Origin of the sequence: Thermocrispum agreste DSM 44070 (assembly GCF_000427905.1) — a bacterium.
Taxonomy (GTDB): domain Bacteria; phylum Actinomycetota; class Actinomycetes; order Mycobacteriales; family Pseudonocardiaceae; genus Thermocrispum; species Thermocrispum agreste.
The window spans coordinates 859,751-917,421 of record NZ_KE386603.1; the positions used below are offsets into that span (position 1 = coordinate 859,751).

Consider the following 57,671-nt stretch of genomic DNA (forward strand, 5'->3'; position numbering starts at 1 on the left):
CGGGGCGGCGTTCGACCTGAAGGAGTTCCACACCAGGGCGTTGCGCCTGGGTGGGATGGGGCTGGACACGTTGCGCGAGCAGCTGGCCGCGTTGTACTGACTCCGGCCGTGCGGCACTGGTGGTCGTGCCTCGCCGTGGGCCCTGGCGAGCCTCCGGTCCGGAGCATTGGCCGGCCGCCTGGTACCGATGCGCGTCCATGGTCCGCCGCGGCTCGGCCCCGTGGCGTGCTGGCCGGTCCTGCCCTGGTCCGTGCCTGGTTTGTCGTGCGGGCTTCAGCTCGGCGGTCGCTCTGGTGCTGTCACGTCGTGCCCTGTTGTGCCCGGCTCCGTCGGTGGTGCTGGCGGTCCGCTCCGGCGCCGACGCCCGAGCCAAAGTCGGAGGACCACCTTTCCGGCGGCTGCCGGGTCGTGCCCTGACCGCCGGGTCGTGACTCCGGCCGTTCGGCGCGCGGTGTCCGACCGAGTCGTTCAGCGCACAGTGTCCGGCAGGGGCGTTCCGGGGGCGATCACGGTCCGCGCTCTTGGTCCGGCCTTGCCGGAGCCGGCATGCGCTCGCCCTGGCGGCGTTCTGCGGTGTTCGCCGGGTCGCGTCAGTCGAGGGGGAGGCTGCGGCCGAGGACGGCGAACGGCCGCGGGTCGCCTGCGAACCGGTAGTGCCGGAGCACGTCGGTGAAGCCGAGGCGGCGATACAGGCGCCAGGCTCTGCTGGGGCCCTCCGGGGTGGACAGCAGCACCCTCGGCTGCCGCTGATCCGCCAGCAGGGTGCGCACCAGCTCCTCGCCGATTCCGCTGCCCTGGCTGTCCGGCCGCACGTGCAGCTCGGTGAGCTCGAAGTAGTCGTCGAGGGGGTCGGTCGGCTCGCCACGGGCCATCAGCCCGGCGCGGACCTGCTCGTGCCACCACTGCCCAGGTCGGCCGCGATAGCCGTAGGCCAGGCCGATCATGGTTCCTTCGGCGTCGAGGGCGGTCACGTTGCGCCAGCCCTCGCGCAGCATGTGCGCCAGCCACATCGGGGCACGCTGCTCGGCCGTGCCCGGCGGGTAGCGCATGGCCTGCACGTAGAGATCGAGTGATTCGGGCAGCCGCTGCCGGAACTCGGCGGGCGTGAGTTCGACGTAGCGGACGGTGCGCGAGGGCATCGTTGTCACGACCGCCTCCCTCCCTCGCTCTCGGTGAGAAGTCTAATCGCGAACGCGCTGACGAGGACACTTTTGCCGGACCGGGCTGTTGCCCGCCTTCGAACATATGTGCTAATGTTCCCAGTGTTCGAACATGTGTTCGGAAGCGGTCTCGGGTGTGGCCCGGCGGCGATCGGGGAAGCGCCGCCGGGCATTCGCTTCGCGGTCCGCCGACGAAGGAGTGGAGGGGAGCAGCATGGCTGGCACCATGGCCCGGCAGCCCTCGCCCGGCGCCCCGGTCGCCCCGATGGCGCGTTCGTTGCTGGCGCAGGCCAGGCGGACGCTGGGCGATGCGGAGTGGGCCGACAAGCCCGCCGAGCGGTTCACCGCGGCCTATGCCGCGGCGCTGCGAGCGGCCGCCGCCGTGCTGGTGGCGCGTGGCAGGCCGCACCGGGGGCGGGCGAAGCCGGCCAGCAGCTGGGTGCTGTTGGAGGTCTCCGCGCCCGAGCTGGCCGAGTGGGCGAGGTTCTTCGCCGCGCACTCCGGTCTGCACGATGCCGCGCAGGCGGGCATCAGCGGCCGGATCAGCCGGCGCACGGCCGACGATCTGGTGCGGCAGGCGGGCCAGTTCACCGAGCTGGCCACGCGCGCGGTGTATGCGGGCCCGCCGCAGGGTGTGCGTGCGCGCGGTGTCCGGCGTGCTGGTCAGCGCAGGGTGGTGCCGGGCGAAAGCGCCGCGGTGCGTGTCCCGGCGCAGCGAGACCTGCGGTCCGCCTGATGTCGAAGAAGGTTCTCGTCGAGCACGGGCGGCTGCTCGATGTGCTGGGGGTCGAAGTCGAATTGCTGGTGGATGCCTCCTCGGGCGCCCGCCCGGATGCGCGTGTACCTGCGGTGCCTGGGCTGACGCTCGCCGAGACGGTCCGGCATGTCGGCTCGGTGTATCGGATGGTCGTGGCGTGGTTGCGAACCGGTGAACGGCCGACCGAGTGGCAGCGGGAGCCCGCGCGTGGTGAGCCGGTGCAGCAGTATCTGCGGGAAAGTTATGCGGAACTGGCCGAGGAGCTGGCGAGGCGGGATCCGCATGAGCCTGCGGGCACCTGGTGGCCGGAGGACACCACGGCCGGATTCTGGCGCAGGCGCATGGCGCACGAGACGACGGTGCATCGCACGGACGTGGAGAGCGCGGCGGAAAAGGACGTCACCGAGGTCGCCGAGGACGTGGCGGTCGACGGTATCGACGAGGTGCTGACCTTGTGGTACGGCCATCGTCTCGGGGGCCTCGGGGTGTCCGGGACGCGGGCTGGCACGGTGGGCATCAGCGTGGGCGATCGGCACTGGATGACCAGGGCCGGCCCGTCGGCCACGGCCGCGTGGCGCGCGGACGCGGACGAGGTGGCAGGGGCCGACGCGCGCGTGACGGGTACCGCGATGCGGCTGTACCTGTGGCTGTGGGGGCGAGTGCCGACCGGTGCGGTGACCACGGAGGGGGACGAGGACGCCGTCGCCCAGCTGTGGGCGCTGCTTCGGCTGGCCACTCGGTGAGGGTTCGGTCGGCCACGTGCCGAGCGGGTGCATGAGGCTCACCGAGTGGCAGAGTGCTGGCCGAGCCGCACGTGCGCCGAGTGGGCAGGACGTGGCCGAGGTGCCGGGGCGTGGTGGCCGAGCTGCCGGGGCGGCCGGGCCATGGTCCTGCCGGCCAGCCGATCCCATCGGCCGCAGGGCCGGCCAACGTCCGGTCTGCCGGGCGTCCTGGTTTGCCGGGCGTCCTGGTTTGTTTTCGTCGGCCGAGTCGCCCGAAGTTGCGGACTCGCCAGGGGCGTCATTGCCGACCCAGCCCCCGATGCGGCGCGGCTGCCACTCCGACGCCCGTGAGGAATGGTCGTCGACTGGGCTCCGCGGGCGGTTCTTGCCGGGCGAGGCCCGCTGCCGTCGACCCTGCGTGACGCCCAGCCGGCCGCCGGCTCGGCGCGGCTTGCGCCTGTCTGGCTGTCGGCTTGCTGTGGCTGGTGCCCGCTTGGTTGGCGGTTTGGACGGTTGACGCCCGCCTGGCTGTCGGCTTGGCGTGGCTGGTGCCTGTCTGGCTGTCGGCTCGGCGTGGCTGACGCCCCCGGCAGTCGGTTCGTCGCGGCTGACGCCTGTTGGCCGTCCGCTTGGTGCGGTTGACCCATGTGGCTCTCGGCCTGGTGCGGCTGACCCGCCTGGCTGTCGGCCCGCGTGGCTGGCGCGCGTCGGCTGCAGGCCGGCCAGCGGCGGACCTGCCTCCCGCGTACCTCACCTCACCGGTATCCCGCGTATCTCACCAGCGCGTTCGCTCTGTACGCCGATCTTGTCCCGCTCGTCTGAGCCGTGCCGGTGCTCCGGCCCGATGCCGCAGAGCCACCACATCCTGCTCACAGCCCGGTTCCCCCGAAACCGGGCCGCCCGGCTCACCGTCGCCGACAATAAACCGGGCCGCCCGGCTCACCGTCGCCAGAACCACGTCGATTCGCGGCACATCCGGAAGGCCTTTTTCCGCTGTTCCGGGGCCAGCCGGTCCAGGTAGAGCTTGCCGTCCAGATGATCGGTCTCGTGCTGCAAGCACTGCGCCAGCAAGCCCTCCCCGGCGATGGTGACTGGTTCGTTGCGCACGTCCACGCCCCGGACCACGGCGCGCTTGGCCCGTACCACCGGAAACCACAGCTCCGGCACCGACAGGCAGCCTTCGTCGACCTCGTGCACGTCGTCGGAGACTTCCACCAGCTCCGGGTTGAGCACGTAGCCCAGCTGCTTGCCGACCCGGTAGCTGAACGCGCGCAGGCCGACGCCGATCTGCGGTGCGGCCAAGCCCGCCCGGCCCGGCTGGTCGACGGTGTCGAGCAGGTCGCGCACCAAGACCTCGGTGCTCCTGTCGAACCGCGTGATGGGCTCACACGGGGTCTTCAGCACCGGATCTCCGAAGTACCGCAGTTCCTTGATCGCCACCGCTCCTCCGTTCCCTGCGACGCACGCTCGACACCGGCGCACCTGCCGGCGTCGACAACAGCTCCCACACCGGACCAGCACCCGGGATCGACCCGGAACCTCGCCAGGATTCCGCTACGGGACCAGCACCGCGATTCCATCACGGAACCAACCGGTTCCTGACGGGGCCAACCGGTTCCTGACGGGACCAGCACGCGCACTACGTCACGGGACCGGTTTCGGGACCTGTCACGGGGCCGGCTCCCGCAATCGGTCACGAGGTGCCCCGCATCGGTCACGGGGCCAGCTCCCGGATTCCACCCCGGGCCAGCACCGGGGCGGTGCCGCGTCGGAACGAGGTCCTGTCGGCGGCCCACCAGGGCGCTTCCGCAGACGACCGCAGGCCGGCTGGTCGCCTGCCCACAACAGCCAATCCGGTCCGTGTTCGATCCACCAGCCGTCCACTGGCTCCGCATCGCCCCTGCCCGCGAGCACCAGAGCCTGCTCCTGCCCCGTCCGGAACGACCGGGAGCGCGGTCCGTGGCGTTGCTGCCGGGCACGACGACGGGTGCGGTCCGTGGCGTTGCCGCTGGGCACGACGACGGGTGCGGTCCGTGGCGTTGCCGCTGGGCACGACGACGGGTGCGGTCCGTGGCGTTGCCGCTGGGCACGACGACGAGCGCGACACTGTGCAGATCCGGTCAGCGCAACCGTAGACCTTGCGGGGTGGCGCGGAATCCGGCGGCCCGCAGCACCCCGGCCAGCTCGGAGGTGAGCGCCTGCTCGCCGTCGGCACGCCGGACCGTCAGCGGCTCCAAGCGGCCGGATCGCACCAGATCGGCCACCGCATGCGCGGCGGCGGCCAGCACGTCCTCGTCGGTGGTGAACGACAGCAGCGACTTCCCGCCACGCTCCAGGTACAGCGCCGGCCGTCCGCCGACCAGCACCACCACCGCCCCTGCCTTGCGGCCGGGCCGGTGCGGCGACTCACCGGCCGGCGCAGGCCAGGGGAGCGCCGCACCGTACGGTTGCGCAGGGTCGGCCGCCGACAGCACGACCACGTCCTTGCCGAGCGGATCGACGGCCCGCAGCCGGTCGATCGCGCCGGGCACCGCGAACTGGGCGCCACCGAGCCCGTTGATCACATAGCCCCGGATGACCTGCCCGGTCTCGGCCATCTGCCGCAGGACCTGATAGATGCCGGCGAAGCCACCGCTGACCCGCTCGGTGTCCAGCGACCCGCGGGTGAGCACCCCGTGGCGCTCCAGAAACGATTCGGTGCGGGCGTGCGCGCGCCGTGTGGGGTTCTGCTCCCGCTGCGGCACCAAGGCCCACCTCCCGGAGACCGTCGGCGGCCCGGCGATGGTGGGCAACCGGGGACGTGCTGGCAGCTGCGCGCCCATGGTCCGCGCCCGCATCCGTGCGTAGCGGCCTCGCGGTGCCGTGCGTCGTGGACGCTGGGCCGCACCACCACCGGACAGCACGGCGCGCAGGCCATTGAGGCTGTCCCCGGTGACCACGCCTGCCCACACCAGATCCCACAGTGCGGTGACCACTTCGGAATCCGTGGGGGAGGGGTCGATGCGCCCGTGCAGCCGCTCGACCAGCTCGCGGAAGAACAGCGCACCGCCGTCCAGCGCGGCCACGATCGCCGTGTGGAGCTCGCCGGTGGGAACGTCGACGGGGTCGGGAAGGAGCAAATCGGCGACGTCCGACGGTGCCAGTGCCACCCACCCGTCTCCGCCGGGCAGCGTTCCGCACCCGCACCACGTGACCTCGCCGCTGGTGGTGAGCTCGTCCAGCAGGGCAGGGGTGTAGCCGGGCAGCCGCGCGGGCAGCACCAGCGACTCCAGCGCGGAGGCCGGAACGGGCGCGCCCGCCAGCTGCTCGACACAGCCGAGCAGATCGTCGGCCGTCGCCGACCGTGCCAACGATCCGCCGATGCCGTGCCACGCCGGAAGGAAAGCACCTAGTACGTGGGGGTCGACCGGCTCGACCTCGGCGCGCATGCGGGCCAGACATGCGCGGCGAATCCGCCGCAGCACGTCGGCGTCGCAATAGTCGACGGCGTAGTCCGCCGGCGCGGGATGCAACTGACCGCGCACCAGAACGCCGGCGCCGGCCAGCTTGTCCAGGACGCGCTCCACCACCGCCACGCCGAGCCCGAACCGTTCGGCGGCTTGCCGCGCGGTGAACGGGCCCCGTCTCCGGGCGAAGCGGACGAGCAGATCGCGGACCGGGTCCTCCACCGGTTCGAGAAACGCCGCAGGAACACCGGCGGGAATCGTTACACCGAGGCCGTCCCGCAATCGCGCAGCGTCTTCCACGGCGGCGACGCGCTCCTGGCCTGCGACGGTGACTCGCATCGCGCGCCCGTACCTCTCCAGTTCGGTGATCCACTCCTCGGCGACGCCACGAGCGGCCAGTTCCTCCGGCGTGAGGTCACCGAGGGTGCGCAGCAGATCGGCGACCGCTTCCACGCTGTGCGCATGCCGCTCGGCGGACACATGCTGCAGGTCCGCCTCCACGTCCGCGATCACGTCGGCATCCAGCAGTTCGCGGAGCGATTCCGACCCCAGCAGTTCCGCCAACAGCGCCGAATCCAACGCCAGGGCGGCGGCGCGCCGCTCGGCAAGCGGTGCGTCCGAGTTGTACAGGAATTCGCCGACGTAGCCGAAAAGCAAGCTGCGCGCGAACGGCGACGGAGACTGGGTCTGGACTTCGACCACCCGGATGGCGCGGGCGGCGATGTCACGCATCACCGACCGCAAGCCCGCGACGTCGTACACGTCCTGCAGGCACTCGCGCATGGCCTCCAGGACCACGGGGAAGCGGTCGTAGTCCGCGGCGACACTGAGCAGCTGGCCTGCGCGCTGCCGCTGCTGCCACAACGGTTGCCTGCGCCGCGGATCCCGCCGGGGGAGCAGCAATGCGCGGGCCGCGCATTCCCGGAACCGCGCCGCGAACAACGCACTCGAGCTGACCTCGGTGCGCAACACGTCGTCGATCAGATCCGGATCGAGCACGATGTCCTGTGCACGCAGCACGGCGGACTCCGCCACGTCCGGCAGGCGGAGCACGATGCCGTCGTCGGAGTGCATGACCTGGGCATCCAGCCGCTTGCGGCGGTGCAGTGCCGCGGAGATCGCCAGCGCCCACGGGGCATTCACCTGAGCCCCGAACGGCGAATGGACCACCACCCGCCAGTCGCCGAGCTCGTCGCGGTAGCGCTCGATGACGATGGTGCGGTCGTCCGGGATGTGGCCGGTGGCGGCGCGCTGCTCGGCCAGGTAGGCCAGCAGGTTGTCCACCGCCCAGTCGGTGAGCCCGGCAGCGGCCGCCCGCTCGCGCGCGTCCGCTTCGTCCATGGCCGCCAGCTCACGGACGAACGCCCCGATGGCCTTGCCCAGCTCCAGTGGCCTGCCGACCGTCTCACCCTTCCAGAACGGCATGCGAGCCGGCTGCCCCGGTGCGGGCACGACCACCACCTGATCCGGCGTGATGTCGGTGATCCGCCAGGCCGAGGTGCCCAGCAGGATGGTGTCGCCCACCCGGGACTCGTGCACCATTTCTTCGTCCAGCTCGCCGACGCGGGTCCGGCGCTCGCCCTCCCCGGCGGCAGTGACCACGGTGTACAGCCCGCGATCGGGGATCGTGCCGCCCGATGTCACGGCGAGCCGCCGCGCGCCGGGCCGGGCGCGCAGCTCGCCGGTGGCGCGATCCCACGTGATCCGCGGCCGCAGCTCGGCGAAATCCGTGCTCGGATAGCGGCCGGAGAGCATGTCCAGCACCGCATGCAGTGCGTCGTCGGGAAGCTCGCGATAAGGCGCTGCCCGGCGCACCACCTCGGCCACGTGCGACACCGTCAGCGGACGGTCCTGCTCGGCGGCCACCATCGCCACGATCTGCTGGGCCAGCACGTCGAGCGGGTTGCGGGGACAGCGCAGCGACTCGATACGGCCCGCGGCCATCCGCTCGGCGACCACCGCGCAGCCCGGCAGCTCGCCGCGCTGCTTGGGGAACATCACCCCGGTGGACACCGCCCCGACGTGGTGCCCAGCCCGGCCGATCCGCTGCAGCCCGGACGCCACCGTCGGCGGCGGCTCGACCTGGATCACCAGGTCCACCGCGCCCATGTCGATGCCCAGTTCCAGCGACGACGTGGCCACCACGCACGGCAGCGTGCCCGCCTTCAGCTCCTCCTCGGCGATCAGCCGCTGTTCGCGCGACATCGAGCCGTGGTGGGCCTTGGCGATCACCGGGGGCGGGACGGCCGAGACACCGGACTGGCCGGGCGATTGCGCGGGGAACGTGCTCAGCGTCGGCTCGCCGGCGTGCAGTTCGTTCAGCCGCGTGGTGAGCCGTTCCGCCAGCCGCCGCGAATTGGTGAACACGATGGTCGACCGGTGCGCGGTCACCAGCTCGTAGATGCGGCGCTCGACCGAAGGCCAAATGGACGGGCGGCGGACCGGCGCGCCCACGGTCTCCTCCTGACAGCCCAGCTCGGACCCCATCGGCTGGGACGCGCGGTCCTCCTCCGGCACCGGCAGCTGGGTCATGTGCTCCACCGGCACCTCGACGGTGACCTGCACGGTCTTCGGGGTGGGCGGCTGGACCACCTCGACCGGGCGCCCGCCGGACAGGAACGTCGCCACCTCGTCCACCGGGCGCACCGTGGCAGACAGCCCGATGCGCTGCGCAGGCTTCGGCAGCAGATCGTCCAGCCGCTCCAGGGACAGGGCCAGGTGCGCGCCCCGCTTGTTGCCCGCCACCGCGTGGACCTCGTCGACGATCACCGTCCGGATGCCGCGCAGCGACTCCCTGGCGTTGGAGGTCAGCAGCAGATACAGCGACTCCGGGGTGGTCACCAGGATGTCCGACGGGGACCGGGTGAAGCGCGCCCGCTCGGACGACGGGGTGTCGCCGGTGCGCATCCCGACGGTGATCTCGGGCGCCGGTGCACCGAGCTTGCGCGCGGCGGCCGCGATGCCCTCCAGCGGCTCGCGCAGGTTGCGCTGCACGTCCACGGCCAGCGCTTTCAGCGGGGACACGTACAGCACCCGGCAGCGATGCCGTCGATCCTGCGGCGGCTCGGAGCTGGCCAGCCGGTCGACGGCGAGCAGAAACGCCGCGAGCGTCTTGCCCGAGCCGGTCGGCGCGATGACCAGTACGTCACCGCCGCCGGCGGCAGCGCGCCAGGCGCCTTCCTGCGCGGCGGTCGGACCGGGAAACGCCGCGCTGAACCACGCCCGCGTCGGGGCGGAGAACAACTCGAGCACGCCGGTCACCGGTCCCATCTTGGCCGATGGCGCCGACGAAATGGTCCCTGATCGCCTGCGCGCGCGGTGTTCGCCGGGTGGTTTGCCGGGTATTGCCACGCGGCGGGCACCTGACATGGCAGCATTCATGCTGCCCCACGAGGCGTCACCGGAAGAAGGGAGTGCCGTGCGGGTCCTGTCCATCGATCTGGGCACGTCGAACACCGTCGCGGTGCTGGCCGAGGACGGCCGCTCGCCGCGGGTGGTGGACGTCGACGGCTCGGCCACCATGCCATCGGCGGTCTACGCCGCGGAGGACGGCACGTTGCTGGTCGGCCGGGACGCCGAACGCCGGGCCCGGCTGGATCCGTCGCGGTTCGAACCCAATCCGAAGCGGCGCATCGACGAGCAGACGCTGCTGCTGGGCTCCGACGTCGTCCCGGTCAGCGAGGCGCTGGCCGCCGTGCTGCGCCGGGTGCTCAACGAAGTGATCCGGCAGCTGGGCGGCACCCAGCCGGACGAAGTCCGCCTCACCCACCCCGCGCAGTGGGGCCAGACCAGGCGATCGGTGCTGATGTCCGCGGCCAGGCAGGCCGGGATCACCGGGGCCATCACCCTGGTGCCCGAGCCGGTGGCGGCGGCAGCGCACTTCGCCTCGTTCCCCGGGCACGCACTGGCGCCCGGGCAAGCGCTCGCGGTGTACGACCTGGGCGCGGGCACGTTCGACGCCGCGGTGGTCGGCGCCACCCAGGACGGCGGCTTCACCGTGCTCGCCGAGGACGGGCTGTCCGACCTCGGCGGCCTGGACGTCGACCAGGCCCTGCTGGTGCACGTGGGCCGATCGGTCTCGCATTCCGACCCGCAGCGGTGGCAGCGCCTGCTGCGGCCGGAGACCACCGCGGAGCGCCGGGCACGGCGGGCGCTGCAGGAGGACGTCAAGGCGGCCAAGGAGGCGTTGTCCCGGCACCCGCAGACCGAGGTCCCGATGCCGGAGCCGTTCCAGGACGTGCTGGTGACGCGCGAGGAGCTGGAGGCGCTGGTGCGGCCTGCGATGCTGCGCAGCATCGAGCTGATGGCCAGGGTGCTGCGCTCCGCCCAGCTCACCCCGCAGCAGCTGGCAGGCATCTACCTGGTCGGCGGGTCGAGCAGGCTGCCGCTGGTCGGCAGCATGATCTCGGAGAAGCTGGGCGTGGTGCCCTCCAGCTTGGATCAGCCGGAGACGGCCGTCGCGCTCGGCGCGCACCACGTGACCGTGGACGGCATCACCGTCCGCACCCAGGCGGCCGCCGCCGCGGGGAACTCCGGCCCGCACCGGGTCGCCGACGTCGCCCAGGAGGCGCAGGCCACCGGGCCGATCGCGGGCAGTCAGGTCAGCCCGCTGACCGGCACGCCGAGCGGGCCGTATCGGCCCGCGGGCCACAGCTATCCGTCTTTGTCGAGCCAGCAGACGACGCCGAGCAACTTCCCGCAGTTCCCGGTCGTCGGCAAGCGGAAGAAGCGCAGCCGCGGCAAGATCGTGGCCGCCGTCGCCGCCGCGGTGGTGGTCCTCGCGGGGGCCGGTGCCGGCGGCTGGATGCTGTGGGGGCAGCAGGAGGGGCCGCAGACGTTCACCGCCGAGCAGTGCCGCGACCCGGGCAAGCCGGACAGCAAGGGGTTCACCGGCTGCATGCGGCAGCTGGCCGGCGCGGTGGCCGATTCCGAGGCGTTCAACTGCGACAACGAGGTGTCCGGCTCGTTCATGCCGCCGGAGGCACTCGGGGTGCGGGTGGAGTGCGTGCCGCCGAAACTGCCCGGCGGGCACCTGTACTACGTGCACGGGCGCTCCGGCGAGGAGTTGGAGGCCTACGCCACGAGCATGCTCAACACCGCGGCGGGCGGCAGCCAGGTGCAGGCCGACTGGGCGGGCAACGGCCTGAAGGGCCGCTACGCGGCGGTGACCGGGCCGGCGATGTCGGTGCTGACGTTCCGGGTGAACGACCGGCCGCTGCTCGGCGTGCTGCTCCAGGAGCCGTCGATCGGCCCGTCGCAGCTGAAGTCCCCGGACGATCTGGCCGACTACTTCGAGCAGCGCATCCAGCCGGGCACGGTGGACGACTGACCCGCCGGTGACGATCGCGCCGCCGTGCCGTGTCGCCCCGGCCCGCGCATCCCGGGCGCCGGTGACCCGGGTGGCCGCGCGGGGTGTGCCGCAGCAGCGTGCTCGCCCCATCCGCACGACCCAGGACCTGGTGTGACGGACGGCCATCCGGGGACGCTTGGTGGGCGTGGGCGACCCGCCGTTACGGTACTGGCATGCGCATCACCGTGTTCCGGCAGCTGATGGCCGACGAGTTCGGCTCGGTGCGAGCCGCGACGCTGGCCGCCGACTACGTGTTGAGCGCATTGGGTGGCCGGACCGCGGATCAGGCACTGGCCGACGGGGTGGACGCCAAGCAGGTCTGGACGGCGATCTGCGACGAGTTCGACGTCCCCCCGGAGCGCCGCTGAATCGTCGGCGTGTCCGCCGTCGCCTCGAACGGATGTTCGCCTAGGATTGTCCACAACGGGCCGGTTGTCCACAGCTTCGAGCGCGCGTCCGGCGGAATGTCGGCGGTGAACCGTAGTCTCGGCCCGGGACAGGCACACACGTGAGATCAGCGAGGTGGAACCCCATGGCGGCTCTGGATCGGGAGAAGGCGCTCGAACTGGCCCTTGCCCAGGTGGAGAAGCAGTACGGCAAGGGCTCGGTGATGCGCCTCGGTGACGAGGAGCGCGCCCCGATTCAAGCGATCCCGACCGGCTCCATCGCGTTGGACGTGGCGCTGGGCATCGGCGGGCTGCCGCGCGGCCGCATCGTGGAGATCTACGGCCCGGAGTCGTCGGGCAAGACGACGGTGGCGTTGCACGCGGTGGCCAACGCCCAGGCCGACGGCGGCATCGCGGCGTTCATCGACGCCGAGCACGCGCTGGACCCCGAGTACGCCAAGAAGCTGGGGGTGGACACCGACTCGCTGCTGGTCTCCCAGCCGGACACCGGTGAGCAGGCGCTGGAGATCGCCGACATGCTGATCCGCTCCGGCGCGCTGGACATCGTGGTGATCGACTCGGTCGCCGCGCTGGTGCCGCGCGCCGAGATCGAGGGCGAGATGGGCGACAACCACGTCGGCCTGCAGGCCAGGCTGATGAGCCAGGCGCTGCGCAAGCTCACCGCGGCGCTGCACAACTCGAACACCACCGCGATCTTCATCAACCAGCTGCGCGAGAAGGTCGGCGTCATGTTCGGCTCGCCGGAGACCACCACGGGTGGCAAGGCGTTGAAGTTCTACGCCTCGGTACGCCTGGACGTGCGGCGGATCGAGACGCTCAAGGACGGCGGCGAGCCGGTCGGCAACCGCACCAGGGTGAAGGTGGTCAAGAACAAGGTCGCCCCACCGTTCAAGCAGGCCGAGTTCGACATCCTGTACGGGCACGGCATCTCCCGCGAAGGCTCGCTCATCGACATGGGCGTGGCGCAGGGCATCGTGCGCAAGTCCGGCGCCTGGTACACCTACGAGGGCGACCAGCTGGGCCAGGGCAAGGAGAACGCCCGCAAGTTCCTGGCCGAGAACCCGGACGTCGCCAACGAGATCGAGAAGAAGATCAAGGAGAAGCTCGGCATCGGCCCGGTGGTCGACGCCGAGGCCGTCGCCCCCGCCCCGGTCGACTTCTAGCCGATGTCCGCGGCCAAGCGGAAGCCGGTGAGCTCCGCGGGAAGGCCCGCGGGCCGCGCAGGCGAGCCGCAGGCTGCCGAGCCACCAGCGGCGGGAGCCGAGCGCATGCCGTCGGCGGCCGGGCAAGTGCCCACTGCCGGGCGCCAGCCGAGGGCAGCCGGGCACAGGGTGCCCGATACGGCGGGCGAGGCGAAGAAGGCGGCGTTGCGGCTGCTCGCGGTCAAGCCGCGCACCAGGGCCGAGCTGGCGCGAGCGCTCACCCGCAAGGGCTTCGAGGCCGCGGTGGTCGAGACGGTCCTGGATCGCCTCGAGCGTGCCCGGTTGATCGACGACGCCGAGTACGCCGAGATGATGGTGCGGTCACGGTACGTTCACCAGGGGCTCGGCCGTGCGGCGTTGCGGTCGCGGCTGGAGCGCGAGGGGGTCGACAAGGCGATCGCGCAGGAAGCTGTCGAGGCCATCGACGCCGATGCGGAGGAAGCCAGGGCCCGCGAGCTGGTCCGCAAGCGGTTGCCCGCGATGACGAGGCTGCCCGAGGACGCGGTCGTCCGCCGGTTGCTGGGCATGCTGGCGCGCAAGGGTTACCCGGAGGATCTGGCGCTGCGCGTGGTGCGCGAGGAGCTGGCCGAGGCGGGGCGCGAGACAGCCCTGCTGGACGGCCTGACCAGCTGACAGCCCGGGCCACCCCGGCCCGCTTGCCGGTTTCGGCACCTCCGGACTCTTCAGCAGCTGACGATCCCCACCGCCGTACCCTCTGCGGTCGCGGGCGGCAGAGGGCACGGCCTTCTCGGCCCGAAACGCAGAACGACACCGACCCCGTGCTGCGACGTGGACATGTCACCGGAAGTGCCCGGCCTGCTGCCGCTGAGTGGCGCAGTTGGCCTCGGTAGTGACGCGACCTGCTCCCTGCCGGCCATCCCAAGCGGAACCGACACCCATCGCGTGCCGGCAGCGGCCGGGCCGGCATGCCCAGGTCCTGGCGCCCCGGCGCGGTGCGCGGCCGGTCGTGCGGCAGCTGTCGATTGGCGAGGGCGGAGCTGTCCGAGGATGCGATGCTCCATCGGCCGCGGCATGCCGGGCAAGGACCGTCAGGAGACCCGCGCTGGGAATCCGCCGCTGTGTGGAGTCCTGGTCCGCCGATGCTCACGATTGCATCACGGCGCTCGCTTTCCCGCCGGCCGCCGAGCTTGCCGTTTCCCCGCCGACAGCGTGCATGTTCCGGGGACTTCCCGGCTCGGAACAGGGCGACGATCAACCCCAGTGATCGGTTCGGTTTCCGACCCGCTACAGTGCCCGGCACACACACCGGCGTGTGGCCCTTGTCACTTCGACTCGATCACGGCAGAGTCGTCGGTGTTGTCACCCGGGGACGTCCGACGTCCCGAACTGGCCTGGAGGAGCCGATGACGACCACCGAGATCGCCGCTCTGAAACGAAGCATCGGCCAGCTGAGACAGTGCCTGGGTGCGTTGCGCACACAGTACGGTGACGCTCCCGCGCTGCGGCGGTTGGTCAACGACGTCGACCGGCTGGACATCGACGCCGACGAACTGGCGAGCACCCCACCTGCGCCGGTTCGCGCGGGTCAGGCCGGGCCATCCGGAGTCATCCCGATACCGGACACCCCGTACGACGAATCACTGTGGTCGGAAGCGGACGACGAGGGCGTTGGCGGATACCGAGGCGAGCGTCGATGACAACACATGAAACAGGAGTGAATGCCCCGCCGCGAGCGCGGCTGCCGGTTCCCACGTTGCGGGCCGACCGGTGGTGGCTCGGTCCGGCACTCACCGTCACGGGCCTGACGATCTTCGTCGTCTACGCCACGTTCCGGGCGTTCCAGCAGGCCCACTACTTCGTCGCCGAGTACCACTACCTGACGCCGTTCTACTCGCCGTGCGTGTCGTTGGGCTGCACGGAGGAGGCGTCGTTGTTCGGGCGTTTCCTGCCCGACCACCCACTGATCCCGTACGCGGCGGTCAGCTTGCCGTTCCTGCTGCTGTTCCGGATGACCTGCTACTACTACCGCAAGGCCTACTACCGCTCGTTCTGGCTGTCGCCGCCGGCCTGCGCGGTCCCGGAGCCGCATCGCAAGTACACCGGCGAGACCAGGTTCCCGTTGATCCTGCAGAACATCCACCGGTACTTCTTCTACGCCGCCGGGATCGTCGCGGTGATCAACACCTACGACGCGATCGTGGCGTTCCAGTCGCCGAGCGGCTTCGGCCTCGGGCTCGGCAACGTGATCCTGCTGGTGAACGTGGCGCTGCTGTGGGCGTACACGCTGTCCTGCCACTCCTGCAGGCACGTGATCGGCGGCCGGCTGAAGCACTTCTCCAAGCATCCGGTCCGGTACTGGCTGTGGACGAAGGTGTCGCTGCTCAACGGCCGTCACATGGAGCTGGCGTGGATCACGCTGGGCACGTTGATGCTGACCGACTTCTACATCGCGATGGTGGCCGGCGGGGTCATCTCCGATGTGCGGTTCATCGGCTGATGCGGCGGTGGCGGCACGCCGCGGGCACAGCGACCGGCACACCCGAGACCCCATCGAACGTGAAGAGGTGAAGTCGTGACCGAGGTAGAGCGGCACAGCTACGACGTCGTGGTGATCGGTGCCGGCGGCGCGGGCCTGCGGGCGGCGATCGAGGCGCGCGAGCACGGCATGCGCACCGCGGTGGTGTGCAAGTCGTTGTTCGGCAAGGCGCACACGGTGATGGCCGAAGGCGGCTGCGCGGCCGCGATGGGCAACGTCAACCCCAACGACAACTGGCAGGTCCACTTCCGCGACACCATGCGCGGCGGCAAGTTCCTGAACAACTGGCGCATGGTCGAGCTGCACGCCAAGGAAGCGCCGGAACGGGTGTGGGAGCTGGAGACCTACGGCGCGCTGTTCGACCGCACCCCGGACGGCCGGATCAGTCAGCGCAACTTCGGCGGCCACACCTACCCGCGGCTGGCTCACGTTGGCGACCGCACCGGGCTCGAGCTCATCCGCACCATGCAGCAGAAGATCGTCTCGCTGCAGCAGCAGGACTACGCCGAGACCGGCGACTACGAGGCCAAGCTCAAGGTGTTCGCCGAGTGCACCATCACCGAGCTGCTCACCGATCCGGCCACCGGCGCGATCGCGGGCGCGTTCGGCTACTGGCGCGAGTCCGGCCGGTTCATCCTGTTCGAGGCGCCCGCGGTGGTGATGGCCACCGGCGGCATCGGCAAGTCGTTCAAGGTCACCTCGAATTCCTGGGAGTACACCGGCGACGGGCACGCGTTGGCCATGCGGGCGGGCGCGACGTTGATCAACATGGAGTTCGTCCAGTTCCACCCGACCGGCATGGTCTGGCCGCCGTCGGTGAAGGGCATCCTGGTCACCGAGGGCGTGCGCGGTGACGGCGGCGTGCTGAAGAACTCCGAGGGCAAGCGGTTCATGTTCGACTACGTGCCCGACGTGTTCAAGGGCCAGTACGCCGAGACCGAGGAAGAGGCCGACCGCTGGTACACCGACCAGGAGAACAATCGCCGCACCCCGGACCTGCTGCCCCGCGACGAGGTGGCCAGGGCGATCAACGCCGAGGTCAAGGCGGGCCGCGGCTCCCCGCACGGCGGCGTGTTCCTGGACATCGCCAGCCGGCTGCCCGCGGAGGAGATCAAGCGCAGGTTGCCGTCGATGTACCACCAGTTCAAGGAGCTGGCCGACGTCGACATCACCAAGGAGCCGATGGAGGTCGGGCCGACCTGTCACTACGTGATGGGCGGCATCGAGGTGGATCCGGACACCGCGCAGTCGGTGGTGCCCGGGTTGTTCGCGGCGGGTGAGTGCTCCGGCGGCATGCACGGCTCCAACCGGCTGGGCGGGAACTCCCTGTCCGACCTGCTGGTGTTCGGCCGCCGGGCGGGCCTGGGCGCGGCGAACTACGTCTCCACGCTGTCCAGCAGGCCCGCGGTGCGGCAGGCCGACGTGGACGCGGCCGCCCGGCTGGCGCTGCTGCCGTTCGACCCACCGGAGGGGAGTGGGCAGCCGGAGAACCCGTACGCCCTGCACCAGGACCTGCAGCAGACGATGAACGACCTGGTCGGGATCATCCGCAAGGCCGAGGAGATCGAGCAGGCGCTCGAGCGGCTGGTCGAGCTCAAAGCCCGGATGCGCCGGGTGGTGGTGGAAGGCCACCGGCAGTACAACCCGGGATGGCACCTGGCGATCGACCTGCGGAACATGTTCATGGTCTCCGAAGCGGTGGCCAAGGCCGCCTTGATGCGCACCGAGTCGCGCGGCGGGCACACCCGCGACGACTTCCCGCAGCTGGACCCGCAGTGGCGGAAGACGCTGCTGGTCTGCAGCTCGGCCGCCGACGACGAGCTGGTCCCCGGCGTCACGGTGGAGCCCAAGGAGCAGGAGCCGATGCGGCAGGACCTGTTCGAGCTGTTCGACATCGAGGAGCTGAGCAAGTACTACACCGAGGCCGAGCTGGCCGCCCACCCGGACTACCGGGGTGCAGCCGCCGGCAGCGGCGACGAGGCCGGCAAGGAGGAGGCGTGAGCTACATCGGCAAGTTCCGCGTCTGGCGCGGCGACGCCAACGGCGGCTCCCTGGAGGACTACCAGGTCGAGGTCAACGAGGGCGAGGTCGTGCTCGATGTCATCCACCGGCTGCAGGCCACCCAGGCGCCGGACCTGGCGGTGCGGTGGAACTGCAAGGCGGGCAAGTGCGGATCGTGCTCGGCGGAGATCAACGGCAAGCCGCGGCTGATGTGCATGACCCGGATGTCCACCTTCTCCGAGGACGAGACCATCACCGTCACGCCGATGCGCGCCTTCTCGGTGATCCGCGACCTGGTCACCGACGTCTCCTACAACTACGAGAAGGCGCGGATGGTGCCGTCGTTCCAGCCGCCGAAGGACCTGGCGCCGGGCGAGTACCGGATGCAGCAGGTCGACGTGGAGCGCTCGCAGGAGTTCCGCAAGTGCATCGAGTGCTTCCTGTGCCAGAACACCTGCCACGTGATCCGCGACCACGAGGAGAACAAGCCGGCGTTCTCGGGGCCACGGTTCCTTATGCGGATCGCCGAGCTGGAGATGCACCCGCTGGACACCGCCGACCGGCGAGACCTGGCACAGGACGAGCACGGGCTGGGCTACTGCAACATCACCAAGTGCTGCACGGAGGTGTGCCCGGAGGGCATCCACATCACCGACAACGCGTTGATCCCGATGAAGGAGCGGGTGGCGGGCCGCCGCTACGACCCGGTGGTGTGGCTGGGCAACAAGCTGTTCCGGCGCAACCGCGCCTGACCGGCGGCGTCCTACCATGGACGGACAGCGGCGAGGTGCGGCATGTTCGTCAACATCGTGCTCTATGCAGCGGTCGTGTTCGGCACGCCTGCGCTGTTCGGGGCGGTCATCTGGCTGATCCGGGCCGTGCAGCGGCACCAGGCGCGCAAGCGGGCGCCGCAGCCGACGCACCCGCCGATCGAGCAGCTGTCGAAGAACCTGCGCCGGGTGCACCGCTATCTGGTCGAATTGCCCGACGACGCCCCGGCGATCCGCCGTAAGGCGGCGGAGGAGGCCTACGACGCGTTGCTGATCTCGGCGTGCGAGGCGCTGGAGGTCGAACAGCAGCTCGAGAAGACGTCCCGGCTGGACCGTGACCTGGAACGTTTGCGGATCGAGGAAGCCCTGCAGCAGGCGGGGCTGCGCATCCGGTAGTCCCACGCCCCGGCCCGGAACCGCCGACCAGGGGCTTTCGGGGTGCGCTGAACCAGCGCCCTTCGTCACGCGCTGAGCTGCCGTCGGGCCGGGCGCCGATGGCTGAACACCCGCCGGTGCCTTCCAGACACGACAGCAGGCCAGGGCACCGATCCGCCGAAACAGGTCTCGATACGACGGCGGCCCGCAGGACCACGACTGCAAGGCAGTCGATGGCTCCTGCGGGCCGCCATGCTGTCGGTGCTCGACCAGGCGCTAACCCTTGTCCTTTCCGGCAGCACCCGCCTCGGTGTCCTCCAGCCGGACGCCCGGGGCCTGCTCTTCCATCAGGTCCGCGGTGACGACCGTGCCGGTGCCCTTCTTGCGCTGGCGCAGCCACTTCTCCAGCCAGTTGGCGAACGTGGTGAGGATGGAGTTGAGCACGAGGAAGATGACCGCGATGGCGGTCAGCGTGGCGAGCACGCTCGGCCGGTAGTCCGAGGTGGGCAGCGGCCGGAACTGGGCCATGACGTCCTCGAACCGGATCACCACACCACCGAGCGCGGTGTCCTTGACGATCACCACCAGCTGGCTGACGATCGCCGGGAGCATCGCAGTGATCGCCTGGGGAAGCAGCACGGACGTCATCACCTGGCTCCTGCGCAAGCCCAGCGCCTCGGCCGCCTCCGACTGGCCCCGCGGCAGCGAGACGATCCCCGCGCGGACCACCTCGGCCAGCACCGAAGCGTTGTACAGCACCAGGCCGGTGACCACCGCGTACAGCGGCAGGATGTCCGTGTCCACGCCGGTCAGCCGGTACAGCTCACGGGCGAAGAGCATCAGGATCAGCACCGGGGTGGCGCGGAAGAACTCCACCCACACCGCGGCGGGCCAGCGGATCCAGGCGTGCTGCGACAGCCGGCCGATGCCCAGCAGCACGCCGACGGGGAGCGCGATGAGGATGGACAGGAACGCCGCCTGCAGCGTGTTCAGCAGGCCGGGCAGGAAGAAGTCGGTCCAGACGCCGGCTTCCAGCAGCGGGGTCCAGTTCTGCGCATCGAGCTGGTTGCGCTCGGCGAGCTGGTCGAGCAGCCACCAGGCGGCGGCCACGACCGCGGCGACGAACAGCACGGTGTAGACGACGTTGCGCTGTCTGGCCCGGGGGCCGGGGGCGTCGTAGAGGACCGAAGCCTGCTGCGTCATCGCTTCACACTCACCTTCTTGGCCACCCAGCCCAGGAACATGCCCATCGGCAGGGTCAGGATCACGAAGCCGACCGCGAACATGGCGAACACCAGCATCACCTTGTCGCTTTCCCGCTCGATCATCGCGGCCATCAGCCCGGCGGCCTCGATACCCGCGATGGAGGCGGTCACCGTGGTGTTCTTGGTCAGGGCGATGAGCACCGAGGCCAGCGGCGCGATCACCGAGCGGAAGGCCTGAGGCAGCACCACGATGCGCAGCACCTGGAAGAACGTCAGGCCGAGCGCCCGCGCCGCCTCGGCCTGGCCGATCGGCACGGTGTTGATGCCCGAACGCAGCGTCTCGCAGACGAAGCAGCTGGTGTAGGCGACGAAGCCGAGGACGGCGACCCGGAAGCTGATCTCACGGCTGTCGCTGCCGCCGAGCGTCCACAGCAGCTGGTCGGCCAGCACCATGGAACTGGCGACGATGATGACCGTCAGCGGGATGTTGCGGACGACGTTGACGTAAGCGGCGCCGAAGGCGCGCATGACCGGAACGGGGCTGACCCGCATCGCGGCCAGGATCGTGCCCCAGATCAGCGATCCGATCGCCGAGAAGAAGGTGAGTTCGATCGTCACCCAGAACGCGCCGAGTATGCCGCCGTACTCCGCGTAGAGCGGCTTGTCGAGAAAGTCGAACACGGTGTCTCCCAGACCGCGAGTGGGCATGCCAGGGCACAGCCGGCGTGCCACCGACCCGGTCGGCGGCACGCCGGACTGTGGTCACGGACAGGTGCTCAGTCCTCCAGCTGGGGCGGCTCGGGGATGTCGTAGTCGGCAGGGCCGAGGTACTTCTCGGCGGCCTTCTGCCAGTGCCCCTCGTCGATCCACTTCTGGACGGCGGCCTTGACCTTGTCCTTGATGTCGCTGTTCTTGGGCAGGCCGACGCCGTAGTGCTCGTCGGTCAGCTTCAGGCCGAGCAGCTTGAACTGGCCTTCGTTCTGTGCCGCGTAGCCGGCCAGGATGGTGTCGTCGGTGGTCAGTGCGTCGATCGCCTTGCTCTTCAACGCGTCGACGCACTGCGAGTAGCCGTTGTACTCCTTCAGGTCGGCATTCTTGGCCAGCGTCTCCTTGACGTTGGCGGCGGACGTCGACCCGGTCACCGAGCACAGCTTGATCTTGGCGGTGGCCAGCTCTTCCTTGGTCAGGTCCTTGAAGTCCTTGCGGACCAGCAGGTCCTGGTGGGCGATGAAGTACGGCCCGACGAAGTCGACCACCTCTTTGCGCTCGTCGGTGATCGAGTAGGTGCCGACGATGTAGGCGACGTCGCCGTTCTTCAGCATGTTCTCGCGGTCCTTGGAAACCGCCTCTTTGAACTCGATCTGGTCTTCCTCGTAGCCGAGTTCCTTGGCGATGAACTTGGCCAGCTCGACGTCGAAGCCGGTGTAGGTGTCGGCGCCCTGCTTCTGGCCCATGCCCGGCTGGTCGAACTTGATGCCGACCTTGATGGTCTCCTTGTCGTCGCCACCGCCGCCGGGGTCGGCGCACGCGACGAGCGCAAGGGACGCGGCGGCGATCGCCGCACCTGCTCGCAGTACTCGACTGATCCGCATATTCGCTGTCTTCCTTCCGGTTGGCCACCGGCCCCGCCGGTGTTCCGGCGGCGCCGAGGTGGGTCTAGTGGGTGAGGATCTTGCCGAGGAAGTCCTTGGCACGGGCGGAGCGGGGGTTGGTGAAGAAGTCGTCGGGGGTGGTGTCCTCGACGATCTCCCCGTCGGCCATGAACATGACACGGTCGGCGGCCTTGCGCGCGAACCCCATCTCGTGGGTGACCACGAACATGGTCATGCCCTCACGGGCCAGCCCGGTCATCACGTCCAGCACCTCTTGCACCATCTCCGGGTCGAGTGCCGACGTGGGCTCGTCGAACATCATCACCTTGGGCTTCATCGCCAGCGCCCGGGCGATCGCCGCGCGCTGCTGCTGTCCGCCCGACAGCTGGGCCGGGTACTTGTGCGCCTGGTTGGCGATGCCCACCCGCTCGAGCAGCTCCATCGCCGTCTTGCGGGCCGTCGCCTTGTCCTGCTTGCGCACCTTCACCGGGGCCAGCATGACGTTGTCGAGGATCGTCTTGTGCGCGAACAGGTTGAACGACTGGAACACCATGCCCACGTCGGCGCGCAGCTGCGCCAGCGCCCGGCCCTCGGCGGGCAACGGCTGGCCGTCCACCTCGATGGTGCCGGAGTCGATCGGCTCCAGCCGGTTGATCGACCGGCACAGCGTGGATTTGCCGGAACCCGATGGGCCGAGCACCACTACGACCTGACCACGCGGAACTTCGAAGGTGATGTCCTTCAGCACGTGCAAGTCACCGAAGTACTTGTTCACCGCCGTGGCTTTGATCATCGGCGTGGCTGACGATGTCTGCTCGGTCATCTACCCTCCAGCGGGTTCGCGGGCAACCCGCACCTGTTCCCACATCTGTTGCGACTCCACGTGATCTAACACCCCGCCGCGGGGTGAGTCGCCGTATTGGCGACAAACCGAAACCGACGTGTCACTTTCGACCTCGTGCGATGTCATCCGTTCGGAGTACCAGCGGCCACTCTAATGACTAACGGTTCGCACCGTGCGTCCGGTTCGTTCCCACGGCGCGTCGCCGCCATCGCATCATCACCGACGTGCCCGGTTGCCGCCAGCTCAAGCCGCGGACGAGGCAGCATCCGGCGCGGTGAACCGAGGGCCTACCCTGGATGCGTGGCGCTCACGTACCAGATCCGCACCTTCGGCTGCCAGATGAACGTGCACGACTCCGAGCGTCTGGCAGGCCAGCTCGAGGAAGCGGGCTATCGGCCCGCAGCCGAGGGCGAACAGCCCGACGTCGTCGTGCTGAACACGTGCGCGGTGCGGGAGAACGCCGACAACCGGCTGTACGGCAACCTGGGGCATCTCGCCGCCGCCAAGAAGGAGCGCCCGAACATGCAGATCGCCGTGGGCGGCTGCCTGGCGCAGAAGGACCGCGGCGAGATCGTCAAACGCGCGCCGTGGGTCGACGTGGTGTTCGGCACCCACAACCTCGGGTCCTTGCCGGTGCTGCTGGAGCGTGCCCGGCACAACAAGGAAGCCCAGGTGGAGATCCTGGAAGCGTTGGAGACGTTCCCGTCCACGCTGCCCGCCCGCCGCGAGTCCGCCTACTCCGGGTGGGTGTCGATCTCGGTCGGCTGCAACAACACGTGCACGTTCTGCATCGTGCCCTCGCTGCGCGGCAAGGAACGCGATCGCCGGCCGGGGGAGGTGCTGGCCGAGGTCGAGGCGCTGGTCGCGGAAGGCGTGCTCGAGGTGACGTTGCTCGGGCAGAACGTCAACACCTACGGTGTCGAGTTCGGTGACCGGCACGCGTTCGGCAAGCTGCTGCGCGCCTGCGGCTCGATCGACGGCCTGGAGCGGGTGCGGTTCACCTCGCCGCATCCCGCCGCGTTCACCGACGACGTCATCGACGCGATGGCCGAGACGGCCAATGTGTGCCCGCAGCTGCACATGCCGTTGCAGTCGGGGTCGGACAAGGTGCTGCGCGCCATGCGGCGGTCGTACCGGTCGGCCCGCTTCCTGCGCATCCTGGAGTCGGTGCGTGAGCGAATCCCGGATGCGGCCATCACCACCGACATCATCGTGGGCTTCCCGGGGGAGACCGAGGAGGACTTCCAGGCCACGCTGGACGTGGTGCGCGAGGCCAGGTTCGCCGGGGCGTTCACCTTCCAGTACTCCAAGCGGCCGGGGACACCCGCCGCGGAGATGCCCGACCAGGTGCCCAAGGACGTCGTGCAGGAGCGTTACGAGCGGTTGGTCGCGCTGCAGGACCAGATCTCCTGGGAGGAGAACAAGGCGCTGGTCGGCAAGAAGGTCGAGGTCCTGGTGGCCACCGGGGAAGGACGCAAGGACGCCGAGACGCACCGGATGAGCGGCCGGGCACGGGACGGCCGCTTGGTGCATTTCACGCCCACCGGGCCTGCGGTCGACCGCGCGGTGCGTCCCGGGGACGTCGTCGAGACCACGATCACCTACGCCGCCCCGCATCATCTGGTGGCCGAAGGCCCGGTGCTGTCGCACCGGCGCACCAGGGCGGGTGACAACCACGAAGCGGGGCAGCGTCCCCACACCAAGGGCATCAGCCTCGGGCTACCGGCGTTCGGCAGGCCGAAGCCGGTGCCGGCGAGCGGAGGCTGCTCGGCATGCTGACGGACGAGAATCCCGCGTTCGAGTCACCCGCGTCCGGTGACGGTCCGGAGTCCGGGCACCGGTCCCGTGCGCAGGGTGGCGGCGATGCCCAGGATCCGGACGTGGCCCAGCTGGCCAGTGAGATCGACGAGATCGGCCGCAGCGCCGCGAAGCGGATCGATCCCGGCCCGCGTGGGTTGTTCGTCGCCGTGCTGGTCTTCGTGCTGATGGTCGCCCAGCTGCTGCCGTGGGTGGGGGACTCGGCGGGCTGGGAGGTGCTGGTGTACGGCGAGGACGGGGCGATCCCGCGCCTGTTCGCGGTCACCTCGACCGCTGCAGGCATCGTCGCCTCGGTGCTGACCCTGCTCACCCGCCGCTGGTGGTTGTCCTGGGTGAGCGCGGTCGGCAGCTGTGTGGCCGCGGTGGACGGGGTGCTGGCCATCTGGTCCCAGCAGTCCGCGGGGGCGTCCGGTGAGGCCGGGGCCGGGCCGGGCATCGGCATGGTCGTCGCCGTGGTGGCGATGTTCATGCTCGCCGTCGCCTGGTTGCGCACCGCGTGGTCACGCGTGGACTGAAGCCGGCAAGACGTGCGGGGCCCGGGCGCGCCGGCCCGGGCCCCGGTTCGCCGTTCCAGGTCACCGGTCGGCCAGCGCACGCTCCGCGGTGGCCAGCCACTCCCGCCACTGCGCGGCTTGCTGCTCCGCCTCCTCGGCACGCCGCGTGTCGCCTGCGGCGCGGGCCTTGGCCGCCTGCTCCTCGAACTGCTGGACCCGCTCGCGGAACTGCTCGGCGCGGGCTTGCGCCTCCGGGTCGGTCCTGCGCCAGCGCGCTTCCTCGGCGGCGCGCACCTTGTCCTGGATCGCCTTGAGCCTGCCGTCCAGCTCGCGGACGCGGTTCCTGGGCACCTTGCCGATCTCGTCCCACTGATCCTGGATCCTGCGCAGCTGCGCCTTCGCCGCTTCCAGGTTGGCCGACGGGTCGATCTTCTCCGCCTCGGCGAGCAGCGCCTCCTTGCGCTTGGCGTTCTCGGCGAACTCGGCGTCCCGCTCGGAGAACACCTCGGCCCGGCGGGAGAAGAACGTGTCCTGGGCCGCCCGGAACCGCTGCCACAGCTTGTCGTCGGTGTCCTTGGGCGCCCGGCCCGCCGCCTTCCACTCCGCCATCAGCTCGCGGAACCGGGCGGCCGTCGGGCCCCAGTCGGTGGAGTCGGCCAGCTGCTCCGCCTCGGCGATCAGCTCCTCCTTGCGCTTCTTCGCCGCCGCCCGCTGCCGGTCCAGCTCGGCGAAGTGCGAGCCGCGCCTGCGGTTGAACGCGTCCCTGGCCTTGGCGAAGCGCCGCCACAGCTCGTCGTCGGTCTTGCGGTCGACGCCCTTGATCGTCTTCCACTCCTCGAGCATGTCCCGCAGCCGATCGCCCGCTGCCTTCCACTGGGTGGAGTTCGCCGCGATGTCCTCCGCCTCGGCCACCAGGGCCTGCTTGCGCTCGATCGCCGCCTGCCGGGCGGCTTCCCGCTCCTGCTTGACCCGGTCGATCGCTTGTTCGGCGTGGGCGATGACCTGGTTCAGCCGGGCGCGCAACGCCTCGATGTCGCCGACGACGGCCGCTTCGTCCAGCCCGTCGCGCAGGTGCACCGCCGACTGCAGTGCCTGCCTCGGGTTGCCGCTTCCGGAAGCCAGGCGCGTCTCCAGCAGCTCGACTTCCGTGCGCAGGTCGTCGAAGCGGCGGGCGTAGTGCTGCAGGCCTTCCTCCGGGGAGCCCGCTTGCCACACCCCGACGGCGCGTTCGCCGTCGGGAGTCCGCACGAAGACGGTGCCGTCTTCGTCGACGCGTCCCCACCGCTGCGGCTCCGCCTCGGCGTGCGGCACCGGCGGTGCCGCGTGCGCGATGCTCACGTGCCCGTGCAACACCTCACTGGGGGCAGGGGCACTGGTTGACTGCTGTTCGGTCGCCTTGTCGTCGGCCATGGCCGGCTCCCTTGTCTGACTGCGTGCCGTGCGGGTGGACCCCGCAGGCGCCCCGCCGTGCGGCGGGGCCGGACTCTGCTGCACACCACTATTCCGGTAGTAAGTCCGAATTCAAGCAGGTCAGTCACGAATGCGGTACTCGGGAACCGTCCTCGGTGCTCCCGGTAGCCTCGAGCTGACGCCGGTACCAGCCACACGGTGTGCCGAAAACGACGCCGGCGCGGAGGAGTTCGATGATCACGCGGGTTGCGGTCGTACCGAACCCCCCGCTGCTGGTTCCGGAACTGGTGCCCGGCTCGGTGGCGGACACGGCAGGGGTGCGCGACGCCGTACTGGAGGCGGCCGCGTGGTTGGCCGAGGAATCAGAGCACTGGCTGGCGATCGGAGTCCATGACGGTCCACGCCGGGCGGTGCCGCCGTCGACGCGCAGCACCTTCGCCGGATACGGCGTCGACGTGCCCGTGGCCCTTTCGGACGAGCCGGGCGGGGAAGTGGAGCCGGATGCCCCGCTGCCCGCGCTCGTGGCCGGGTGGCTGCGTGGGCAAACCGGTGCCACGTCGGTGCACGTCGAGTTGGTGCCGCCCGGCTATCCGCCGGACGAATGCATCGGCTTGGGGAGGCGGCTGGCGGACGCGGCGCAGCGCTCGGCAGTCCCCGGACCGGGTGTGCTGCTCGTCCTCGGCGACGGGTCGATCCGGCACGGCGAACGCGCACCGGCCAGGCCGGACGAGCGGGCTCCGGCCTTCGAGGCACGCGTTGCGGCGGCACTCGCCAAGGCCGACGCCGCGGCGCTGAGCAGCATCGAGCCGGAGCTGGCCGCGGACATGGGGGCGATGGGCCGCGCGGCATGGCAGGTCGCCGCCGGGGTGCTCGGTGACGACCGGTGGGTGAGCAAGCTGTTGTACTCGGATGCACCATTCGGGGTGGGCTACCACGTCGCGACCTGGGAACGACCGTGACCGAACCTGCGCTTTCCCCCGCTGCCGAGGACGCCGGGGCGGACGCCGCCGGCCTGCGCCCGGTGGTCATCGTCGGTCCGACGGCGACCGGCAAGTCGGACCTGGCCATCGAACTGGCGCTGCGCGTCGGCGGGGAGGTCGTCAACGCCGATGCGATGCAGCTGTACCGGGGGATGGACATCGGCACGGCGAAAGTGCCACCCGCCGAGCGGCGCGGCGTCCCACACCACCTGCTGGACGTGCTGGAGGTGACCGAAACCGCGTCGGTTGCGGCATTCCAGCGTGACGCACGGGCGATCATCGAGCGCCTGCTGGCGCGCGGAGTCGTGCCGGTGGTCTGTGGTGGCTCGGGCTTGTACGTCCGAGCGATCGTCGACGATCTCCGCTTCCCGGGGACCGATCCGGCGGTACGGGAACGGCTGGAACGCGAGGCGGCACGGCGAGGCGCCGAAGCCATGCACGCCAGGCTGGCCGAGCTGGACCCGGCGGCCGCGGTGGCGATCCTGCCCACCAACGCGCGCCGGATCGTGCGGGCCCTCGAGGTCATCGAGATCACCGGCAGACCGTTCTCGGCCACCATGCCCAAGCCGGGGCCGCCGCGCTACGGCACGGTGCTGATCGGCCTGGACCGCGACCCGGACGAGCTGGACGCGCGGGTGGACGCCCGCGTGGAGCGCATGTTCGCCCACGGCTTGGTGGACGAGGTCCGGCGGCTGCTGCAGCGTGGCCTGCGCGACGGCAAGACGGCGTCCCAGGCGCTGGGCTACAAGCAGGTGATCGAGGCGATCGACGGTGACGGTGACTTCGCCGCAGCGGCGGAGGCGACCGCGCGGGCGACCCGGCGGTTCGTGCGCCGTCAACGGTCGTGGTTCCGCCGGGACGACCGCATCACCTGGCTGGACGCCGGCGATCCCGATCTGCTGACCCGCGTGGTGAAGCTCGTCGAGGACAGGCCGTAGCCTGGCGTGGTGGGTATCGGTTTCGTCAAGGGCCACGGCACCCAGAACGATTTCGTCGTGCTCCCCGACGCAGGCAATGCGCTGGACCTGACGGCGGCTCGTGTGCGGGCGTTGTGCGACCGGCAGCGCGGCCTGGGCGCGGACGGGGTGTTGCGGGTGGTCCGCGCCTCCGCCGCAGGCCTGGAGGGCACCGCGGCCGACTGGTTCATGGACTACCGCAACGCGGACGGTTCGGTGGCCGAGATGTGCGGCAACGGGGTGCGTGTGTTCGCCCGTTACCTGGTCGAGGCCGGGCTGGTGGACTCGAGGGAATTCCCGGTGGCCACCCGGGCCGGTGACCGGCAGGTGCGGGTGCACGACGACATGTCGGTGACGGTGCACATGGGAACGGTGCGGGTGACGGGCAGCTCGTCGGCCAAGATCGGCGGTGTCGAGGTGCGTGGTCTCGCCGTGGACGTGGGCAACCCGCACCTGGTGTGCCTGGTCGACGCGGATGTCGACACGTTCGATCTGCGTGATCAGCCGTGGTACGACGAGGCGGATTTCCCGGATGGCGTGAACGTCGAGCTGGTCAACCGAGCTGACGGGGCGCTGCGCATGCGTGTCCACGAGCGTGGTGTGGGGGAGACCCGGGCGTGCGGCACCGGCACCGTGGCCGTCACGGCCGCGGACCTGCATCTGCTCGGCGAAAGCGAGGGGAGCCGGGCGGTGCACATGCCCGGCGGGCGTGTCGAGGTGCGCGTGGCCGGCGGCGAGGCGACCATGACCGGCCCAGCCGAGTTCGTCGCCTCGGGCGAGATCGCCGATGCCTGGTGGGCCGCGCAGCGGTAAAAGATTCGTCGTCACGGCCGGGCCGTGGGACGATGGAGGTGTATGACAGAGACGAAGAACTGGCGCGATGCGCCGGAAGCAACGGACCAACGGCCCGGCACGCTCGCCGACGAGGCCGACGAGCCCTCGGTCGGCGAGCTGGAGAAGGAAGGGCGTGCCGCGCTCCGGCGGGTCGCAGGCCTGTCCACCGAACTGCACGACGTCACCGAAGTCGAGTACCGCAAGCTCCGCCTCGAGCGCGTCGTGCTGGTCGGCGTGTGGACCGAGGGCACTGCGCAACAGTCGGAAGCCTCGCTCGCCGAGCTCGCCCGGCTGGCCGAGACGGCGGGCTCGCAGGTGCTGGAAGGCTTGGTGCAGCGGCGGAACCGGCCGGATCCGGCCACCTACATCGGTTCCGGCAAGGTGGCCGAACTGGCCGACGTGGTGCGCTCCACCGGAGCCGACACGGTGATCGTCGACGGGGAACTGTCGCCCGGCCAGCTGCGCCAGCTGGAGGAGAAGCTCAAGGTCAAGGTCATCGACCGGGTCGCGCTCATCCTGGACATCTTCGCCCAGCACGCGCGGTCCCGGGAGGGCAAGGCGCAGGTCGAGCTGGCCCAGCTGCAGTACCTGCTGCCGCGCTTGCGTGGTTGGGGTGAGTCGCTGTCCCGGCAGGCAGGCGGCCGGGCGGGCGGCGCCACCGGTGGTGTCGGTCTGCGTGGTCCCGGTGAGACGAAGCTGGAGACGGACCGCAGGCGCATCAACAAGCGGATCGCCAAGCTGCGGCGCGAGATCGCGGCCATGGAGACCGTGCGACGCACCAAGCGCAGCCGCCGGGAGGCCAACGAGGTGCCCAGCGTGGCGATCGTGGGGTACACCAACGCGGGCAAGTCGAGCCTGTTGAACGCGATCACCGGCGCGGGTGTGCTGGTGGAGGACGCGCTGTTCGCCACGTTGGATCCGACGACGCGGCGGGCGCAGACGCCGGACGGCCGCACGTTCACGCTGACCGACACGGTCGGGTTCGTGCGTCATCTGCCGCACCAGCTGGTCGATGCGTTCCGGTCGACGTTGGAGGAGACCACCGGCGCCGACCTGCTGCTGCACGTGGTGGACGGTGCCGACGCGGCGCCCGAGGACCAGGTGGCGGCCGTCCGGCAGGTGCTGCGGGAGGTCTCCGAGCACCAGGGCGTGCCGTTGCCGCCGGAGCTGGTGGTGATCAACAAGGCGGACCTGGCGGGCGAGGTGAACCTGATGCGGCTGCGGCATCTGCTCCCGGACGCCGTGGTCGTCTCGGCACGCACCGGCCAGGGGCTGGACAAGCTGGTCGACGCGATCGCGGACCGGCTGCCCCGGCCCGCGGTGATGGTCGACGCGCTCGTGCCGTACGCGCGTGGCGAGCTCGTGGCCCGCGCGCACGCCGAGGGCGAGGTGCTGGTCGAGGAGCACAACCCGGAAGGCACTCGGCTGACCGCCCGGGTCAAGCCCGACCTGGCCGCGGCGTTGAAAGAGTTCGCCGTCGATGGTGCCGCCACGCGCTGACCGATCCGGTCGGCGGACGCGGCTGACCGTGGGCGCAGCAGTGGCCGTGGTGATCGGCATTGCTGCCGGGGCTCCGGTGAGCACCGCGGCGGAGGTGCCGGCGCCGAAGACGTTGTGCACCGTCGACGACCCCCGCCTGCCCGAGCTGTCCGGCTTGGCCTCCAACGGCCGCGAGCTGTTCGCCGTCAACGACGGCGGGACACAAGTCGAGGTCATGGTGCTGGATCGTGAATGCACCGTCCAGCGCACGATCACCGCAAGCATCGATCCCTACGACGTGGAGGATCTGGCGCTCGACGCCAACGGCGTGCTGTGGCTGTCCGACACCGGCGACAACGGCAAGGCCCGGGAGACCGTGGCGCTGATCGCGGTGCGGCCGGACGGCAGCGCCAGCCTGCATCGGCTCACCTATCCGGACGGCCAGCACGACGCCGAAGCCCTGCTGCTGGACCGTCGCGGCACGCCGTACGTGGTGACCAAGAGTGTGCTCGGCCGGTCGGCGGTCTATCGGCCTGCCGAGCGCCTGCGCACCCCGGGGCCGACACCGCTGGAGAAGGTGGCCACCGTCAGCTTCGCCGTGACCGGCACGCCGGGCGGGCCCGACCAAGTGGGACCGATCGGATCGATGCTGGTCACCGGCGGCGCGGTGAGCCGAGACGGCACCGTCGTGGCGCTTCGGACCTACACCGACGCCTACCTTTTCCCGGCGCCCGACGGGAACGTGGTCGCCGCGCTGAAGCGTGAACCGGTGCGTGTCCCGCTGCCCGGCGAGCCACAGGGCGAGGCGATCGCGTTCGACCCGGACGGCACGCTGCTGGCCGCCGGCGAAGGGGTCGGCCAGCCCATCCGGGCGGTACGCAAGGCCGCGGCCCTGGTCGACGCGGCGACGTCCACCCAAGACGGCTCGTCCTCGGGCAAGGCTGGGAACAGTGACGCACCCTCCGAGTCGTCGTCCGGAGATCAGCAGCGGTCCAGGCTGCCTGCGCTGGTGGTCGCCACGTTGACTGCTGTCGTGCTGTGGTTCGGGCTGGGCAAGCTCCGGCGCAGGCGCCGCTAGCCGGCCTCAGAGGCGCCGCAGGACCGCGACCACCTTGCCGAGGATCGTCGCCTCGTCGCCCGGAATGGGGTCGTAGGCCTCGTTCTGCGGCATCAGCCACACGTGGCCGTCCTTGCGCTTGAACGTCTTGACCGTGGCTTCGCCGTCGATCATCGCTGCGACGATCTCTCCGTTGTCGGCCGTCGGCTGCTTGCGCACCACGACCAGGTCGCCGTCCGCGATCGCCGCGTCGATCATCGAGTCACCGGCGACGGTGAGCAGGAACAGCTCGCCCTCGCCGACGAGGTCCTTCGGCAGCGGGTAGATCTCCTCGACGGCCTGCTCGGCGAGCACCGGGCCGCCCGCGGCGATGCGCCCGACCAAGGGCACGTAGGCAGGCTCCGGCCGTGCCTGCTCGGCGGCGACTTCCTCCTCGGTGCTGCGCGGACGCTGGGGGAGGTCGGCCGGGACGATGCCCACCGCGCGCGGCCGGTTCGGGTCACGCCGCAGATACCCTTTGCGTTGCAGTGCCAGCAGCTGGTGCTGCACCGACGACGTGGAGTTCAGCCCCACCGCGTCGCCGATCTCGCGCACGCTCGGCGGGTAGCCGCGTTCGTCCACCCAGGAGCGGATGACCTCGAGGATCTGGCCCTGACGTGCGGTGAGATCGCTCGGCCGGGTGGTCCGCAGTTCCCGGACGTTGTCGTTCTTCCCGCTCGCGCGCCGCCGTGTGCCTTGCTTCGGCTGCTGTGCCACCGCTGTCCTCCCAGGCTGGTCCGCGACATCCGAGTACGTCGCGTCACCGACAGTAACGCGTGCCCTGGCCAAGTTCAAACACGCGTTCGAACGACACGCCGGTGAAGTCTCGATTTTGTCGGTCCCGCGTGGTACACATCGATCACGTGTTCGACGAACGCATGTTCGAACACTCCGGCGGCCGGACGCGAGCCGATGGCACGAAGGAGGAAGCATGACGGTCCTTGCGAGCGAGGGATGTCGGCGCCCCGTCGCCGTGCAGCCGCGAGGCGCCTGTCGGCGTACTTCCGAGGAGGCGTTGCGTCGTCCGCCTCGGGCGGGCCGCGTGGTGGCCAGTCCGCGGCGCACCGGCGTGGCGTGCGGGCCGCGTTCCGCGGCGCGGCAGTGGCGCGTGATGGTCGCGGTAGCCGTGGCGGTGGCCTGCGCGGTGGTGGCTTTCGGGCTGCTGCTCGGCGGTCTGGCGCACGGGGTGGCGGCGGAGGTGCCGGATCGCACGGCCATCGTGTCGATCGCCCCGGGGGAGACGCTGTGGGACGTGGCGGTCAAGTTTGCGCCTCACAGTGATCCGCGTGCGGTCGTCGAGCGCATCGAGGAGTTGAACGGCGTGTCGGCGGGCGCGGTGGCTCCCGGTCACGCGCTGACCGTGCCGGTCGAGTCGCGGGGCTAGCGGGGCGTGCCGCGACGGCAGGCCCCCGCTCGCGGGATCGGCTTCGCGCGTCGTGTCCTGCGCGTGTCGTGTCGGCTTGGCGGCGTCCTGTCGGCCGGGTGCCGAGGATCGTCGCAGTCTCCGCCGGGCCGTGTCGGCGACGGAGGGTGAGGGGGTGAATTCGTAGCGGACTTCACCCGCGTGAGAGTTGCGAAGTCGCCCCCGGCGTTCTAGTGTCGACCCCAACATGTAGTAGTTACATGCGTGTAGTTGTTCCACAATTTGGGTTGCTGACGAAGTAGTTGTCCACAGCAGGCGGTGGGTTGTCCACCGTCGATCCACAAGACGATCACCAATCCGCGCCCGGGGAGTCCAACGGAGGCAGGGCGTGTGATGGGTGGGCTGGTGCGTGGTCGTTGAGGTCCCGGAGGTCGCGGCATGCGGTGCCCGTTCTGCAGGCACGAGGATTCGCGTGTGGTCGATTCCCGGGAAGTGGATGACGGCCAGGCGATCCGGCGGCGCCGTGCGTGCTCGAAGTGCGGCCGCAGGTTCACCACGTCCGAAACGGTGGTACTCGCGGTGGTGAAGCGGTCCGGCGTCACCGAACAGTTCAGTCGGGAGAAGGTCGTCGACGGCGTCCGGCGGGCGTGCAAAGGGCGGCCGGTGAGCGAGGACGACCTGCAGCAGCTGGCGCACAAGGTCGAGGAGACCATCCGATCGGCAGGCTTGGCCGAGGTGCCGAGCCACGAGGTCGGGCTGGCCATCCTCGGCCCGCTGCGGGAGCTGGACGGGGTGGCCTACCTGCGGTTCGCGAGCGTGTACCGCTCCTTCGAGTCGATCGAGGACTTCGAGAAGGAGATCGCCGACCTGCGGGCCGCGATGGGTCAGGCGCAGGGCGACCAGGCGGACGACGACAGCGAAACGGCCAGCGACGGCAAGAAGTGAGCAAGGGCGCGATGCGCCTGCGCGCAGCGCTGGAGTGAGGGAGTTGGCATGACAGAGACCGTGGGGACGAGCCCTGCTTCGGGCAAGTCCGGGAAGTCCAGGGGAGCCAAGCGGACCGGACTGAAGCTCGAGCGGGTCTTCACCACCGAGGGCGTGCACCCGTACGACGAGGTCGAATGGGAGCAGCGCGATGTGGTGATGACCAACTGGCGGGACGGCTCGGTGAACTTCGAGCAGCGCGGTGTCGAGTTCCCGTCGTTCTGGTCCGTCAATGCCACCAACATCGTCACCAGCAAGTACTTCCGCGGTGTGGTGGGCTCGCCGACCCGTGAGCGCAGCCTGAAGCAGCTGATCGACCGGGTGGTGAAGACCTACACCAAGGCCGGCGTGGAGCACGGCTACTTCCACTCCGAGGCCGACGCGGAGATCTTCGAGCACGAGCTGACCTGGATGCTGCTGCACCAGGTGTTCAGCTTCAACTCCCCGGTCTGGTTCAACGTCGGCACGTCGTCCAAGCAGCAGGTCAGCGCGTGCTTCATCCTCTCGGTCGAGGACAACATGGAGTCGATCCTCAACTGGTACAAGGAGGAGGGGCTGATCTTCAAGGGCGGCTCCGGCGCCGGGCTGAACCTGTCCAGGATCCGCTCGTCGAAGGAACTGCTGTCCTCGGGCGGCACGGCGTCCGGCCCGGTGTCGTTCATGCGGGGCGCCGACGCCTCGGCGGGCACCATCAAGTCCGGTGGCGCCACCCGGCGTGCGGCGAAGATGGTGGTGCTCGACGTCGACCACCCGGACATCGAGGAGTTCATCGAGACCAAGGCCCGCGAGGAGCTGAAGATCAAGGCGCTGCGGGACGCCGGGTTCGACATGGACCTGGGCGGCAAGGACATCGTCTCGGTGCAGTACCAGAACGCCAACAACTCGGTGCGGGTCAGCGACGAGTTCATGCGCGCGGTGGAGACCGGGGGCAAGTTCGGGCTGCGCGCCCGCACCACCGGCGAGGTGATCGAGGAAGTCGACGCCCGCGAGCTGTTCGAGAAGATGGCCAGGGCCGCGTGGGAGTGCGCCGACCCGGGCATCCAGTACGACGACACCATCAACGACTGGCACACCTGCCCGGAGTCGGGGCGGATCACCGCGTCCAACCCGTGCTCGGAGTACATGCACCTGGACAACTCCAGCTGCAACCTGGCGTCGCTGAACCTGATGAAGTTCCTGCGCGACGACGGCACGTTCGACGCCGAGCTGTTCGTCAAGGCGGTCGAGCTGGTCATCACCGCGATGGACATCTCGATCTGCTTCGCGGACTTCCCGACCGAGTCGATCGCGGACACCACGCGCAAGTTCCGCCAGCTGGGCATCGGCTACGCGAACCTGGGCGCGCTGCTGATGGCCACCGGGCACGCGTACGACTCCGAGGGCGGCCGTTCGCTGGCGGCGGCGATCACGTCGCTGATGACCGCCACGTCGTACCGCCGGTCGGCCGAGCTCGCCGCGGTGGTGGGCCCGTACGAGGGCTACGCCCGTAACGCGGAGGCGCACCAGCGGGTGATGCGCAAGCACGCGGCGGCCAACGACGCCATCCGCACGCTGCACACCAACGACACGGCGATCCGCAAGCTGGCCACGCGCGAGTGGCAGCGCAGCATCGAGCTGGGCAGCAAGTACGGCTGGCGCAACTCGCAGGCCTCGGTGCTGGCCCCCACCGGCACGATCGGCTTCATGATGGACTGCGACACGACCGGCATCGAGCCCGACTTCTCGCTGGTCAAGTACAAGAAGCTGGTCGGCGGCGGGTCGATGCAGATCGTGAACCAGACCGTGCCGCGGGCGCTGAAGTCGCTCGGTTACCAGGACGAGCAGATCGAGGCCATCGTCGAGTACATCGCCGAGCACGGTCACGTGGTCGACGCGCCCGGTCTGCGGCGGGAGCACTACGAGGTGTTCGACTGCGCCGTCGGCGAGCGCGCCATCGAGCCGATGGGGCACGTGCGGATGATGGCCGCGGTGCAGCCGTTCTTGTCCGGCGCGATCTCCAAGACGGTGAACATGCCCGAGTCGGCCACCGTGGAGGACGTCAAGGAGCTGTACTTCCAGGGCTGGAAGCTGGGCCTGAAGGCGCTGGCCATCTACCGGGACAACTGCAAGGTGGGCCAGCCGCTGTCCACCGCGAAGAAGACGGAGGAGAAGGAGAAGGTCGTCGAGTACCGGCCGGTGCGCAAGCGCCTGCCGAAGAAGCGCCCGTCGCAGACGGTGTCGTTCACCGTCGGTGGTGCCGAGGGTTACCTGACCGCGGGCTCGTACCCGGACGACGGCCTCGGCGAGATCTTCGTCAAGCTCGGCAAGCAGGGCTCGACGCTGGCGGGTGTCATGGACGCCTTCGCCACGTCCATCTCGGTGGGCTTGCAGTACGGCATCCCGCTGGAGTTCTACGTGTCGAAGTTCCAGAACCTGCGCTTCGAACCGGCCGGGATGACCGACGACCCGGACATCCGGATGGCCACCAGCGTGCTGGACTACCTGTTCCGCAGGCTGGCGCTGGACTACCTGCCGTACGAGAAGCGGGCGTCGCTGGGCATCTTCACCGCGGAGGAGCGCGCGGCGATGGTCGCCAAGGAGCACGGCGCTGACGAGGAGGAGGTCGACCTGGAGGCGCTGCGCAGCGGCGTCGAGGCGTCGGCCACGCCGAAGCCGAAGGAGCAGTCCGCACCGGATCTCAGCGGCGCGCACACCACGCCGGAGCTCATGGAGCTCAAGCTCGGCAAGGCCGCGGACGCTCCGCTGTGCATGACGTGCGGTACCAAGATGCGGCCGGCCGGGTCCTGCTACGTCTGTGAAGGTTGCGGTTCCACGTCGGGCTGCAGCTGATCGTTCTGCGCTCCCCGCGCCTCGAAGGGCGCCGACGGCGGTTCGCCGGCCGGCGCCCTTCGTGTTGCGCCGCGGCTGCTGCGTTCCGCTGGTCACCGCCCAGCGTCAGGCCAGCCACCTTCGCCCGCCGTCTTCGGCCGGGGCGTGAAATGCGGCTTCACCCTGTCCTGCGTATTCGGCAGGGTCGACTGTCTTCGGTCACGTCGTACAACGCGGCCTCGACCCGTCCTGCGTGTCGGGGCAGGTCGCCGTCTTCGATCGGGACGTGGAGTACGGTTTCGGCCGGTTTTGTGTTCGGCTGGGGTGACTGTTCTTGATTGCGTTACGGATGGCGGCTTCGACAGGTGCGTGTCGGGGCAGGGTCGCCGTCTTGGATCGGGGGCGTGGAATGCGGTTTCGGCCGGTTTTGTGTTCGGCTGGGGTGACTGTCCTCGATTGCGTCGCGGATCGCAGCTTCGATCCGCCCTGCGCATCCGGCAGTGGCCGCCCTCCCGACCGCGGCGCGGCTCGGGCCGGTGTGGTGACGAATGGCTCGTCCGGACGGGTGGTGTCCAGCGTCCCGGCCGGTGCCGAATCCGGACGCAGAACGCGGTTTTCGTCGTGATGCGTGGCCTTCGCTACGGCAAAAGGGCTGGCAATGTCCACACGGTTGTGGCTATCCGTACTCGGCCGATCAGGGTTAGCCTTCTGAGACTGTCGCTGTTGACCCTGATCGGGGAGGGTGCAATGCGGATCGCCGAGGTATTGCGGAAGAAGGGCTCTGACGTCGCCACGATCAGCCCGGACGCTACCGTCACGGAGCTGCTGGCGGTTCTGGCGGAGCGGAACGTCGGTGCGCTTGTCGTGGTCGAGAACGAGCGCATCGTCGGCATCGTCTCCGAGCGCGACGTGGTCCGGCGCGCGCACGAACGTGGCGCGGCGATCCTGTCCGCGAAGGTCGCCGAGATCATGACGACGGATGTGGCCACGTGCGATCCGGCCGAGACGGTCGACCACCTGACCGTGTTGATGACTCAGCGGAGGATCCGGCACGTCCCGGTGATCGACAACGGCCGCCTGTGCGGCATCGTCAGCATCGGCGACGTGGTCAAGAACCGGATGGACGAACTCGAGGAAGCGCAGAAGCAGCTGCAGGCCTACATCCTCCAGGGGTGACACCGCCCCCGGAGCCGCACGCCCCGATCAGGCGATGTCGGCATCGGCCGATCGCCGGCCCCGACGCCGCCTGAGTGCCGAGCCCAAGCGACCACAGCCGGAAAACCGGCCGACTCCGCTCGCTGCAGCTGACCACGGATCCCGGCTGCCAGGAGCGCAGCACCGGTTGTCTGCTCGTCGTACAGGCCGCTCAGCCCCAGCGCATCGGCCGCCAGCCAGGTCTGGCCGCGCAACACCTACCGCGCGCTCCCGGATCTCCTCCGGTGACAGCCGGACCATCCCGGCCCATCCTGTCGCCAATCCGGCCGATGCCTGCGGGCGAGACCGTCCAGCTGCTTCCGTACCCCGTGACGCCGCGGCGTGCTCCTGCGACCCCGTCGTGATCGGCCAAGCCGGTCGGCGGGCGGCAGATCTGTCGCCGGGCGCGCAGCCCTGCCGGGTTGTCCACAAGGACCGGTTGTCCACAGCCTGCCCGGCGCAGGATTCTGCATGGCCACGCCGTCGCGCAGTCTGAAGACATGCAACGCGACACAGCCCGCGGCCGGAAGCCGGTCGTCAGCTTGCGAGGCCCAGCGGAGCTGCTGGCGGCGGTTCCCGGGTTGCTCGGTTACGTGCCGGAGGAATCCGTCGTCCTCATCGCGGTGGGCCCGGCAGGCCGCCATGTCACGCAATGCGTCCGCTGCGACATCCCGCCGCCGTCCCAGGTGTCCGTGACGGCCGACCAGCTGGCCGCGGCCACAGCGGAGGCCAGGCCGTCGTTCGTCGACGTGGTCGTCGTCGGTGGTGGCTCGCTCGGGCCGCGCGGTTCACCGCCGCGGCGTGACGTGGCCGAGGCGATCCGGTGCAGTTTCGGCGTACGGGGTGTCGCCCAGCCCGGTGCGTTCTGGGTAAGCAAGCTGGATGCCGGCCAACGCTGGCAGAGCTACGACCATCCGGAAGTGGGTGGCGAGCTGCCCGATCCGGCCGGCAGCTTGCTGAGCGCCGAACTCGCCGGTCTCGGCCACGTGACCTTCGGCAGCCGGTCGGAGATGGTGGCGTTGTTCCGGCCGGACGCCGGGGAGACGCTGCGGCGACGCTCCGAGCTCATCGACCAGCGCATCGGCAAGCTTGCCGAGTGGACGCCGGAGGTCGGTGCCAGGGACGTGGTACGAGCGGTGCGGTTGAGCGCCGAGCCGGACATGTCCTTGTCCGACGAGGACGTCGCCGATCTTGCGATCGCGCTGTCGGATGCCCGGATTCGTGATGCGTGCCTGGCGATGGCCGTGCCGCCGAACTCTTCGCTGGCGCATCAGGCGGCTCGTCTGTGGCAATTCCTGGCACGCGCTCTTCCTGCACCGGAGCGAGCCGAGGCGGCATGTCTGGCGGCCTACGCTGCCTATCAAGGCGGGGACGGAACCCTCGCGCGGATCGCACTGGACACCGCGTTGGCGGCGAACCCGGGCCATGTGCTGGCCGGCCTCCTCGACCACGCGTTGCAGCGCGGATTCCATCCGCATCGGCTACGCGCTTTGGCCGAGCACGACGAGATGGGCCTGTGCGCTCGGCTGCGGGCCGCGTCATGAGCAGCCCGGAATGGGGGCGAGATTGCCCGGCTGCCACCGGGCGGGGTGGCCAGGAGCACGGCACCGCAGGCGTGGCGGAAAATTCTCGGCTGGCGATGCAGGCCGGTCCGCGGAGGATCCCGGTCAGGCCAGGCGGATCGGTCAGCGGGCGAACCGAGCCTGGGCGAAGGACCAGGCGTCGGCGACGATCTCCGCCAGATCCGCACGCCGGGGTGTCCAGCCGAGCTCCGAGCGTGCGCGCTCGCTGGAGGCGACCAGCACGGCGGGGTCACCGGCACGGCGCCCGGCGACGACGGCGGGGATCTGGTGGCCGGTGACAGTGCGGCAGGTCTCGATCACCTGCTTGACCGAGAACCCCGCGCCGTTGCCCAGGTTGTAGATCCGGTGCTCGCCCGGGGTCGCCCGGAACAAGGCAGCCTCGTGGGCGTCAGCCAGGTCGACCACGTGGATGTAGTCACGGATCGCGGTGCCGTCCGGGGTGGGGTAGTCGTCGCCGAAGATCTGCACCTGCTCACGCACCCCGGCGGCGACCTGCAGCACGATCGGGATCAGGTGTGTTTCCGACGTGTGCCGCTCGCCGAACCTGCCGTATGCCCCGGCGACGTTGAAGTAGCGCAAGCTCACCGCCGCCAGCCCGTGCGCGGTGGCGTAGCTGCTGATCATGTGGTCGACCGCGAGCTTGGTGGCGCCGTAGGTGTTGGTCGGGTTGGTGGCGGCGTCCTCGGGGATGGGAATCGTGGCCGGTTCGCCGTACGTGGCCGCCGTGGAGGAGAAGACCAAGCGCGGGGTTCGGTGCCGTCGCATGGCGTCCAGCAGCCGCAGCGTGGTCATCACGTTGCCGTGCCAGTACTTGTCCGGCGCTTGCATGGACTCGCCCACCAGTGACTTGCCCGCGAAGTGCAGCACGCCGTCGAAGCCGTCCGCCAGCAGGTCGTCGGCGACCTCGGCGATGTCGCCCTCGACGAAGGTCGCCTCGGCGGGAACGGCGTCGCGGTGACCGGTGGACAGGTCGTCCACCACCGTCACGCGATGGCCCGATTCCAGCAGGCGAGCCGCGCAGACGCTGCCGACGTAGCCGGCCCCACCGGTGACGATCAGGTTCAACTGGGAGTCGGAGTGTGACGACATGCTTGCCTTGTCCCCTGCCTTCGCGTTCAGCGATCTCGTCCCGCGCCGGCCGACGGTATCGCGGGGAAGATGCGGGGCGCGCGCAGGCCCTGCTTTTGGAAAGCCGCGAGGATCGCCGCGGCGATGTCCTCGCGCGCATCGGCGTCGACGAGCGCGATCGCCGAACCGCCGAAGCCGCCGCCGGTCATGCGGGCGCCGAGGGCTCCGGCTCGCCGTGCGGCCGTGACGGCAAGGTCCAGTTCGGCGCACGAGACGCGGTAGTCGTCGCGCAAGCTTTCATGGGACGCATCGAGGAGCGGGCCGATCTGCCGGAGCTCCCCGGCGCGCAGGTGGTCGACGGTCCGCCGAACGCGGTCGTTCTCGGTCACGACGTGGCGGACCAGGGGTGCCAGTTCCGCGGGAAGCTGTGCTTCCGCTTGCCCCAGCTCCTCGACGGACACGTCGCGCAACGACGTGACGCCAAGCGTTTTCGCGGCTTGCTCGCAGCCGCGGCGACGATCGGCGTACTCCGATTCGGCCAGCGAGTGGCTGACCCGGGTGTCGATCACGAGGACTTCCAGGCCGCTGGCGGCCGCGTCGAACGGGACCTGCACAGCCTCACCCGACCGGACGTCGAGAAAAAGCACGTGCCCCGCGGTACAGCACAGGGAGGCCGTCTGGTCGAGGATGCCGCACGGCATCCCGACGAAGTCGTTTTCCGCCTGCTGGGCGATGCGCGCGATCTCGGGCAAGGGGAGCGTCGTTCCGGCGAGTCCCAGCAGGGCGACCGCGGTCGCGCACTCCACGGCCGCCGACGACGACAGGCCGGCCCCGGTGGGCACGGTCGAGGCCATGACCAGGTCGGCGCCGGGGACCTCGATGCCGCGGGCCCGCAGTGCCCAGGCCACGCCCGCGGGATAGGCGGACCAGTTGTCGATCGTCTTCGGACGCAGGTCGTCGATGCGCTGGTCTGCCGCGGTGGTGAGGTGCTGCGCCCAGTCGACCGTGCCGAAGGTGAGTACGTCGTCAGAGCGGCGGGTCGCCGCCACCGCCACCCGGTGCGGCAGCGTGAACGGCAGCACCAGCCCGTCGTTGTAGTCGGTGTGCTCGCCGATCAGGTTCACCCGGCCTGGAGCGGACCAGACGCCCTCGGGTTCCCTGCCGTGCGCTGCCCGGAATGCTGCTGCTGCCTGGCCCGCGGGATCCATCCGGCGTCAGTTCGAGGTCACCGTGGCCATCACGGAGTGCAGCACGGACGGCTCGAGCGTCAGCACCGCACCCTCACCGCTGATCGCCGCCTTCTTGCCGTCGGTGAGGCCGCTGACCGCGACGGTGCCGCCGGGCACCAGGCCGATCTTCCGCAGATCGGCCAGCAGCGACTCGTTGATCTGCACGTGCTCGGCGATGCGGCGGATCTGCACCGTCCCCCCGCCGTTGCGGGCCACCTCGTCCAGCCGTACCAGGTCGGGCTCGGCCGGGGGAGCGGGCTCACCGCCGACCCCGAGCTTGTCCAGGCCGGGGATCGGGTTGCCGTACGGCGACGTGGTGGGGTAGTTGAGCAGCTTGACGAGCTTGCGTTCGACGGCCTCGCTCATCACGTGCTCCCACCGGCACGCCTCTGCGTGCACGTGCTCCCATTCCAGCCCGATGACGTCGACGAGCAGGCGCTCGGCCAGGCGATGCTTGCGCATCACGGCGATGGCGAGTTCCCTGCCGTGCTCGGTGAGTTCCAAGTGGCGGTCGCCAGCGACGACGAGAAGGTTGTCCCGTTCCATCCGCGCGACCGTCTGGCTCACGGTCGGTCCGCTCTGCTGCAGCCGCTCGGCGATGCGGGCACGCAAGGGAACGACACCCTCTTCTTCGAGCTCGAAGATGGTGCGCAGGTACATCTCAGTGGTGTCGATCAGCTCGTTCACCTGGCCGCCTTTCCCTCGAAGCCCATGGTAGTCGCCGGTTATGACAGTGTCTCGCAACTGCTTTTGCGCGGGCTGCCAGGGGTCCGGCCGGGACGAGTCGTCATCCCGGCCGGTGCGATGCGGCCGCCGGGCTTCGCCACCGGGTATGTGACGGGCCGGGATGACCCGGTGCCGACGCATGGGAGCTTCGCAGGGTGTTCCGGAGCCGGTGGGATGTGTGGCTCGCGAGGCGTTTCCGGCAGGGGTGGCCGGTCCGGCTTGGCTGGCCTTTATGTCACGGGAACTTTCCGGTACGGGCGGCGTGTGACATCCCAGAGGCTTCCGGCGCGTACGGCATGTGACATCCCAGGGGCCTCCGGGGCGAGGCGTGCGACGTACAGGGAGTCTCCGGGGCGGGCGGCATGTCATGCCACGGGTGTTTCCGGGGCGGGCGGCGTGCGGGCGTCTGGGTCCGCAGCGGGCGAGTGCGAGGTTTGTGGGGTGTTCCGGCACCGCCGGGCATGTGAAGTCCGCTGAGTGTTTCGGCGTCAGACGACTGGTGACGTCACCCGACCTTTTCGCTGCTGACGGGACTGCGACGTCGTCGGGGCCGGGGTACAGATGCTGCGACGGCCCAGCGGGGCGGCCCAGCGGGTTAGGTCCTCAAAAGCCGGAACGCAGGCCTCGGCCCCGACGAGCCGGTGGCCGAGGGCCTGTGACGCCCTCGGGCGCGGGATGTCGCTTGGGCGCGGGACACCGACAGAGCGTGACGTCGTCGTGCGGCACGAGCGGTGCCGCACGGAGATCAGGCAGCGGGCGTTGCGCCGCCGGTGGCCGGGTAGGGCACGATGACCGGTATGCAGCCATTGATCACTCCCGAGGACCTGGCCGCGCAGCTCGACGGTGACCAGCCGCCCGTCGTCCTCGACGTGCGCTGGCGACTGGGCGGCCCACCCGGAGCGGACTCCTACGCCGAGGGGCACATTCCCGGCGCGGTGTTCGTCGACCTCGACAACGACCTGGCCGGGGAGCCGGGCGAAGGCGGCAGGCACCCATTGCCGGAGCCGGCCGCCCTGCAAGCGGTCCTGCAGGCCGCGGGAGTGCGTGCGTCGCGCCCGGTGGTGGCCTACGACGACGCGGACGGCTCGGTAGCGGCCCGTGCGTGGTGGCTGCTGCGCTGGGCCGGCCACCCGGCACCGCGCGTGCTGGACGGCGGTTACGCCGCCTGGCAAGCGGCCGGGCTGCCGGTGGAGTCCACGGTGCCGCAGCCCGAGCGGGGCGACTTCGTCGTGCGGCCGGGCCAGATGCCGGTGCTCGACGCCGAAGGGGCGGCGGAGCTGGCCCGGGAGGGCGTCTTGCTGGACGCGCGTGCACACGCGCGTTACACGGGCGAGACCGAGCCGGTCGATCCGCGTGCGGGACACATTCCGGGGGCGATCAACGCGCCGTTCAGCGAGCACGTCGGCGCTGACGGACGGTGGCGAGCACCCGAAGAGCTGGCCGCGCACTTTGCCGAGCTGGGCGTCGGCGACGACACACCGGTCGGGGCCTACTGCGGATCCGGGGTGACCGCCACCTCGGTGATCTTGGCGCTCGAGGTTGCCGGGCGAAGCGAACCGGCCGCGCTGTACGCCGGATCCTGGTCGCACTGGAGCCGGGACCCGCGGCGCCCGGTCGCCACCGGCGACCAGCCGGGCTGACTTCCAAGACGGCGCGGCGGTGCGGCGTGCCGCGAGGCCGCACTGAAAAAGCGACTGGTCGATGGCTTCCCGGCACGTTCCGGTCTCGGGTTCGCACCCGGCTTGCCGCGTCGTGCTGGCCGGGCAGCTTCGGTTCGGTGGGACCGAGGTGCCGAAAGGTCCCTGGCAGCTGGGTCTCCTTGGACAACCGTCCGCCGGGGTTCAGCTTGGCGCCGGGCTGCCCGGGGGGGGGGGTTCCGGTTGCTGGGTTGCCGGGCGGGGGAGGCTGCAGGGGCGGGGCCCGCGGGCTGCGTGGGATCGATGGGCGTCTGACAGCTGCGTCGCCTTCGGGAGGCGTTCGGCAGGCTGGTGGAGCGCGGGAGGCGTTCGGCGGATTGATGGCGCGCCGGGCGGTACCAGCGGCCTGTGGCTGCGGAATGGTGCTGGCAAGCACTCGGCGCGTTGAGGCGAACGGGCGGGCGGCTCAGGAAGCCTCCGGTAGCTGGATCGTCCCGGGCAGGCGTCCGGCGTTGTCGTGCCCGGGCAGCTCCGGCCGCGTCGTCCGGTGATCACACCTGCGGGTTCCTCGGGCGCGACAGATCGGTGGCCGGCCGGGAATAATCGCCGATATGTCGGCCAGTGAAGCCTCCCCCGCGGACATGGTCCCGGCCTCGGTCGTGTGGACCTCCGAGCTGCTCGAGTACGACTTGGGAGGCGATCACCCGCTGCATCCCGTCCGGCTCGACCTCACCATCCGGCTGGCCACCGAGCTCGGCGTCCTCGACGGCGTCCCCCTGCTGGTGCCGGACCGAGCGCCGGACGACGAGATCCAGCGAGCGCACGAGCCCGGCTACCTCGCCGCGGTCAAGGAGGCCCCGGAGAACGGCCCGAACCCCGGACGGGGCCTGGGCACGGCGGACAACCCGGTGTTCGACAACATGCACGAGTCGTCCGCGCTCGTGGTGGGCTCGTCGCTGCTGGCGGCCCAGCAGATCGCGGAGGGCCGCACCAAGCGAGCGGTCAACATCGCGGGCGGGCTGCACCACGCGATGGTGGGCAACGCGGCGGGGTTCTGCATCTACAACGACTGTGTGGTGGCGATCTCCTGGCTGCTGGACCACGGATTCGAGCGGATCGCCTACATCGACACCGACGTGCACCACGGCGACGGTGTGCAGGCCGCCTTCTACGACGACCCACGGGTGCTGACCGTGTCGTTCCACCAGCACCCGCTGACCCTGTGGCCGGGCACCGGGTACCCGTCCGAACTCGGGGAGGGCGCCGGTCACGGCTACGCGGTCAACGTGCCCCTGCTGCCCATGACCCGGGACGGCGACTGGCTGCGTGCGTTCGAAGCCATTGTGCCGGCGTTGCTGGCCGAGTTCCGTCCGCAGCTGATCGTCAGCCAGTGCGGAGTGGACTCGCACGTCGAGGACCCGTTGGCGGAGCTGGCGCTGACGGTCGACGGGCATCGGGAGATCTATCGCAGGATCCGACGGCTCGCCGAGGACTACGCGGACGGTCACTGGCTGGCGCTCGGCGGCGGGGGTTATCAGCTGGTCCGCGTCGTGCCGCGGTCGTGGACGCACCTGCTGGCCACCGCGCTGGACCGGGATCTGGCTCCCGAGACACCACTCCCGCAAGGCTGGTTGCGCATCGCCCGCCGCACCTCCCCGAACAGCCACCTGCCCACGACGATGTCCGACGGGGCGGACACCTCGTTCGAGCCGTGGGGTGGCGATGCCGACCGCCAGGTGGATGCGGCCATCGTGCAGGCGCGCCGGGCGGTCTTTCCGCTCCACGGTCTCGACCCCGACGATCCGAGGGATTGACGGCCATGACCGAGACACCGAACGAGCCGGCGGACACCGCCGGGCCGACACCGGACCCCGAGGCCACCGGGGCGGCCGATGCCGTCGCCCGAGGCGGCGTCGGCGAGGACACCGAACCGGCGAAGTCCGACGCCGCCGCCACCGGCGGTCAGGACGGCTCGAACAGCAGCGGATCCGGCGAAAAGCAGGCAGCTGAACGCTCCGCGGAGACCGCCAAGGGCGGTGACCACGCCGAGCGTCGCCACCGGCGGGCCAGCCAAGCGGAGCAGCCCGGTCCGCGCGACCCCTACGACTACCCGCGCAACTGGGAAGCCGACGTCGTCCTGTCGGACGGCGGGACGGTGCACATCCGGCCGATCGTCCCCTCGGACGCCGACGCCATCGTGGCGCTGCACGGCAGGCTCAGCGAGGAAACCCGCTACCTGCGCTACTTCGGCGCTTACCCCCGGATCCCGCCGAAGGACCTGGAGCGGTTCACCGTCGTCGATCACTACAACCGGGTCGCGCTGGTCGCGGTGCTCGGCGACGACGTGGTGGGCGTCGGGCGGTACGAGCGCATCGGGGAAGGCTCCCCCAACGCCGAGGTCGCCTTCGTCGTCGACGACGCCCATCAGGGGCGCGGCCTGGGGTCGATCTTGCTGGAGCACCTCGCCGCGGCGGCTGCCGAATGCGGCGTCGAACGCTTCGAGGCCGAGGTGCTCAGCGAGAACCGGGTGATGATGCGGGTGTTCACCGACGCCGGCTACCACGTCACGAAGGAGTACGAGTACGGCACGCTGCACCTGGAGTTCGACATCGACCCCACCGAGGAGTCGCTGGCCGTGGCGCGCGCCAGGGAACAGGCCGCCGAGGCGCGCAGCGTCCACAACCTGCTGCATCCGCGCTCGGTGGCGGTCATCGGTGCCTCCGCTGATCCGGGCAAGATCGGCTACGTCGTCCTGTCGAACCTGGTCAGCGCAGACTTCGCGGGAACGGTGTACCCGGTCAACGACAACCGGGAGTCGGTCCGGGGAGTCAAGGCCTACCCGAGCGTGGTGGACATCCCGGACGAGGTCGACCTGGCCGTGGTCGCGGTGCCCGCCGAGAAGGTGTTCGACGTCCTCGACGGCGCTCTGGAGAAGGGTGTCAAGGCCCTGGTGATCGTCTCGGCGGGCTTCTCCGAAGCCGGACCGCACGGCCTGCACGCCGAGCTCCAGCTGGTCGGGGAAGCCCGCGCGCACGGCATGCGCCTGGTCGGGCCCAGCGCACTCGGCGTGCTCAACACCGACCCGAAAGTGCGGCTCAACGCCACGCTGGCGCCCTGGATGCCGGGACGGGGCCGGACCGGATTCTTCTGTCAGTCCGGCGCGCTCGGAGTCGCGATCCTCGCCGACACGGCCAAGCGCGGCCTCGGCTTGTCGACGTTCGTGTCGGCGGGGAACCGGGCCGACGTTTCGGTGAACGACCTCCTGCAGTACTGGGAGACCGACCCGGCGACCGACACCGTCCTGCTGTATCTGGAGTCGTTCGGCAACCCGCGCAAGTTCGCCCGCTTGGCACGCCGCCTGGCCAGGAAGAAGCCGATCGCGGTGGTGCGTGCCGGGCGGCACGCCGTCAGCCGGGAGTTGGCCGCGGCGTCGGCGCAGGTCGACGAGGCCGCTGTGCAGGCGCTGTTCGAGCACGCGGGCGTCATCCGGGTCGACACACTGGCGCAGCTGTTCGACGTCGCCCTGGTGCTGGCGCACCAACCTCTGCCCCAAGGGCCGAGCGTCGCGATCGTGGGCAACTCGACTGCGGTCGGGGCGCTGGCCGCCGACACCGCGATGGCGCTCGGCCTCACGGTGGCGTACGACCCGGTTGACGTCGGACCGCAGGCGGGCCCCGAGGAGTTCGGTGCCGCGGTCCGGGATGCGGTTCGCGACCCCGACGTCGACTCGCTGGTGGTCGTGTGGGCGCCGCCGGTGTCCCAGGACGCCGCGCCCTACGCGGAAGCAGTCCGCAAGGTCGTGGGCGATGCGGACCAGCAGACCAAGCCGGTCGTGTCGACGTTCCTGGCCGTGGAAGGCGTGCCCGAGTCGCTGGCGGTCCGCTCCGAGGACGGCACCCCGACCCGCGGCTCGATCCCTTCGTATCCGACCCCGGAGCGCGCTGTGACGGCGTTGGCGCGCGTAACCCGGTACGCCGCGTGGCGGCAGCGGCCGTCCGGGTCGCTGGTGCGGCCCGAAGGGGTGCATCCGGAGCGTGCGCAGCAGGTCGTCCGGGAGATTCAGGCCGAGTCAGGGCGCACCGGCTGGCTGAGCGACGAGCAATGCATCGCACTGCTGGACTGCTACGGCATCGAGATCCTGCCGCACGAGCGGGTCGGTTCGGCCGACGAAGCGGTCGCCGCGGCCGAGCGGCTGGGGTACCCGGTGGCGGTGAAGTCGGTGGACGAGCGGCTGAGCAGGCGCCCGGACCTGTCCGGTGCCCGGCTGGATCTCATCGACGAGCGGCAAGTGCGCGCGGCCTATGCCGACTTGCAGCGGATCTCCGGTACACCGGGCGCGCTGGTGCAGCAGATGGCGCCGCGCGGCAGCTCCTGCGCGATCGGCCTGCAGGACGACCCGTCGTTCGGCTCGCTGGTCTCGTTCGGGCTGTCGGGCGTGCTGGGCGACCTGATCGGCGATCGCGCGTACCGGATCGTGCCGTTGACCGACATCGACGCGGCGGATCTGGTGCGGGAGCCGCGCTCGGCTGCGTTGCTGACCGGCTATCGCGGTGACGAACCCGCCGACCTCGGTGCGCTCGCGGACCTGGCGTTGCGCGTGAGTGCGCTGGCCGAGGACCTGCCGGAGATCAGGGAACTCAGCCTGGACCCGGTGATCGCCAACCCGGACGGTGTCGTCGTGGTGGCGGCCAAGGTCCGCATCGGCGATCCGCCCGCGCGGCCCGACACCGGGCCGCGCCGCTTGCCCTCGATCACCGAGCACGTCCGCTTCACCACGTCGGGACGGAACACGTGATCCGCCGCCCGTGCAACCCGGGACGGCGGTCGTTCCGTCCTGGAGGCATGAAGCACATGAAGTGGATGAACGCGATTGCCGGGTCGGCTGTGGTGGTCATGGTGCTCGCCGGATGTGGCGGCAACGGGGCCGGTGCTCCGGATTCCGGGGCGGGCGAGACGGCCGGTGGGGGGTCGTCGGCACCGGTGGCCGCACCGGGCACCAAGCCGGGCGACAAGCCCGCCTCGCCCGGCGGGACACCGGACGAGTCGGTGAGCCATCCCGCCGGGAAACCGGGTGCCGGCGCACCCGGCGCGGACCGGCCGAACGCGAGCCGGCCACCCGAGGGTGGGAAGGCGGTGCCCGCCAAACAGATCAAACCGGACGGCCTGCCCAAGGACCATCCCAAGAAGGCCGTGGTGAAGGGCACCACGCTGGCCATCGCCGCCCAGGAGGGCGGATGCGCCGTGGCCAGCGCGGAGCTGGGGAAGCAGACCGCGGCGCAGGTCGAGGTGACCGTGGTGCTGACCGAGCCCAAGGAACCTCGGATGTGCACCATGGACATTCGCTTCCCGTGGCTGACCGTCGAGCTGGACGAGCCGCTGGGGGACCGCACCGTCGTGCTGAAGTACGACAAGCGCAAGGCTTGATCCGCGGGAGAACGTGGACGGTGCGACAGGGGGCGGCCAGTACATGCCGGGGGACGGGCCGCCCCCTGTTGCGGGCTACCGCGCGTCCCGCGGGGGTTCCGGCGGCGCGGCGGAGCTGCGGCGGCAGGAAAAAGGCCCTTTATACGATCCCCCAACTGACATTGGCTGGGGAATTTTTCGCACAAACATGACGATCCCCCGGCCTCGGCGCGGCCGCGGGCCGCGGATGTGGTGGATGGTTGCGAGCGACTGAAGTGGTCGTCGCTCGCTGGCCGAGCTCGTGTCGTCGGGCGGGACCGTGCGGGCCGCCCCTGTCCTCACGCGTCGTGCCGAGCGAGCGCCGAGCGCTGGTAACAGCGATCGGTGTCACAGCTCGGCGGTGTCCTCGATCACTCTGAGCTACCGAATCGATCGAGAATCCCTGCTGTCGCCGCTGCCAGGATCGTTGCTCATTTTTCCGTTCTGACCTGGTAGTTCGACGTTGTTGTCAGGGCGACGACGCCATGACCGCCGGAATCACGTGGTTAGTGCTTTCGTGTGAACGCCATCACGGTGTGTGTTTGCCGTCGCTGGTGCCGTCTCGTTACCGTCGCCTGGAACGTCACGGTTCGGTCACGGCATCGGTGTGTGGCTTGCGCCGGTGAACCGGGATCCCCGCTCGGTGTGGCCGGACCTTCCCCGAGACGTACAGGAAGGCCCATCCCCATGCGACGCAGGCGAGTTGTCGCCGCGGTCATTGCCGCGGGTGCACTGGCCCCCATCGCCCAGGCGCTCGGTTCCGAGCTGTCAGCCGAGCCCACCGCGGTGACGCTGCATTCACGCGCCACCCCACAGCCGAACACCGCGGCGGCGATGAAACGCGAGGAAGAACGGCGCGAGCACTTCGAGGAGCAACGACGGCACCTCGAGTGGCTGGCGGAGAAGCGCAAGCGCGCCAAGGCCAAAGCACGGGCGGAAGCTCGCGCCAAGGCGCGTGCCAAGGCCCTCGCCGACAAGCGCGCCGAGCAGAAACGGCAGGAACGGGCCAAGGCGCGGCAGGCAGCCGCGTCGCCCGAGTTCGTCAAGCCCACCACCGGAAGGCTGACGTCGGCGTTCGGTCCCCGGTCCGACGGCCAGCACGGCGGCATCGACGTGGCCAACGCACTGGGCACGCCGATCTACGCCGTCGCCGACGGCACCGTGGTGGAAGCCGGTCCGGCCAGCGGGTTCGGCAAGTGGGTGCGGATCAAGCACGACGACGGCACGGTGACCGTCTACGGCCACATGTTCGAGTTCTCCGTCCGGGCCGGTGAGCGGGTCGAGGCGGGCGAGCAGATCGCCGAGATCGGCAACAACGGCCAGTCCACCGGGCCGCACCTGCACTTCGAGGTGTGGCAGCACGGGTCGCAGAAGATCGACCCGCTGGCCTGGCTGAATCAGCACGGCGTCCGGCTCTGATCGACGGCAGCCCGCCAGCTGCGCCGATGCCTAGCCGAGGCCTGTCCCGGCTGCGCTGCCGGCCGTGAAGCGGTGTCCGGTCGTGCTGGTGGCAAGCAGCGAGTTCGGTGCCGCCCGCCGCGCACACTCCGGCACCGGTGGTGCCGGGTCCACCCACCGGACCCGGCACCACCGAGGTCGTCAGGAGCGGAACGAGATCTGCAGTACCGGCTCCGAGGTGTCCGCGAAGAAGTCGTTGCCCTTGTCGTCGACCACGATGAACGCGGGGAAGTCCTCGACCTCGATCCGCCAGACCGCTTCCATACCCAGTTCCGGGTACTCCAGGACCTCGACCTTCTTGATGCAGTCCTGGGCAAGGCGCGCGGCCGGGCCACCGATCGAGCCGAGGTAGAAGCCGCCGTACTTCTGGCAGGCCTGCACGACCTGCTTGGAGCGGTTGCCCTTCGCGAGCATCACCAGCGAGCCACCGGCGGCCTGGAACTGCTCGACGTAGGAGTCCATGCGGCCCGCCGTGGTCGGGCCGAACGAGCCGGACGGGTAGCCCTCCGGTGTCTTCGCCGGGCCGGCGTAGTACACCGGGTGGTCCCGCATGTACTGCGGCATCGGTTCGCCCGCCTCCAGCCGCTCGGCGATCTTGGCGTGTGCGATGTCCCTGGCCACCACCAGCGGGCCGGTCAGCGACAGCCGGGTCTTCACCGGGTACTTGGACAGCGTGGCGCGGATCTGATCCATCGGCTGGTTCAAATCGATCCGCACCACCTCGTCGGACAGTTCGTCCTCGGTCACGTCCGGCAGGAACCGAGCCGGGTCGCGCTCCAGCTGCTCGATGAACAGCCCGTCCGGGGTGATCTTCGCCTTGGCCTGCCGGTCGGCCGAGCAGGACACCGCGATGCCCACCGGGCAGGACGCCCCGTGCCGCGGCAGCCGGATCACTCGCACGTCGTGGCAGAAGTACTTGCCGCCGAACTGGGCGCCGATACCGAACTGCCGGGTCATCTCCAGCACCTGCTGTTCCAGCTCGACGTCGCGGAAGCCGTGCCCGAGCGGCGACCCTTCGCGCGGCAGCTCGTCCAGGTACCGGGCGCTGGCCAGCTTGGCCACCTTCAGGTTGTACTCCGCCGACATCCCGCCGACGACGATCGCCAGGTGATACGGCGGGCACGCCGCGGTGCCCAGCGAGCGGAGCTTGGCTTCCAGGAACGACGCCAGGCGCTTGGGGTTCAGCAGCGCCTTGGTCTCCTGGTACAGGAACGTCTTGTTGGCGCTGCCCCCGCCCTTGGCCATGAACAGGAACTCGTACGACGGCTCGCTGCCCGGCTTGTGGTACAGCTCGATCTGGGCGGGCAGGTTCGTGCCGGTGTTGCGCTCTTCCCAGAACGTCAACGGGGCCAGCTGGGAGTAGCGGAGGTTCAGCTCCTGGTAGGCCTCGAAGATGCCGCGAGTGAGTGCCCGCTCGTCGTCACCGCCGGTGAGCACCGTCTCGGTGCGCTTGCCGATGACGATCGCGGTGCCGGTGTCCTGGCACATGGGCAGCACACCGCCCGCGGAGATCGCCGCGTTGCGCAGCAGGTCCATCGCCACGAACCGGTCGTTGCCGCTGGCCTCCGGGTCGTCGACGATCGCGCGCAGCTGCGCCAGGTGCGACGTGCGCAACAAGTGCTGGATGTCCCTGATCGCCGTCTTCGCCAGCGTCGTCAACGCCTGCGGGTCGACCTCGAGGAACGTGCGACCGGCCGCCTGCACCGTGCGTACCCCGTCGGCGCTGACCAAGCGGTACTCGGTGGTGTCCTCGCCCAGCGGCAGGACATCGGTGTACTCGAATGCGGTGGGAGAAGCAGTCACACGCCGAACTTACCGAAAGGTGCCGGGAAAAACGGAAGGCCGGGCCCACCCCGACCGGACCCGACCTTCCTGGGAACGCGAACCGGCTCGCGCCGGACGCGAGGCTCATGAGGCGCTTGTCACAACCATGCCATCCCCAAGGACGCTCCGCCCCCGGGGGAGGTTGCTTGCTGCCATGAGCAGCCTGCCGCGAGGACGGCGGCACGTCAACGCCGCCGTTCGAGTTCTGTGGATCTTCTCAGCTTCACTTTGCGTGACGTTCAGCTTGCGCGGGGCGTGGCCGCTCGGCCGACCGGGTTCAGCTGGCTCGGCGCTCGGTTCCGGTTCGGCCCGCCGGCGTGCGGCCCGGGCGGTGCCGGGGAATCGGCTGGCTCGGTTCGGGGGTCGGCGGATCGGGGCTTGCGGGTCGGGTCGAGTCGGCGTCGGGGAGCGGTCCGCGCGCCCTCGCCTGGGCGGTGTGCACCGGCCGACGCTCGGTCAAGTCGTCTCCTGGCCGGTGCGCGTGGGCATCGAGCCGTGCGCTGGTGGCGACTGAGCACGCGCGAACAGACGCCGGGCGGTGGTGTCGCGTTGCTGCTTCTGGTCGCTGCGGTCGGACTGTTCCGGCGTTGGCCCGTTCCTGCTTGTGCGGGCGTCATGCCGCCCACGCACGGCCGCGGTCACTGGCGAACGGCCCGTCCCTGCTTGTGCGGGCGCCATGACGGTCCTGGTCATGGGGCGCGGCGCCGGTGACCATCGCGTGGGACGTGGGCGGTTTCGGCCCTCGAACCGGGCTGGACTGACACCCGGGCAGTGGCCTGCTCGGCGCTCGACGGCTCGTGTTCACGCACGCAGAGTGCGCCGCCTGCTCGCGTTCGGTTGAGCGGTGCCGCAGCGCCCAGTCACTCCGCGCTGGTCGTGGCTGGGCGCGTTCTGGTGGTCGGGATGGTACGCGCTTGGCTGCTTGCGTCCGGGTGGAGCCGGTTCCACCACGCTGCCCGCCGAAGAGCCGCGCCGGGGGCTGCGGCTGGGGCATTCGAGCCGGGCTGTGCCGACGTGTGAGCAGCCGCTTGTGTCGAGTTGCACTCGGACGGCCAGAGCTCAGCAGGCGGCGCGCGTGGTCGGCCGCGCGCATCCGGGTGGCGCTCCGGGGCTGCTGTCCCGGAGGTCGCCGGTTCGTGTCGTCCGCGCGCTTTCGGATGGCGCCGCGTGCAAACCGGCTCGGCTCGATGCCGACCCGGGCCGAGCGGGCTCGGCCTGCCTTGCGCCGGGCCGAGCCCATCCAGGTCGTCCGCTCACCACGGGTCAGCTCCATCGGAGCCCACCTGCTCGGCTCCCGCTCGGCCGTTCGCGGTGCGGGTGCCTTGCGTCCGGCCCCGAGGTTCGTTGCCCGTGTGCTCAGCTGGCGTAGGCGCGCAGCCGCTCGGCCCGCTCGCCCTGCCGCAGCTTCGACATGACCTCGCGCTCGATCTGCCGGACCCGCTCCCTGGACAGGCCGAAGTGCTTGCCGATCTGGTCCAGCGTGCGCGGCTGACCGTCGTCGATGCCGTAGCGCAAGCGGATGACGTTCTGCTCCCGCTCGTCCAGCGTGGCCAGCACCCGGCGCAAATCGTCCTGCAGGATGCCGGAGATCACCGCCGACTCGGCGTCGGTGGCCTCGGCGTCCTCGATGAAGTCGCCCAGCGGGGCGTCCTCCTCGGTGCCGACCGGCATGTCCAGGCTCACCGGGTCGCGCGCGTGGTCGAGCAGCTTGGCGACTTTGTCCTCCGGAATGCCGGACTCGGCGGCCAGCTCCTCGTTGGTGGCTTCGCGGCCCAGCTTCTGGTGCAGGTCGCGCTTGATCCGCGACAGCTTGTTCACCTGTTCCACCAAGTGCACGGGCAGTCGGATGGTGCGCCCCTGGTCGGCCATGCCGCGGGTGATCGCCTGCCGGATCCACCACGTGGCGTACGTGGAGAACTTGAACCCCTTGGTGTAGTCGAACTTCTCCACCGCGCGGATCAGGCCCAGGTTGCCCTCCTGGATCAGATCCAGCAGCGGCATGCCGCGGCCGGTGTACCGCTTCGCCAGCGACACCACCAGGCGCAGGTTGGCCTCCAGCAGGTGGTTCTTGGCCTGCTGGCCGTCGGCGACCAGCGCCTTCAGCTCGGCACGGCGCTCGTCGCTGAGGTCCTCCTCGGTGTCCAGCACGTGCTGGGCGAACACCCCCGCCTCGATCCGCTTGGCCAGCTCAACCTCGTCGGCAGCGGTCAGCAACGCCGTTTTTCCGATACCGTTGAGGTAGACGCGCACCAGATCCGCGGAAGGGCCCTGGGCGTCCAGATCGGGCTCCTGCCCGCGCTCGTCCTGGGTGGGAAGCACGGCGATCTGGGCGTCGGAGTCCGGGTACGCGTCGCTCCGGCGCTCGAGTGTCGGTGCGGACATCACTGCCTCCCCTTGGCTGGCTTGCGTCCCCGCGGTCGTGACCACGGGAGAAGGACTTCGGCTGGTAGCCGGACATTCATCTCAACGTCGGCGCCCGCCGAAAAAGTTCCCGAGGCAAACGATCCGACGGCGTCTCACGCTGTGGTTTGCCGCACGCGGTCTCGAGCAAACTTCAGGTTCGGTCAGGTAACCGGGATCACGTCTCCACCAGGACCGTGAACGGTCCGTCGTTGACGCTGCTGACCTGCATCATCGCGCCGAACCGTCCGGTGGCCACGGTCGCGCCCCTGCGGCGCAGCTCGTCGACGACTACGCCGACCAGGTGTTCGGCATGCTCCGGCCGGGCGGCAGCGACCCACGACGGACGGCGGCCCTTGCGGGTGTCGCCGTACAGCGTGAACTGGCTCACCACCAGCAGCGGCGCGCCGGTCGACGCGCACGACTGCTCGTCGCGCAGGATGCGCAGCTCGTGCAGCTTGCGCGCCATCCGTTCGGCGTTGGCCACTCCGTCGTCGGTGTGCACGCCGAGCAGGACCAGCAGGCCGGGCTCGCGGATCTGGCCGACGACTTCGCCGTCCACCGTGACGCTCGCTTCCGTGACGCGGGCCGCCACTGCCCTCATGACGCTTCCTCCGCGGGTTCGAGCATGCCGTGCAGGACCAGCTGCCGGGCCATGGCCGCCGCAGCGGCCGCCAGCCGGTCCGGTTCCTCGCCGTGTGCGGCGGCGAGCAGCGCGACGAGATCACCGAGCGGAAGGTGTCCTCGGCACCCGGCGAGCAGCGCGGCCGCCAGCTCGTCGATCTCGTGCTGCCATCCCGGCCCGTCCGTGCGGTGCAGCCGCCGGATCGTCGTCGACCAGCCCTCGTCGCAGGCACGCGCAATGGACTCCAGCACCACCGAGCCTGCCACGCGCAGCCGTTCCCGCAGCAGATCGGGGTGCTCGCGGAGCCACTGCACCCGGTCCAGCCATGCGGCCGCCTCCGCGCCCAACGGATCGTCGAACGCCTGGCGCAGGTCTTCACAGACCACGGTCGGCTCTGCGTCCGTGCGGCGCAGCGTGACGAAGCCGAAGCCGACGCCCACGACCCGGTTGGCGGTGAAGTAGTCCAGCCAGGCCGCGGCCTTCCTGCCGCCTTCCGGTGACCGTGGGTCGATCCCGGCGTCGCGCAGCCAGGTGCCCACGTACAGCGCCGGATCGGCCACGTCACGCTGCACGATCCAGGCGTCGACGCCCGGGGGCAGCCACGAGGCCACGCGCTCGGTCCAGTCCTCGCCTTCGCGGTGCAGCCACGAGGCCAGCAAATGCCCGGTGCCGCCCGGTGCGAGGTGCCGCGGCAGCGACCGCACGACCAGCGCGCTGGCCGCGTCCCCGCCGAGTCCCGAGTCGCGGTAGGTGTAGTCGACCGCCGGCGGGCCGACGACGAACGGGGGATTGCACACCACCATGTCGAACTCGCGCCCGCGCACCGGCTCGAACCACTCGCCGTGCAGCAGCTCGACGTCGAGCCGATTCAGCCGGAAGGTCGCCTCGGCGAGCGCGACGGCCCGCGGCGAGACGTCCGTGGCGGTCAGCCGCTCCGCGTGCGTGCTGGCGTGGAGCGTCTGCACGCCGTTGCCGGTGCCGACATCCAGCACGCTGCCGACCGGGCGGCGGATGGTCGCCCGGACCAGGCTCAACGACGCTTGACCGACTCCCACGACGTGATCCCGCCGGGTGTTCCTGCCCCGTCCGCGCTGCGCCTGGTCGACATCGGAGATCACCCACCACGAGTGCTTGTCGTCGCCGTACGGCCGGATGTCCAGTCCTGCCCGCAGGCCGTCGCCGTGCGGTTCGAGCACGCCCAATTCGACGGCGGCGTCCACCCCGAGCGGCTGGAACACCCGCTCCAGGCAGGGCACCGGTTCGGTGTCGCCGAGCAGGAACACCCTGATCAGCGTGCCGAGGTCGCCGGCATCGCGGCTGGCCCGGCGGGCAGGCTCCGGCTCGTCCCTGCTCAGTGCGGCGTGCGCGTGGTCACCGAGCGCCGCCAGCACACCGTCGGTGTGGTATCCGCATCGCAGGAAGACCTCGCGCAGGCGATCGCAGTCGGTGGGGGAGAACGAAGGTGGTCGTTCCACGACTGGAATCGTGCCATGCGCCGATCACCCCCGAGCAGGCAAGCGCAGGCGCGCGGCGGCTCGAGGTCACGCCGTGCGGGAGGGTGGTCGCCTGCCGCCGCGCGGCACGGTGCAGGATCGGGAAGGTTCGTCGCGCGAGTTGGTCCGCCGAGGGTGACGCCGGGTGCCATCGGTGGGACGATGTCACGAGGAGGTGGTCTGCCGTGGGCAACACCGACCGCGCAACCGACCGTCCGGTGTTGATCACCGCGGCCGCCAGGTCCCTCGACGAGGAATTCGCCGCGCGGAAGCGCAAGTACATCATCATGATGTCCTGCCGGTTCCCGTGCCTGGTGCTGGCCGGGATCTTCTACCACACGTGGTGGCTGGCGCTGCTGTTCATCCTGCTGTCGGTGCCGCTGCCCTGGGTCGCGGTGCTGATCGCCAACGACCGGCCGCCGCGCAAGGCGGAGAAGATCGC

General features: G+C 70.4%; 46 protein-coding genes (2 of these 46 running past the window's edge). 30 read left to right on the plus strand and 16 right to left on the minus strand.

The genetic code is table 11. From position 1 onward, the window contains the following. Nucleotides 1–100: the 3' portion of a DUF885 domain-containing protein gene (locus YWY_RS0114130; protein ID WP_038045078.1), read on the plus strand. 1,580 nt of this gene lie to the left of the window's left edge; 100 of the gene's 1,680 nt are visible here — the last part of the coding sequence; its start codon lies off the left edge, out of view; the stop codon is at nt 98–100. A 490-nt stretch (nt 101–590) separates the two neighbouring features. On the opposite strand, the gene YWY_RS0114135 is transcribed toward YWY_RS0114130, so the two are convergent. Beyond that, on the minus strand, nt 591–1,148 hold the full coding sequence (locus YWY_RS0114135) for a GNAT family N-acetyltransferase (protein WP_028848137.1): 558 nt from the start codon (nt 1,146–1,148) through the stop codon (nt 591–593). Nucleotides 1,149–1,374: 226 nt separating this feature from the next. Between YWY_RS0114135 and YWY_RS22085 the strand changes: the two genes are divergently transcribed. Both YWY_RS22085 and YWY_RS0114145 read left to right on the plus strand, forming a co-directional pair. Beyond that, complete coding sequence (locus YWY_RS22085; protein ID WP_156899240.1) at nt 1,375–1,896, plus strand: SAV_6107 family HEPN domain-containing protein; 522 nt, start codon at nt 1,375–1,377, stop codon at nt 1,894–1,896. Beyond that, nucleotides 1,896–2,660, plus strand: coding sequence for a maleylpyruvate isomerase N-terminal domain-containing protein (locus tag YWY_RS0114145; RefSeq protein ID WP_028848138.1), 765 nt, complete (start codon nt 1,896–1,898; stop codon nt 2,658–2,660). The genes YWY_RS22085 and YWY_RS0114145 overlap by 1 nt, the downstream gene beginning before the upstream one ends. Nucleotides 2,661–3,578: 918 nt before the next feature. Here the strand turns inward: YWY_RS0114145 and def are convergent. After that, nucleotides 3,579–4,079: a peptide deformylase gene (gene def / locus YWY_RS0114150; protein WP_028848139.1), complete on the minus strand. Its 501-nt coding sequence runs from the start codon at nt 4,077–4,079 to the stop codon at nt 3,579–3,581. 680 nt (nt 4,080–4,759) lie between these two features. Continuing rightward, complete coding sequence (locus tag YWY_RS0114155; protein ID WP_038045079.1) at nt 4,760–9,355, minus strand: ATP-dependent helicase; 4,596 nt, start codon at nt 9,353–9,355, stop codon at nt 4,760–4,762. A gap of 148 nt (nt 9,356–9,503) precedes the next feature. Between YWY_RS0114155 and YWY_RS0114160 the strand changes: the two genes are divergently transcribed. The 9 genes from YWY_RS0114160 to YWY_RS0114200 all read left to right on the plus strand — a co-directional run bounded on the left by YWY_RS0114160 (nt 9,504) and on the right by YWY_RS0114200 (nt 18,708). After that, a complete protein-coding gene (locus YWY_RS0114160) occupies nt 9,504–11,414 on the plus strand; it encodes an Hsp70 family protein (protein ID WP_028848141.1) in 1,911 nt (636 codons plus the stop codon). Nucleotides 11,415–11,608: 194 nt separating this feature from the next. Beyond that, nucleotides 11,609–11,803 carry a DUF3046 domain-containing protein gene (locus tag YWY_RS0114165; protein WP_028848142.1) on the plus strand — a complete coding sequence of 65 codons (195 nt, stop codon included), beginning with the start codon at nt 11,609–11,611 and terminating at the stop codon, nt 11,801–11,803. Nucleotides 11,804–11,967: 164 nt separating this feature from the next. Next, entirely contained in the window at nt 11,968–13,005 is a 1,038-nt protein-coding gene (gene recA / locus YWY_RS0114170) for a recombinase RecA (RefSeq protein WP_028848143.1), read from the plus strand. Nucleotides 13,006–13,173: 168 nt separating this feature from the next. Continuing rightward, nucleotides 13,174–13,677 carry a regulatory protein RecX gene (locus tag YWY_RS0114175; RefSeq protein ID WP_028848144.1) on the plus strand — a complete coding sequence of 168 codons (504 nt, stop codon included), beginning with the start codon at nt 13,174–13,176 and terminating at the stop codon, nt 13,675–13,677. Nucleotides 13,678–14,408: 731 nt separating this feature from the next. Further along, complete coding sequence (locus YWY_RS0114180; RefSeq protein WP_028848145.1) at nt 14,409–14,702, plus strand: hypothetical protein; 294 nt, start codon at nt 14,409–14,411, stop codon at nt 14,700–14,702. Further along, the gene (locus YWY_RS0114185; protein ID WP_028848146.1) at nt 14,699–15,502 is read left to right on the plus strand and encodes a hypothetical protein; all 804 of its coding nucleotides are present in this window, start codon (nt 14,699–14,701) and stop codon (nt 15,500–15,502) included. The genes YWY_RS0114180 and YWY_RS0114185 overlap by 4 nt, the downstream gene beginning before the upstream one ends. A 75-nt stretch (nt 15,503–15,577) precedes the next feature. Further along, nucleotides 15,578–17,542, plus strand: coding sequence for a fumarate reductase/succinate dehydrogenase flavoprotein subunit (locus YWY_RS22090; RefSeq protein ID WP_051310228.1), 1,965 nt, complete (start codon nt 15,578–15,580; stop codon nt 17,540–17,542). Further along, the gene (locus tag YWY_RS0114195; protein WP_028848147.1) at nt 17,539–18,294 is read left to right on the plus strand and encodes a succinate dehydrogenase/fumarate reductase iron-sulfur subunit; all 756 of its coding nucleotides are present in this window, start codon (nt 17,539–17,541) and stop codon (nt 18,292–18,294) included. The genes YWY_RS22090 and YWY_RS0114195 overlap by 4 nt, the downstream gene beginning before the upstream one ends. 42 nt (nt 18,295–18,336) lie before the next feature. Beyond that, nucleotides 18,337–18,708 (plus strand): hypothetical protein, encoded by a 372-nt coding sequence (locus YWY_RS0114200; RefSeq protein WP_028848148.1) that lies wholly within the window; start codon nt 18,337–18,339, stop codon nt 18,706–18,708. Nucleotides 18,709–18,963: 255 nt separating this feature from the next. Here the strand turns inward: YWY_RS0114200 and YWY_RS22095 are convergent, their stop codons facing one another. The 4 genes from YWY_RS22095 to YWY_RS0114220 form a co-directional block, all read right to left on the minus strand. Then, nucleotides 18,964–19,890: an amino acid ABC transporter permease gene (locus YWY_RS22095; protein ID WP_051310229.1), complete on the minus strand. Its 927-nt coding sequence runs from the start codon at nt 19,888–19,890 to the stop codon at nt 18,964–18,966. After that, on the minus strand, nt 19,887–20,600 hold the full coding sequence (locus YWY_RS0114210; protein WP_156899241.1) for an amino acid ABC transporter permease: 714 nt from the start codon (nt 20,598–20,600) through the stop codon (nt 19,887–19,889). The genes YWY_RS22095 and YWY_RS0114210 overlap by 4 nt, the downstream gene beginning before the upstream one ends. Nucleotides 20,601–20,668: 68 nt before the next feature. Beyond that, nucleotides 20,669–21,484, minus strand: a complete 816-nt coding sequence (locus tag YWY_RS0114215; protein WP_028848150.1) for a glutamate ABC transporter substrate-binding protein — start codon at nt 21,482–21,484, stop codon at nt 20,669–20,671. 64 nt (nt 21,485–21,548) lie between these two features. Continuing rightward, complete coding sequence (locus YWY_RS0114220) at nt 21,549–22,277, minus strand: amino acid ABC transporter ATP-binding protein (protein WP_156899260.1); 729 nt, start codon at nt 22,275–22,277, stop codon at nt 21,549–21,551. 351 nt (nt 22,278–22,628) lie between these two features. Between YWY_RS0114220 and miaB the strand changes: the two genes are divergently transcribed. Together miaB and YWY_RS0114230 are read left to right on the plus strand one after the other, a co-directional pair. Further along, nucleotides 22,629–24,107, plus strand: coding sequence for a tRNA (N6-isopentenyl adenosine(37)-C2)-methylthiotransferase MiaB (gene miaB, locus YWY_RS0114225; protein ID WP_028848152.1), 1,479 nt, complete (start codon nt 22,629–22,631; stop codon nt 24,105–24,107). Beyond that, the gene (locus tag YWY_RS0114230; RefSeq protein WP_245566675.1) at nt 24,101–24,661 is read left to right on the plus strand and encodes an Rv2732c family membrane protein; all 561 of its coding nucleotides are present in this window, start codon (nt 24,101–24,103) and stop codon (nt 24,659–24,661) included. The genes miaB and YWY_RS0114230 overlap by 7 nt, the downstream gene beginning before the upstream one ends. A 60-nt stretch (nt 24,662–24,721) precedes the next feature. On the opposite strand, the gene YWY_RS0114235 is transcribed toward YWY_RS0114230, so the two are convergent. Next, complete coding sequence (locus YWY_RS0114235; protein WP_028848154.1) at nt 24,722–26,050, minus strand: DUF349 domain-containing protein; 1,329 nt, start codon at nt 26,048–26,050, stop codon at nt 24,722–24,724. Between the two features lie 233 nt (nt 26,051–26,283). Between YWY_RS0114235 and YWY_RS0114240 the strand changes: the two genes are divergently transcribed. From YWY_RS0114240 to YWY_RS0114260, 5 genes are read left to right on the plus strand one after another with little or no spacing between them, the layout of a single operon-like run. After that, nucleotides 26,284–27,009, plus strand: a complete 726-nt coding sequence (locus tag YWY_RS0114240; protein ID WP_028848155.1) for a class III extradiol dioxygenase subunit B-like domain-containing protein — start codon at nt 26,284–26,286, stop codon at nt 27,007–27,009. A gap of 53 nt (nt 27,010–27,062) precedes the next feature. Further along, on the plus strand, nt 27,063–27,968 hold the full coding sequence (gene miaA / locus YWY_RS0114245) for a tRNA (adenosine(37)-N6)-dimethylallyltransferase MiaA (RefSeq protein ID WP_028848156.1): 906 nt from the start codon (nt 27,063–27,065) through the stop codon (nt 27,966–27,968). A gap of 6 nt (nt 27,969–27,974) precedes the next feature. Beyond that, entirely contained in the window at nt 27,975–28,799 is an 825-nt protein-coding gene (dapF, locus tag YWY_RS0114250) for a diaminopimelate epimerase (RefSeq protein WP_084609256.1), read from the plus strand. Between the two features lie 42 nt (nt 28,800–28,841). Beyond that, nucleotides 28,842–30,320: a GTPase HflX gene (gene hflX, locus YWY_RS0114255; protein ID WP_028848158.1), complete on the plus strand. Its 1,479-nt coding sequence runs from the start codon at nt 28,842–28,844 to the stop codon at nt 30,318–30,320. 28 nt (nt 30,321–30,348) lie between these two features. Next, a complete protein-coding gene (locus tag YWY_RS0114260; RefSeq protein WP_051310287.1) occupies nt 30,349–31,377 on the plus strand; it encodes a hypothetical protein in 1,029 nt (342 codons plus the stop codon). A gap of 6 nt (nt 31,378–31,383) precedes the next feature. Here the strand turns inward: YWY_RS0114260 and lexA are convergent, their stop codons facing one another. Then, nucleotides 31,384–32,046, minus strand: coding sequence for a transcriptional repressor LexA (gene lexA / locus YWY_RS0114265; protein ID WP_028848160.1), 663 nt, complete (start codon nt 32,044–32,046; stop codon nt 31,384–31,386). A gap of 280 nt (nt 32,047–32,326) precedes the next feature. On the opposite strand from lexA, the gene YWY_RS0114275 reads away from it, so the two are divergent. The 5 genes from YWY_RS0114275 (at nt 32,327) to YWY_RS22100 (ending at nt 39,288) form a co-directional block, all read left to right on the plus strand. Continuing rightward, a complete protein-coding gene (locus YWY_RS0114275) occupies nt 32,327–32,779 on the plus strand; it encodes a hypothetical protein (protein WP_156899242.1) in 453 nt (150 codons plus the stop codon). Between the two features lie 417 nt (nt 32,780–33,196). Beyond that, the gene (nrdR, locus tag YWY_RS0114280) at nt 33,197–33,703 is read left to right on the plus strand and encodes a transcriptional regulator NrdR (protein WP_028848162.1); all 507 of its coding nucleotides are present in this window, start codon (nt 33,197–33,199) and stop codon (nt 33,701–33,703) included. A 48-nt stretch (nt 33,704–33,751) separates the two neighbouring features. Then, nucleotides 33,752–36,571: a vitamin B12-dependent ribonucleotide reductase gene (locus YWY_RS0114285; protein WP_028848163.1), complete on the plus strand. Its 2,820-nt coding sequence runs from the start codon at nt 33,752–33,754 to the stop codon at nt 36,569–36,571. Nucleotides 36,572–37,297: 726 nt separating this feature from the next. Then, nucleotides 37,298–37,726 (plus strand): CBS domain-containing protein, encoded by a 429-nt coding sequence (locus tag YWY_RS0114290; protein WP_028848164.1) that lies wholly within the window; start codon nt 37,298–37,300, stop codon nt 37,724–37,726. A gap of 518 nt (nt 37,727–38,244) precedes the next feature. Further along, nucleotides 38,245–39,288: a DUF4192 domain-containing protein gene (locus YWY_RS22100; RefSeq protein ID WP_051310231.1), complete on the plus strand. Its 1,044-nt coding sequence runs from the start codon at nt 38,245–38,247 to the stop codon at nt 39,286–39,288. A 141-nt stretch (nt 39,289–39,429) separates the two neighbouring features. Here the strand turns inward: YWY_RS22100 and galE are convergent, their stop codons facing one another. Genes galE through YWY_RS0114310 form a run of 3 tightly spaced genes read right to left on the minus strand, consistent with a single transcriptional unit; the run spans nt 39,430 to nt 42,311 of the window. Beyond that, complete coding sequence (gene galE, locus YWY_RS0114300) at nt 39,430–40,416, minus strand: UDP-glucose 4-epimerase GalE (RefSeq protein WP_038045081.1); 987 nt, start codon at nt 40,414–40,416, stop codon at nt 39,430–39,432. Between the two features lie 26 nt (nt 40,417–40,442). Next, a complete protein-coding gene (gene galK / locus YWY_RS0114305; protein WP_028848166.1) occupies nt 40,443–41,603 on the minus strand; it encodes a galactokinase in 1,161 nt (386 codons plus the stop codon). A 6-nt stretch (nt 41,604–41,609) separates the two neighbouring features. Beyond that, nucleotides 41,610–42,311, minus strand: a complete 702-nt coding sequence (locus YWY_RS0114310) for an iron-dependent transcriptional repressor DtxR (RefSeq protein ID WP_028848167.1) — start codon at nt 42,309–42,311, stop codon at nt 41,610–41,612. An 836-nt stretch (nt 42,312–43,147) separates the two neighbouring features. On the opposite strand from YWY_RS0114310, the gene YWY_RS0114315 reads away from it, so the two are divergent. The 5 genes from YWY_RS0114315 to YWY_RS0114335 all read left to right on the plus strand — a co-directional run bounded on the left by YWY_RS0114315 (nt 43,148) and on the right by YWY_RS0114335 (nt 50,848). Next, the gene (locus tag YWY_RS0114315) at nt 43,148–43,990 is read left to right on the plus strand and encodes a sulfurtransferase (RefSeq protein WP_028848168.1); all 843 of its coding nucleotides are present in this window, start codon (nt 43,148–43,150) and stop codon (nt 43,988–43,990) included. A gap of 638 nt (nt 43,991–44,628) precedes the next feature. Continuing rightward, nucleotides 44,629–45,801, plus strand: coding sequence for an acetoin utilization protein AcuC (locus YWY_RS0114320; RefSeq protein WP_028848169.1), 1,173 nt, complete (start codon nt 44,629–44,631; stop codon nt 45,799–45,801). Between the two features lie 5 nt (nt 45,802–45,806). Further along, complete coding sequence (locus YWY_RS22105; RefSeq protein ID WP_084609259.1) at nt 45,807–48,782, plus strand: bifunctional acetate--CoA ligase family protein/GNAT family N-acetyltransferase; 2,976 nt, start codon at nt 45,807–45,809, stop codon at nt 48,780–48,782. 47 nt (nt 48,783–48,829) lie between these two features. Further along, entirely contained in the window at nt 48,830–49,411 is a 582-nt protein-coding gene (locus YWY_RS23340; RefSeq protein ID WP_051310232.1) for a hypothetical protein, read from the plus strand. A 705-nt stretch (nt 49,412–50,116) separates the two neighbouring features. Next, the gene (locus YWY_RS0114335; protein ID WP_051310233.1) at nt 50,117–50,848 is read left to right on the plus strand and encodes a M23 family metallopeptidase; all 732 of its coding nucleotides are present in this window, start codon (nt 50,117–50,119) and stop codon (nt 50,846–50,848) included. A gap of 180 nt (nt 50,849–51,028) precedes the next feature. Here the strand turns inward: YWY_RS0114335 and YWY_RS0114340 are convergent, their stop codons facing one another. From YWY_RS0114340 to YWY_RS0114355, 4 genes are all read right to left on the minus strand, one after another. Continuing rightward, the gene (locus YWY_RS0114340) at nt 51,029–52,690 is read right to left on the minus strand and encodes a fumarate hydratase (protein WP_028848171.1); all 1,662 of its coding nucleotides are present in this window, start codon (nt 52,688–52,690) and stop codon (nt 51,029–51,031) included. Between the two features lie 1,377 nt (nt 52,691–54,067). Further along, complete coding sequence (locus tag YWY_RS0114345) at nt 54,068–55,093, minus strand: sigma-70 family RNA polymerase sigma factor (protein ID WP_028848172.1); 1,026 nt, start codon at nt 55,091–55,093, stop codon at nt 54,068–54,070. A gap of 196 nt (nt 55,094–55,289) precedes the next feature. After that, complete coding sequence (gene dtd / locus YWY_RS0114350) at nt 55,290–55,715, minus strand: D-aminoacyl-tRNA deacylase (RefSeq protein ID WP_028848173.1); 426 nt, start codon at nt 55,713–55,715, stop codon at nt 55,290–55,292. Further along, nucleotides 55,712–57,211: a DUF7782 domain-containing protein gene (locus tag YWY_RS0114355; protein WP_028848174.1), complete on the minus strand. Its 1,500-nt coding sequence runs from the start codon at nt 57,209–57,211 to the stop codon at nt 55,712–55,714. The genes dtd and YWY_RS0114355 overlap by 4 nt, the downstream gene beginning before the upstream one ends. 203 nt (nt 57,212–57,414) lie before the next feature. On the opposite strand from YWY_RS0114355, the gene YWY_RS0114360 reads away from it, so the two are divergent. Continuing rightward, nucleotides 57,415–57,671: the 5' portion of a DUF3099 domain-containing protein gene (locus YWY_RS0114360; protein ID WP_028848175.1), read on the plus strand. The gene runs 61 nt beyond the window's last position; only the first 257 of its 318 coding nucleotides appear in the window; it begins with the start codon at nt 57,415–57,417; the stop codon falls past the right edge of the window.

Coding starts and splice junctions, on each gene's coding strand:
- YWY_RS0114215 (WP_028848150.1), bottom strand. CDS start 21,484: ATGCGGATCAGTCGAGTACTGCGAGCAGGTGCGGCGATCGCCGCCGCG.
- galE (WP_038045081.1), bottom strand. CDS start 40,416: ATGTCGTCACACTCCGACTCCCAGTTGAACCTGATCGTCACCGGTGGG.
- YWY_RS22095 (WP_051310229.1), bottom strand. CDS start 19,890: ATGACGCAGCAGGCTTCGGTCCTCTACGACGCCCCCGGCCCCCGGGCC.
- YWY_RS0114185 (WP_028848146.1), top strand. CDS start 14,699: ATGACAACACATGAAACAGGAGTGAATGCCCCGCCGCGAGCGCGGCTG.
- YWY_RS0114315 (WP_028848168.1), top strand. CDS start 43,148: ATGCAGCCATTGATCACTCCCGAGGACCTGGCCGCGCAGCTCGACGGT.
- YWY_RS0114180 (WP_028848145.1), top strand. CDS start 14,409: ATGACGACCACCGAGATCGCCGCTCTGAAACGAAGCATCGGCCAGCTG.
- YWY_RS0114210 (WP_156899241.1), bottom strand. CDS start 20,600: ATGCCCACTCGCGGTCTGGGAGACACCGTGTTCGACTTTCTCGACAAG.
- YWY_RS0114240 (WP_028848155.1), top strand. CDS start 26,284: ATGATCACGCGGGTTGCGGTCGTACCGAACCCCCCGCTGCTGGTTCCG.
- YWY_RS0114290 (WP_028848164.1), top strand. CDS start 37,298: ATGCGGATCGCCGAGGTATTGCGGAAGAAGGGCTCTGACGTCGCCACG.
- YWY_RS0114220 (WP_156899260.1), bottom strand. CDS start 22,277: ATGATCAAAGCCACGGCGGTGAACAAGTACTTCGGTGACTTGCACGTG.
- YWY_RS0114155 (WP_038045079.1), bottom strand. CDS start 9,355: ATGGGACCGGTGACCGGCGTGCTCGAGTTGTTCTCCGCCCCGACGCGG.
- YWY_RS22105 (WP_084609259.1), top strand. CDS start 45,807: ATGACCGAGACACCGAACGAGCCGGCGGACACCGCCGGGCCGACACCG.
- YWY_RS22100 (WP_051310231.1), top strand. CDS start 38,245: ATGCAACGCGACACAGCCCGCGGCCGGAAGCCGGTCGTCAGCTTGCGA.
- YWY_RS0114345 (WP_028848172.1), bottom strand. CDS start 55,093: ATGTCCGCACCGACACTCGAGCGCCGGAGCGACGCGTACCCGGACTCC.
- YWY_RS0114335 (WP_051310233.1), top strand. CDS start 50,117: ATGCGACGCAGGCGAGTTGTCGCCGCGGTCATTGCCGCGGGTGCACTG.
- YWY_RS0114275 (WP_156899242.1), top strand. CDS start 32,327: ATGACGGTCCTTGCGAGCGAGGGATGTCGGCGCCCCGTCGCCGTGCAG.
- YWY_RS22085 (WP_156899240.1), top strand. CDS start 1,375: ATGGCTGGCACCATGGCCCGGCAGCCCTCGCCCGGCGCCCCGGTCGCC.
- YWY_RS0114285 (WP_028848163.1), top strand. CDS start 33,752: ATGACAGAGACCGTGGGGACGAGCCCTGCTTCGGGCAAGTCCGGGAAG.
- dtd (WP_028848173.1), bottom strand. CDS start 55,715: ATGAGGGCAGTGGCGGCCCGCGTCACGGAAGCGAGCGTCACGGTGGAC.
- YWY_RS23340 (WP_051310232.1), top strand. CDS start 48,830: ATGAAGCACATGAAGTGGATGAACGCGATTGCCGGGTCGGCTGTGGTG.
- YWY_RS0114230 (WP_245566675.1), top strand. CDS start 24,101: ATGCTGACGGACGAGAATCCCGCGTTCGAGTCACCCGCGTCCGGTGAC.
- galK (WP_028848166.1), bottom strand. CDS start 41,603: ATGGATCCCGCGGGCCAGGCAGCAGCAGCATTCCGGGCAGCGCACGGC.
- hflX (WP_028848158.1), top strand. CDS start 28,842: ATGACAGAGACGAAGAACTGGCGCGATGCGCCGGAAGCAACGGACCAA.
- recA (WP_028848143.1), top strand. CDS start 11,968: ATGGCGGCTCTGGATCGGGAGAAGGCGCTCGAACTGGCCCTTGCCCAG.
- YWY_RS0114145 (WP_028848138.1), top strand. CDS start 1,896: ATGTCGAAGAAGGTTCTCGTCGAGCACGGGCGGCTGCTCGATGTGCTG.
- nrdR (WP_028848162.1), top strand. CDS start 33,197: ATGCGGTGCCCGTTCTGCAGGCACGAGGATTCGCGTGTGGTCGATTCC.
- YWY_RS0114200 (WP_028848148.1), top strand. CDS start 18,337: ATGTTCGTCAACATCGTGCTCTATGCAGCGGTCGTGTTCGGCACGCCT.
- YWY_RS0114320 (WP_028848169.1), top strand. CDS start 44,629: ATGGTCCCGGCCTCGGTCGTGTGGACCTCCGAGCTGCTCGAGTACGAC.
- YWY_RS0114165 (WP_028848142.1), top strand. CDS start 11,609: ATGCGCATCACCGTGTTCCGGCAGCTGATGGCCGACGAGTTCGGCTCG.
- YWY_RS0114235 (WP_028848154.1), bottom strand. CDS start 26,050: ATGGCCGACGACAAGGCGACCGAACAGCAGTCAACCAGTGCCCCTGCC.